We start from the raw sequence: 57671 nt of genomic DNA, 5'->3' as shown, positions 1-57671 counted from the left end.
AATTGAAGATGAACTTCAACAACAAATTGAGACTTTTAAAGAAAATGATAGGCTTTTAGAAGCACAACGGATTGAGCAAAGAACGAAGTATGATATAGAAATGTTAAAGGAGATAGGGTTTTGTCAGGGGATAGAAAACTACTCAAGGCATATTACTGGAAGAGAAGAAGGAGAAAGACCATATACATTAATGGATTTCTTTCCAGATGATTATTTGATAATTGTAGATGAGGCACATGTTACTATTCCGCAAGTAAGAGGAATGTACGCAGGAGATAGATCAAGAAAAACATCTCTTATAGAAAATGGATTTAGATTACCTTCTGCACTTGATAATAGACCGTTAAATTTTCAAGAATTTGAAGGAAACATAAATCAAATATTGTTTGTAAGTGCTACACCAGGTCCTTATGAAATTCAACATTCTGAGACTATAGCTGAACAGATAATAAGACCAACAGGCCTTTTAGACCCAATTGTAGAAGTAAGACCTATAAATAATCAGATAGATAATTTAGTAGGGGAAATAACTAAAACAATAGAAAAAAATGAAAGAGTGCTTATAACCACTTTAACTAAAAAAATGAGTGAAGATTTAACTAATTACCTTAAAGAAATAGGAATAAAAGTTAAATATCTACATTCAGATATAGTTACATTAGAAAGAACAGAGATAATAAGAGACTTAAGACTGGGAAAATTTGATGTACTTGTAGGAATAAATTTACTTAGAGAAGGTCTAGATATACCAGAGGTTTCACTTATAGCAATTTTAGATGCAGACAAAGAAGGTTTCTTACGTTCCGAAACAGCATTAATACAAACTATTGGACGTGCAGCTAGAAATGAAAATGGAAGAGTTATTATGTATGCTGATAGGATAACTGATTCAATGCAAAATGCTATTGATGAGACAAAAAGAAGAAGAGCTATACAGAATTTATATAATGAAGAACACAACATAACTCCTAAGACTATACAAAAAAGTGTAAGAGATAGTATAGAAGCAACTAAAGTTGCAGAGGAAGAAGTTGTCTATGGAATAACTGATACAGATGATAAAGAAGAGATAAAAGATAATATAGAAAAATTAAAATCAGAGATGATGGAAGCTGCTCAAAACTTACAATTTGAGAGAGCGGCAGAATTAAGAGATAAGGTAAAACAGTTGGAAGAAAAATTGGAAAAATAGAAAGGTAAAAACAAGGTTATGGAAGATAAAATTATAATAAGAGGAGCAAAAGAGCATAATTTAAAAAATGTAGATTTAGAGTTACCAAGAGATAAGTTTATAGTTTTTACAGGATTGTCTGGTTCTGGAAAGTCATCTTTGGCATTTGATACGATATATGCAGAAGGCCAAAGAAGATATGTAGAGAGTTTGTCTGCTTATGCTAGACAGTTTTTAGGGCAAATGGAAAAGCCAAATGTAGAATATATTGAAGGTCTATCACCAGCTATTTCAATAGATCAGAAGACTACTTCAAAGAATCCACGCTCTACAGTTGGAACAGTAACAGAAATATATGACTATTTGAGATTGTTATTTGCAAGAGTAGGCGATGTATATTGTCCTACATGTGGTGAAAAAATAAGTCAAATGACTATTCAAGAAATAGTTGATAAAATGCTAGATTTTCCAGATAGAACTAAGTTGCAAATACTTTCGCCAATTGTTAGAGGTCAAAAAGGTACACATAAAAAGGTCTTAGATAATATTAAAAAAGAAGGATTTGTAAGAGTTAGAGTTGATGGGGAAAACTATGAAGTAAGTGATGATATTGTTTTAACTAAAAACCAAAAACACAGTATAGAAGTAGTAGTGGATAGAATAGTAGTCAAAGATGGAATAGAATCTAGACTTGCAGATTCAATTGAAACTGCGGTTAAACTATCAGATGGTCTTGTAATAGCTCAAATAATAGATGGAGAAGAGATTCTTTTCTCAACTAAATTTGCATGTCCAGAACATGGAATTGGGATAGAAGAATTATCTCCAAGAATGTTTTCATTTAATGCTCCTTTTGGAGCTTGTGATGTTTGTAATGGTCTTGGGGAAAGTAAAGAAGTTGACCCAGAACTAGTTGTACCAAATAAAGATTTATCAATAAAACAAGGTGCAGTGGCTGCTTGGGGTTCAACAGGTGTCAACGACGATACTTATTATAGCAAAATGATAAAAAGTTTAGCAGAGCATTTTAATGTATCTCTGACAACTCCATTTAAAGATTTACCAGAAGATTTTGTTCAAGAGTTACTTTATGGTAAGGATAATATAATGGTAGAGTTTGTTTATGAATCAAAATTTGGAGGAACTAGAAATTATAAATCATATTTTGAAGGAGTAGTAGTAAACTTAGAGAGAAGATACAAAGAAACTAACTCAGAGTATATGAGAGACAAAATTGAAGAATATATGGCAGAAAGACCTTGTCCAAAATGTAAGGGATTGAGACTTAAAAAAGAGGTTTTATCTGTTTTAGTTGATGGAAAAAATATAATGGAAGTAACAAACTTATCTGTTAACGAATTGATAGATTTTATGGAAAATGTAACTCTTACAGAAAAGCAAAGATTTATAGCTCATGAAATTATAAAAGAGATAAAGGGAAGAGCTAAGTTTTTAAGAGATGTTGGTCTTGATTATTTGAATTTATCAAGAAAAGCTGGAACACTTTCAGGAGGAGAAGCGCAACGTATAAGATTAGCAACTCAAATCGGTTCAGCATTAGTTGGAGTGTTATATGTGCTTGATGAGCCAAGTATAGGTCTTCATCAAAGAGATAATGACAGACTTATAGGCACTCTTAGACATCTAACAGATTTAGGAAATACTTTAATTGTCGTAGAACATGATGAAGATACAATGAGAGAAGCTGATTATGTTATAGACATTGGACCTGGTGCAGGTATACATGGTGGTGAGATAGTTGCACAAGGAACTTTAGATGAAATAATAGAAAATGAAAACTCAATAACAGGTCAGTACTTAAGTGGAAAAAAACAAATATTAGTTCCTGAGACTACTAGAGAAGGAAATGGAAGTTTTATAGAAGTAATCAAAGCATCAGAAAATAACCTAAAAAATATTGATGTAAAATTGCCATTAGGTAAGTTTACATGTATAACAGGTGTTTCAGGTTCTGGGAAAAGTACACTAATAAATGACATACTTTATAAAGGTGTTGCAAGTAAAGTGAATAGACTAAAACAAAGAGCTGGTAAGCACAAAGAAATAAAAGGAATTGAAAATATAGATAAGGTTATAAATATTGACCAAAGTCCAATTGGAAGAACACCTCGTTCAAATCCAGCTACTTATACAGGGGTATTTGATTTTATAAGGGATATTTTTGCTGCTACTAATGAAGCTAAAGCAAGAGGATATAAAAAGGGAAGATTTAGTTTTAATGTAAAAGGTGGTAGATGTGAAGCTTGTAAAGGTGATGGAATAATAAAAATAGAGATGCACTTTCTACCAGATGTATATGTTCCTTGTGAGGTTTGTAAGGGTGAAAGATACAATAGGGAAACATTACAAGTAAAATACAAAGATAAAACTATATCTGATATACTAGATATGAATGTAGAAGAAGCTGTTGAGTTTTTTGAAAATATACCAAACATAAAAAGAAAGCTGGATACATTGATGGATGTAGGTCTTTCATACATTAAATTAGGACAGCCTTCAACTCAATTGTCTGGAGGAGAAGCACAACGTATAAAATTAGCATCAGAACTTAGTAAAAGACCAACAGGAAAGACTTTATATATATTAGATGAACCTACTACAGGACTTCATATGGCAGATGTAGATAAGTTAATTCACGTATTACAAAGATTAGCAGATACAGGAAATACAATTATAGTTATAGAACATAATCTAGATGTTATAAAGACTTGTGATTATGTAATAGACCTAGGCCCAGAGGGTGGAGATAAAGGTGGAACTATAGTTGCAACTGGAACACCAGAAGAAGTATCTAAAGTTGAAGGGTCTTATACAGGTCAATTCTTAAGTAAATATTTCTCTTAGGTTATATAAACTGTGTAAAATTTTAACTGTAAATATATAAAAATAAGTTGAAAATATTAGAAGTAAGTAAATTAAAAATAAATTGTAGATAATTACCAAACATAAAGTCCATATTGTTCTTCGTATTTGAGATTGCTTTTAAATCAATTATAGAAGATGATATGGACTTTAACTTGTGTACAATGCTGGAAATTGAATAACTTTTTAATTTTCACATTTTAGGGTATAATTTTAATATAAAACTTAATGTTTTGGAGGGCGATATGTTTGATATACAAGACCACTTAAAAAAATTACCTTCTGAGCCTGGTGTATATTTAATGAAGGATAAATACGACCATATAATATATGTGGGAAAAGCCATATCTCTAAAAAATAGAGTAAGGCAGTATTTTCAATCTTCAAAAAACCATACATCTAAAGTAAAATCTATGGTTAAGAATATATATAAATTTGAATACATTATAACAGATTCAGAGTTGGAAGCATTAATACTTGAATGTAATTTAATAAAAAGATATAGACCAAAGTATAATGTGTTACTTAGAGATGATAAGACTTACCCATATATTAAGGTGACTACAAATGAAGATTATCCAAGGATTTTAAAGGTTAGAAGGGTTCTTAAAGATAAAGCAAAGTATTTTGGACCATATACTAATATAACTGCGGTAAATGATACTTTAGACCTTATAAACAGTACCTATCCAATAAGAAGTTGTAAAATTGACATAGAAAAAGCGATAAAAAATAAAACAAGACCTTGTTTAAACTTACACATAAATAAGTGCTTAGGACCTTGTACAGGAAATGTATCCAAAGAAGAATATGGAAAGATGATAGAAGAAATTATAATGTGTCTATCGGGGAAAGAAGAAAAGTTGATGGAGCTCTTAAAAGAAAAGATGAATGAGAGTTCTATGAATTTTAGATTTGAAGAAGCAGCTATATATAGAGATAAAATAAAGAGTCTTGAAGAAATGATACAAAAACAAAAAATAGATGCTACTGTAACCGATTTAAATCAGGATGTAGTTGCGATGGCAAGAGCTCATAATGAAGCTTGTGTACAAGTATTTTTTATTAGAAATGGTAAGATTGTTGGGAGAGAACACTTTATACTAGAAGGGGTAATGGATAGCCCAAGAGCTTCTATATTGAGTTCATTTGTAAAACAATTTTACAATGAGCAAGAATATATACCTAAAGAACTAATTATAGAAGATGAGATAGAAGACAGTTGTATATTAGAAGAATGGCTATCGTCTAAAAAAGGGCAAAAAGTAACAATAAGAGTACCACAAAAAGGAGAGAAAAAAAGCCTAGTTGAAATGGTGAGAAAAAATGCAGTAGAGTACCTTGAAAAATTTTCTGATATGAACAAAAGGAAATATGAAAAAAGTATTGGAGCATTAGAAGAATTAAAACGATTGTTAAACTTAGAAAAATTGCCAATAAGAATAGAGTCTTTTGATATATCAAATATACAAGGAGTAGATTCAATTGGCTCTATGGTAGTCTATACAAATGCTAAAAAAGATAAAAAAGAGTATAGAAGATATAAAATAAAAACAGTCATTGGACCTAATGATTATGATTCCATGGCTGAAATTGTAGATAGAAGATTGAAACATGGAAATTTACCTGACCTTATATTGTTGGATGGAGGAAAGGGACAGGTTAGCGCTGTAAAAAAAGTATTAGAACTTAATGATGTAGACATACCACTTTGGGGAATGTACAAAGACGATAAGCATAGGACTAAAGGGTTAATATGTAAAGAAAAAGAAATCGAGTTGGATAAGACAACTAGTTTATATAGATTTATTGCTAGTATACAAGAAGAAGTTCATAATTATGCAATAACATATCATAGAAGTCTAAGAAATAAAGCTTTGACAAAATCTATCTTAGATGATATACAAGGGATAGGTGAAAAAAGAAAAAAAGCACTGATGAGTCATTTTAAAGATGTAGAAGCCATAAAAGAAGCTACTTTTGAAGAACTTTTAGAAGTAGAAGGAATGAATAAAAGCATTGCAGAGAATGTTTATAATTTTTTTAGGAAGGAAGAAAATTGATGGAAACTAGCAATAAAGTATCAATAAGAGAAATAATAAAAGATTTAAAACTTAAAGTAGTATACATGCCTGATGATGTAGATTATTATGTATACTCTCAAGATATAAATAGACCAGGTTTACAATTTGCAGGATATTTTGATTACTTTGCATATGAGAGAATACAAATAGTTGGAAAAACAGAATATAATTTCTTTGGATTGATGGATAATGAAATTCGAGAAGAGGTACTAAATAGATTTTTCTCATATGAAATACCAGCTTTAATAATTTCTAGAGATTTAGAAATAAAACCAGATGTGATTGAAAAGGCTAAAAAGTATAAGAGAATACTTTTAAGTACAAACAGAAACACAACTAGACTTATAAATAGATTATCAAACTACTTAGATAATAAGTTAGCACCACATACAACGATTCATGGAGTTTTAGTTGATATTTATGGTATAGGTGTTTTGATAAAGGGAGAGAGTAGTATAGGAAAGTCAGAAACAGCATTAGAACTAATTCAGAGAGGTAATAGATTAGTTGCAGATGATGCTGTAGAAATAAGAAAATTAGATGAAAGTATGTTGATGGGTCAGTCTCCTGAATTAATAAGACATTTCCTAGAGATAAGAGGAATAGGTATAATAGACGTCAGAAGTCTATATGGTGTAGGAGCTATCAAAAATTCTAAAATGATAGATTTAGTAGTACATTTAGAAGCTTGGGATGAAAATAAGTATTATGATAGGCTTGGATTAGATAAAGAATATGAAGAAATACTTGGTGTTAATGTAGAGAAGTTAGTTGTTCCTGTAAAGCCTGGAAGAAATACTGCTATGATACTAGAAGTAGCAGCAATGAACTTTAGACAAAGAGGAATGGGGTATGATGCAGCTCAAGAATTTACTAAGAAACTATCAAAACTTATTGATACTAAGTAATAGAGAGTGCATATAAAATAAAATTGTATAGAATAGTTATAAAATATATATTATATAATTGGAGTTTAAATTAGCTTTTAAGGTTATTAGTTTAAATTTAATACTATATTTAAATTTATTATATGATAAGGAAGTTGGAGTCTTTATGGGAATGAACTATTTTAGTAAGCTTTTAGAAAGTACTACTGAAAAAGAACTGCTCTTAAATAAAAAATCAAATAATATAAGTACAGCTAGATTAATATCTTTTTTAATATTGATAGCGGGATTTGCTATTGGATTTTACAATAAAAATATAGTAGGTATTTTTGTTGGAATTGTAGCATTGATTCTATTTATTTCACTTTTAGTTATTCATAATAAAATAAAAGAGGAAGAATCGTATTTTAAGAGTAAGTGTGAAGTGCTGGATAAGTATGTTAAGAGATTTGGTGATGAGTGGAAAGAATTCAAAATAGATGGAAAAGAATATATACAAGAAGAAAATTCACAAGCAAAAGATTTAGACTTATTTGGAAGAGCATCACTATATCAGTATATTTGTATAGCTAATACATCCTATGGAAAGAAGTCTTTAGCTAAGTCCTTATGGAATGAAAATCCAAACGATAATATAATCCTAGAAAGACAAACAGCAGTAAAAGAGCTATTATCAAAACAGGATTTTTCTATCCATATTCAGACCTTGAGTAATATAATTGGTAAGGAACAAAAAACCAACTCTGATGGAAGTATAGAGTCATTTATAGAGTATGGAGAAGATAAAAAAGTATATATACCTAAGTGGATGCATGTTTTTACTTGGGGTTTGCCTACTGCAACAATACTATCTTTTATATTTTTTATATTAGGGTTTTTGCCTATGCTACCTGTTTTTTTACTTTTTGTACTTCAGCTAGGATTTGGTGGGTTTGGGAATACAAAGCTTATGCAGACTTTATCCCCATTATTCTCATTTAGTAGAAGTATACAAGTATATGAAAAGATGTTTGAAGTTTTAGAGAAAGAGACATTTGAAAGCCCATATTTAAAAGAATTACAAGCAAAACTTTCTAAAGGTAATGGTGTTTCAAAAGGTATTAAACAGCTGAACTCAATAGGTAATGCAGTAAACTTAAGATATAATCAAATAGTTTATATACTTGCTTGTGGTGTTCTTATGTGGAATTATCACTGTGCAGAATCTCTAGAAAGATGGAAAAGTGTATATGGAAATCAAATTAGAGGATGGCTTGAATCTATTGGAGAGTTTGAAGCTTTGATAAGTTTAACTATTATTGGTCAAGTAAAAGAAAATACATGTTTTCCAATAATAAAAAGCGAAAGTATTCCAAAGTTAGAAGTTGAAGAAGTATACCATCCATTAATAGCAGAGAAAAGTGTTGTAGCAAATTCAATAAAATTAAATTCTCAAACCTGTATCATTACAGGTTCAAATATGTCAGGGAAGACGACATTTTTAAGAAGTATTGGTGTAAATTTAGTATTGGCGTATGCAGGTGCTCCAGTATGTGCTAAAAATTTTGATGCCACATGTATGTATATATTTACATCTATGAGAATACAAGATGATGTAAGCCAAGGTATATCAACTTTTTATGCTGAAATTCTCAGAATAAAATCAATGATTCAATATAGTATAAAAGAATTACCGATGTTAGTTTTAGTTGATGAGATTTTTAAAGGAACTAACTCTGCTGATAGAATTATTGGAGCAAGTGAGGCAGTAAAGAAACTATCAAAGCCATGGATTATAAGTATGGTTACAACACATGATTTTGAGTTATGTGACCTTTCAAGTGGTGGAGATGTAGAGATTGTAAACTACCATTTTTCAGAGTACTATGTTGATGATAAAATCTATTTTGACTATGCCATAAAAGATGGAAGATGTAAGACTACAAATGCAAAACAGCTTATGAAAATGGCAGGGATACTTTAAGAAAGATAAGCGTAGAAATGTAGCTTATTATGATTAAAATATAAAGGATTGTATAAAGTACTTAAAAGCACTTTATACAATCCTTTTATTTGAGAATATTTTAGTTTTCAATTTGTTAAAATTTATTTAGCTTCTTCACAAGCACATTCTTTTGGACATTCTTCATAAATACAACTCTTATCAAAGTAATGAGTATGAAGGTATTTATGAGCTACATCGCTATTTGGATCTCCAAAGAAGTCTTTATAAATAGCTTGTAAGTCAGGATTTTCATGAGACTTACGAATAGCCTTATTTCTATCTATCTCATACAATGCATTAGCACGTCTATCAATTATATCAGTATTACCATGATGGTAAGGTTGACCAGCTCCTCCAACACATCCACCAGGGCATGCCATAACTTCTATGATATGGTATTTACATTCTCCACTTCTAACTTTATCCATCATTTTTCTAGCATTTTTAAGTGTATTTACAATACATACATTGACTGTAGTTCCATCAACATCTATACTTGCTTCTCTGATTCCCTTAAGCCCTCTAACATTAGTAAAGTTTACATTATCTAAAGTTTTGTTAGTTATCTTTTCATATGAAGTACGTAGAGCAGCTTCTAAAACTCCACCACTTGCTCCAAATATAGACGCAGCACCAGTAGATTTTCCTAATGGATTATCAAAATCCTGGTCTTGAAGATTAGGTAAATCAATAGCAGCTTCTTTTATCATCTTAGCTAGCTCTCTAGTAGTTATAGAAAGGTCAACATCTAATATTCCAGATTCACTTAATTCTTCTCTTGAAGCTTCATACTTCTTAGCTACACAAGGCATTACAGATACAACATAAAGGTCATCTGGATTAATTCCTAGTATTTTAGGTGCATAGTAATTCTTAGCTATAGAACCAAACATACCTTGAGGAGATTTACAGCTAGATGCTAGATTTAATTGGTCTGGATAATTGTGTTCTAAGAAGTTTACCCATGCAGGGCAACAGCTTGTTAATATAGGTAGATTTTCACCTTTTTGAATTCTTTCTATAAATTCAGTAGCTTCTTCCATTATAGTGAAGTCTGCACCAAAGTTTGTATCGAATACATGCTCAAACCCAAGTGCTTTTAAAGCAGCAACCATTTTTCCTGTAGATATTGAACCTGGTTCTAATCCAAACTCTTCACCAATAGCAACTCTTACAGCAGGGGCAACTTGCACTACTATAGTTTTTTCTTTTTTATTTAAAACATCCCATAGTTTAGGTACATTATCTACTTCTGTTAACGCTCCAGTTGGACAGACAGAAATACATTGGCCACAGAATGTACACTCTGTTTCAACCATATCAGCATTAAAAAATGTACTAACTAAAGTATTAAATCCACGATTAACTCCAGATAATGCTCCAACTGTTTGGATATCATTACATACAGTTTCACATCTTCTGCATAATATACATTTAGAATGGTCTTTAACTAAAGATTTAGTAGAGGTATCTTTACCTGCAAAAGACTTAGAACCTTGATATCTTATCTTTCTTACTCCTAAATCAGCAGCTATAGTTTGTAATTCACAGTCTCCATTTTTTTCACATATAAAGCAATCTTGTGGATGGTCTGATAATAGTAACTCAACAATAGTTCTACGAGCATTTAATGCTTTAGCACTATTAGTTTGAACTCTCATACCTTCCTTTATAACTGTTCCACAAGCTGGAACTAAACCTCTCTCTGTCTCAACCATACAAACACGACAAGAAGCACAAGTATCAAGCTTATCTATCTCATTCATATGTAAATGACAAAGGTTATGTATTTTTATATTTATTAGTTTTGCAGCATCTAAGATAGAAGTTCCACTAGGTGCTGAAACATGTTTGCCATTGATAGTTAAATTAACTAAACTCATTGTTATTCCTCCTCCAAATAAGTTATTTCTTGATTATAGCATTAAATGTACAATTATCTATACAAGCACCACATTTTAGACACTTAGAAGTATCTATTGTATGTTGTTCTTTAACAGAACCTGTTATACAACCAGCAGGACACACTCTAGAACATTTTGTACAACCCTTACAAGCATCTGTTATGAAGTAAGAAAGTAAGTTTTGACATTTGCCAGCAGGACATTTCTTATCTACAACATGTGCTATATACTCATCTTTGAAATATTGAAGAGTACTTAAAACAGGGTTTGGAGCAGCTTTACCAAGACCACATAATGAAGCAGTTTGTATAGTTTCAGCAAGGTTTTCTAGGTCGTCTAAATCTTGTAGAGTACCATTACCTTCTGTAATTTTAGTTAATATTTCTAATAATCTCGTAGTACCTATACGACAAGGTGTACATTTACCACAAGATTCTTCAACAGTAAACTCAAGGAAGAATTTGGCTATATCTACCATACAGTCAGATTCATCAAGAACAAGCATACCACCAGAACCCATCATTGAGCCTATAGAGCTTAATGAACCAAAATCTATAGGTATATCTAAATGTTCAGTTGGTATACATCCACCAGACGGTCCACCTGTTTGAACTGCCTTGAAGTTTTTGCCTTCAGGAATTCCTCCACCAATTTCAAATACAATATCTCTTAAAGTAGTACCCATTGCAACTTCAACAAGACCTACATTTTCTACTTTTCCACCAAGAGCAAAAACTTTAGTACCACTAGAATCATCAGTACCTAAGTTAGCAAACCAATCTCCACCCTTAAGTATGATTGCTGGAATATTAGCAAAAGTTTCAACATTGTTTAAGCAAGTAGGAGATTTCCATAATCCACTTTTAGAAGAACTATAAGTCTTCATTCTAGGTTCACCACGTCTACCTTCAATTGAATGCATTAAAGCTGTACCTTCACCACAAACGAAAGCTCCTGCACCGTATTTTAATTCTAATTTGAAGTTAAATCCAGTACCTAAAATATTTTCACCAAGTAAGCCATGTGCTTCAGCTTGAGCTATAGCTACTTTTAGTCTTTCTATAGATTTTGGATATTCAGCTCTTATATATATGTACCCTGTATCAGAACCTATAGCATATCCACATATTGCCATAGCTTCTAGTACACTATGAGGGTCTCCTTCAAGTACAGATCTATCCATGAATGCACCAGGGTCTCCTTCATCAGCATTACAGACAACGAATTTTTTATCAGTTGGGCCAGCAGGATTCTTTGAAGCAGCTTCCCATTTAGAACCTGTAGGGAATCCAGCTCCTCCTCTACCACGAAGACCAGAAGTCTTTACTTCTGCAATAACTTCTTGAGGAGTAAGAGTCGTTAAACATTTACCTAGAGCTAAATAACCATCATTAGCAATATAATCCTCTAAACTATCTGGGTCTATAAGCCCACAATTCTTTAGAGCTATACGTAATTGTTTTTTGTAGAAAGACATTTCTTCTTGTGCTTCTACTTTTTTATTTAAAGATTCTTCTTCATATAATAATTCCTCAACAACTGTATTTCTAATTAAGTGATTTTGAACTATCTTTTCAGCATCAGATGGTTCAACTTTCACATAGAAAACGTTATCAGGATAAACTTTTACGATAGGACCTTGAGCACAGAAACCAAAACAACCTGTTAAACGAACATCAACCTTGTCTTGTATTCCTGATTTTTTTATTTCATTTTCTAACTCACTAACTATTTCCATACTGTTTGAAGATGTACATCCAGTATCACAACAAACAAGTAATTCTCTTCTTAATACATTTTCCTTAGAATAATTTTTTCTTAGGCTAAGACTAGGTTTTAGCTCATCAGCTAAAACTTTTAATTCATCAAATGAATTTACTTTACGCATTATTTATTCACCCCTCTTAACAATTCAATTCTAATTCTCTATAAGTATCCAATATTTCGCTTACTTGATCTGGTTTTACTTTACCATAAACTTTACCATTTACAGTAACAACTGGAGCTAAACCACATGCCCCCAAACATCTTAAACCTTCTAAAGAAAATTTAAAATCACTAGTAGTTTCTCCAACTTTTATACCAAGCTGTTTTTCAAAAGCACTTAATATCTTATCAGCACCTTTTACAAAACATACAGTACCTAGACAGACACTTATTTTATACTTACCTACAGGTTCTGTAGTGAAATAAGAATAGAATGTAACAACCCCATATACCTTTGCAGGAGCTACTCCAAGTCTTTTAGCAACATGAAGTTGTACTTCTTTTGGAAGATATCCAAATATACCTTGAGCTTCATGTAGAACTTGTATCAAAGCACCTTCCTTTGTTGCAAGAGAGTCAATAAATATATCTAATTCGTCAAATAACTGCTTGTTGTGTGAAATAAAATCGCACATAACAAATCCCCCTTTTCTTTTTAAAGTTATTATTTTTCATAAAATAATTAACCATGAGTTGACACCAATATTATGTTGGTGAACAAAACCAAAACAATAAAGAAAGAATAATATACAACAATTTCTTTATTCATAAAAACAATGCAAAAAAGTTACCTATTAAAAAAAAACTATACTAGTCTATTATAATATAAAATAATTCAGAATAGTTAAAAAAAATAAAAAAAATGGACTGAATCCAATAAAAAAAAAATAATATATATAAAAAACTTTAAAAAATAAACCAAAAGGTAAAATTTTTATAAAATAAAAGATTTATAAAACTGATGATAATAGTCTAGAAATTGATTCCTTGATTTTTATATAAGTAGACCTAGAATTATATACATCTAATGTTATTTCTTTTGAATCTAAAATATCATTTTCAAATATAACTCTTTGCTCTAGTGCTTTTTTTGAAGAGTACATAAATGCATTTACTTCAAAATTAAGCTCAAAGCTTCTTATATCCATATTAGCTGTTCCTATAGAACATATAGAGTCATCTATAACTATTGTCTTAGCATGTAAAAATGCATTTTCACCATAAGTGTAGATTTTAGCTCCAAATTTTAAAAGTTCTCCAGCATATGAATATGATGCCCAGTATACAAAAGGATGGTCAGGTTTAGAAGGAATCATAATTCTTACATCAACACCAGATAAACAAGCTATTTTTAAAGTATCTATAAATGTTGAGTCAAGTATTAAATAAGGACTCTGTATGTATATATACTTTCTAGCTTTCTGAATCATTTTAAGGTAACCATATTTAATTTCATCAAGTTCTAATATATCTGGACCACTTGATACTATCTGAATCCCAATATTTTCAGAAGGACAATCAGAAGGTGTTTCACTTTCTACGAAGTACTTTTCTAAATCTAAATCTTCTTTAGTTGTATATCTCCAATCAAGGATAAACCTCATATTTAGGTCAATTACACAATCACCAGTGAGTTTAGTATGTGTATCTCTCCATAGACCAAATTTTGGATTTCTACCTAGATATTCGTCTCCAACATTGTATCCACCTACAAATCCTACTTTTCCATCAATGACAACTATTTTTCGGTGGTTTCTGTAGTTTAAGTTAAAGTTTACAATTTTTAAGAATGATGGAAAGAAACTTCCAACTTTAACACCACTTTCTTTTAATCTAGAAAGTGTACTATTTTTTAGTGTTCTACCACCAACGGCGTCAAATAAAAGTCTTACTTCTACACCTTCTTTGGCTTTATCTACTAGAATGTCAATTATTTCAGTTCCGATTTTGTCATCTTTGAAAATGTAAAACTGTATGTTTATATATTTCTTTGCTTTCTTAAGTTCTTCAAGAAGAGTGTTAAAAAATTGACTAGACTCAGCGTAAATCCACACATCGTTATTATTGGTATAATGAGCATTATTTGAATTAGCTAATGCATAAATCATATCCTTATGTTGATGTATCTCTGAATTAATTTCAGATGTAGATTGTAATTTAACTTGAGTATCTAGTATATTGCTTTTGATTATCTTATCATCCTTTTCTTTTAATCTAAACATATTGTTTTTTGAAATATTTCTGCCAAAAGCTATATAAAGTATAAATCCAAGAGCTGGTATTAATACTAATATAAGAAGCCATGTTAGAGTTGTATTTATATTTCTCTTTTCTCTAAAAATGAGATTTAGTATAACCATGAAATTAATTATATATATTGTAGTAACTGCTATTTCATATATTGACATTTCGAAAAATGATATATCAAACATAAAATTTCCTCCTTTAAATATTTATTAAAATAAGTAATTATATATAATAACACAAACATATATCTATTATATATAATACCTCAACAATAAAAAAGTAAAATAAATATTCGAAAGGTAAATTTTTCAAATTCAATATAAATTATTTCGAAATTAACAAAGTTGGTATATAATAAATAATATAATTATATGAGACAAGTATATATAAACATATAGTATATTTTTTATATTAATAAAATTTATTATATATCATATTGTTATTATATAATTATTGCCATAAAAAGACAAGGAAAAGTATAATTTTTAAGGGGGAAGGATTTATGAGTAAAGGATTCTTGACACCTGGGGAAACTGCACAAGCAACTATAAGTGCAGGCATTAAAAAAGCGAATATTTCAACACAAAATGCAATTTTATTAGGTTTACTTGGAGGAGCATTTATAGGTTTTGGGGCATTGGGAAGTATAATAATTAGTCAGACTTTTGGTAAGATAGACCCAGGAATAGCTAGTTTTTTAAGTGCTATGGTCTTTCCAGTAGGTCTTATGCTTGTAGTGGTAGCAGGGGCAGAATTATTCACTGGAAATACCTTAATGTTTATTCCACTTATGGATAAAAAAATAACATTAGGGAAAATGCTAAGAAACTGGGGGTTAGTTTATTTTGCAAATCTAGTAGGTTCACTACTTTTAGTGGCACTTTTATATTATTCTTCTACATTAACAGGGGATGCAGCTACAAAAGCCATAGCTGTAGCAGAAGCTAAAGTTAATTCAACGATAGTTTCAATGTTTTTAAAAGCAATACTTTGTAACATTTTAGTAGTTTTAGCTGTATGGATGGCTACAGCATCTCAAGACATAGTATCTAAGTTAGCTTCATGTTGGACAGTAATAATGTTATTTGTGTTATGTGGATTCCAACATAGTGTTGCAAATATGTTTTTTATACCAATGGGAATGGCATTAGGAGCAGATATTACTATGGTTCAATTAATAACTAATTTGGTATTTGTAACGCTTGGAAATGTAGTTGGAGGTTCTATAATAGTTGGGGGAATTTATTATCTTTGCTATGTGAAAAATAGTTAGATAAATAATACGAATTAAATAGCCTTTTAAAGCATTGATATCAGCGATATTGATGCTTTTTTTAAATTATTTATGTTCTTTTATATGTTGTTATTTTTTTTTTTTTACTTTATTATATATTTATTGAATATAGTTTGGAATTAAAAAACTTAAAAATATGAAATCTGTATGATAAGCAAAATCATATATTATTGAATATAGTTAATACTATATATTAATATAATTTAGATAATAATGACAACTGAAGTTTAGTATAATTTGGGAGGAAATACAATGAATAATCAAGATATATATGAAAATTTATTAAATATATTAAGCAAAGATGATATAAAAATAGATGAACCTATGAAAAAACATATCTCATTTAGAGTTGGAGGGCCAGCCGATATATTGGTTAGACCTAGAACTGAAGAGCAGTTAAAAAATGTACTTCAATTAGTGAAAAAAGAGTCTATTCCATATTTAATAATTGGAAATGGTTCAAATATTCTAATTAAAGATGGTGGAATAAGAGGCATAGTAATAGAACTTGCAGACAACTTTAATTCTTATGAGATAAAGGGCACTAAAATAATTGCTCAGTCAGGAGCTTTATTATCTGTTTTAGGTAAAGCTCTTCAAAAACAAGAATTAAAAGGATTTGAGTTTGCCTCAGGTATACCTGGAACATTGGGTGGAGCATTAGCCATGAATGCAGGAGCATATGGTGGTGAAATGAAAGATATAGTAAAATCGGTAAGATTAATAGATATGGAAGGAAATATCTTTGAACTGTCAAATGAACAGATGGAATTTGGGTATAGAAAAAGTATAATAACGAAAAATGGGTATATAGCTTTATCAGCAGAAATAGATTTACAAAAAGGAAATTATGATGAAATAAAAAGTTTAATGGATGATTTAACAACAAGAAGAACAACTAAGCAACCATTAAATTTTGCTAGTGCAGGAAGTACATTTAAAAGACCAACAGGATATTTTGCAGGGAAGTTAATAGAAGAAACTGGACTAAGAGGACTTACTTTAAGAGGTGCTCAAGTATCTGAGAAGCATTGTGGATTTGTGATTAATTTAGGAGAAGCAAGTGCTAAAGATATTTTAGATTTAATATATGTTATAAAAAGTGCTGTATATGCCAAGTTTGGGGTTATGTTGGAAGAAGAAGTCAAAATACTTGGAGAGGATTAACAAATGAAAATATTGGCTGATTATCATACACATACATTATATAGTCATGGTAAGGGAACTATTGAAGATAATGTAAAGGTGGCCATTGCTAAAGGGATAAAGACAATCGGAATATCAGACCATAGTTATAAACATATTGCATATGGTGTAAAGAGGAAAGATATTCATAAAATGAGAGAAGAAATAAATTCTTTGAATGATAAATATAGTGATATAAATATACTTTTGGGTATGGAGTGTAACATATTAGATGATAAAGGTAATATAGACATGGATGAAAAATTTATAAAAGAACTTGACTATATCATGGCTGGATACCATTTTGGTTCTACTCCTACATCATTTGGAAGTTTATTAAATCATTGTAATAACTATATTTTTAAAACTGAAAAAGCAAAAGAGTATAATACAAAAGCCGTAATAAATGCTATGAATAATAATGATATTTTTGTAATTACACATCCTGGTGATAAAGGTGATGTATATATAGAAGAAATAGCAAAGGTAGCAAAAAAGACAGATACAAGGCTTGAAATAAATAGTAGTCATTCTTTTTTAAATGTAAAACAAATAAACGAAATAAAAGAAATAGGAAATAAATTTATAATAGGGTCAGATGCACATTGCCCAGAAAGAGTGGGTGATTTTAAACGAGCTATAAAAGCTGTATATGATTCAAATATGGATATATCATTAGTAGAAAATATTATAGTGTAATAATCGAAAGATAAAAGTGTAATAAACAGAAGATAAAAAGGAGGAGTTAGCAATGAAATTTGTTATAGTTACAGGTCTTTCAGGGTCTGGAAAAAGTGAAACAATGAGAGCTTTAGAGGATATGGGATTTTATTGTGTAGATAATCTACCTCCTGCTTTAATAACTAAATTTGCAGAATTATGTTATCAACCAAATTCAAGTATTGATAAAGTTGCTCTAGGTATAGATATAAGAGGAAGAAAGTTTTTTGAAGCTCTTCATGAAAGTTTAAACTACTTAGAAAAAGAAAATTATGAATATGAAATGGTGTATTTAGATTGTAATGATGATGTATTGTTAAAGAGATATAAAATGACAAGAAGAAATCACCCATTGGCGAAAGACATGCAAATTCCAGAAGGTATAAAAATGGAAAGAAAAATAATGGAGCCTTTAAAGGGATTTTCTACATGCATAATTGACACAACTAATATGAAACCAAAAGACCTTAAAGAAGAAATAAAGAAAATATATTCTTCTGGTGAAGATAATCCTAATTTAACTATATCTGTAGTATCTTTTGGATTTAAACATGGTATACTTGCTGATGCAGATTTAGTATTCGATGTAAGATTTCTTCCTAATCCATATTATGTTGAAGAATTGAGATCTAAAACTGGTGACGATAAAGAAGTTAGAGATTATGTTATGAATTCTAAAATTAGTGAGGAATTTTATGTAAAACTTTTGGATATGATTCATTTCTTAGTACCTCAATATATAGAAGAAGGAAAACAACATCTAGTAATTGGTGTTGGATGTACAGGTGGAAGACATAGGTCAGTTACTATAACAAATCTTATAGCGGAGGATTTATCTAATAAAGGATATAGAGTTGTAAAAAAACACAGAGACTCTATGTTACGATAATGGAGGCAAACATGGCTAAATTACTTATTATTGTAGGAATTTTAGGTTGGATTGCATTAATTGTATCGTTATTTATATATAAGAAAGCAAAGAATGAAAAAGTAAGGTTATTTCAGAGGTCTGTTATTGAAAATAGAGACCCTAATGTAGTAGTAATAGGTGGAGGAACTGGTCAATCAGTGTTTCTGAGGGGGCTTAAACACTCTACGCAGAATATAACTGCGATTGTTACTGTTGCTGATGATGGTGGAGGTTCAGGAGTATTAAGAGAAGACTTAGGAATGCTTCCACCAGGAGATATAAGAAATTGCCTGTTAGCACTTGCAAATATAGAACCAACTATGAATGAAGTTATGCAATATAGGTTTACAGAGGGACTTTTAAAAGGTCAAAGTTTTGGGAATCTATTTTTAGCTGCTATGAATGGATTATATGGAAACTTTGAAAAAGCTGTGTATAAATTAAGTGAGATTTTTGCTATAACAGGTAGGGTTTTGCCAGTAACACTAGAAGATGTAAACTTAGTTGCCAAATTAAAAAATGGTGAAATAGTAAATGGCGAATCTAGTATACCTGAAGAATCAAAAAATCAAAAAAGTTCTATTGATGAGATTTTTTTAAATCCTAAAGATGTTAAACCATTAGGAGATGTTATTGCATCTATTTATGATGCTGATATTATAATTATGGGTCCTGGAAGTTTATATACTAGTATAATACCAAACTTACTTGTAGATGGTGTTGTAGACGCCATTAAAGCCTCTCTAGCGCCAAAAGTGTATATATCAAATATAATGACTCAACCAGGGGAAACAGAAGGATATAATGTATTAGAACATATTAATGCGATAATAAAGCATACTGACAATAATTTGATAGATTATGTGATAGCAAATAACGAAATATTGCCAGAAGGAATGCTTGATTTATATAAACAAGATGGAGCAGAACAGGTTTTACTAGATAAAAAACAAAAAGATAAGTTAAAAGAGATGGGTATAAAAACCGTAGAAAAAAATTTGATTGAAATAAAAAATAATTATATAAGACATGATGCAAAATATATATCTAACATAGTTATTGAGTTAGCCCTAAATCATAATTACAACAAAAGTTAGTAAAAAAGGATTTTAAAAAAAAGTGTAGAAATCCTTATCATTATGTTAGTTTTAAGGAGTGAACATCGATGAGAGAAGAGGTTAGTGCTGGTGGTGTAGTCCTGTTTGGCAATACGATTCTTTTACTAAGGAAGTTCAATGGAGATTGGGTGCTACCCAAAGGAAAAGTAGAAGAAGGGGAAAATAACCAAGAGGCAGCATTACGTGAAGTAAGCGAAGAAACTGGAGTAAAAGCAGATATATTGAAATATTTAGGTGAAATACACTATACATTCAAAGAAAACTGGGATGAAAATAGAGCAGTTCATAAAACAGTTTTTTGGTACTTAATGCAAGCAAAAAATATGGATACTATTCCACAAAAAGAGGAAGGCTTTATTGATGCTAAATTTATCCATCTAGATAGAGTGGTAGACCTAGCTAGGTATGATGATGAAAAGGAAATAATAAAGGTTGCCTTACAGGAAATAAAAAAAAGGTTAAAGAAAAATTAGTTAATGGGTGATATATATGTCTTTTTCAACTGAAACCAAAAATGAACTAGCGAGAATTGTATCTGAGAATGAATGTTGTAATATAGCTGAACTGTCAGCTCTAGTTAAATCAGGGGGAAGTATACAAATTGTTGGATATAAAAAACTAAATTTAAAAATAACAACAGAATTAAACTCAATAGCCCGTAAAGTCTTTAAGTTATTAAAAAAGAATTTCAGCATAAATACTACAATTTCTGTAAATAAAAATCAAATGTTAAAGAGAAATAATAGTTATGTATTAATGGTAACAAGTGAAATGGGTTCAGAAATGTTATTAAAAAAATTAGGTGTATTGGAAGAAAAAGAGGGATTTTTTACTATAAATAGAGTTCCAGAAAGTTTGGTTAAACATGAGGGATGTAAAAGAGCTTTTATAAGAGGAGCTTTTCTTGGTGGAGGTTCTATAAGTGACCCAGAAAAAAACTATCATATGGAATTTGTAACTAACAATGAGGATTTTGCAGATTCATTAAAAGAACTTATAAATTCTTTAGGCTTTAATAGTAAAATTGTGGCTAGAAAAAATAATTATGTTGTTTATCTTAAAGAGAGTGAACAAATATCCGATTTATTAAGTATTATAGGAGGACACCACGCTCTTTTAAGTCTCCAAAATACTAAAATAGTAAAAGAAATGAGAAATAATGTAAACAGAATAGTAAATTGCGAGACAGCTAACCTTTCTAAAACAGTAAATGCAGCCGTAAGACAAGTAGAAAATATTAGACTAATACAAGAAACTATAGGGATTAGTAGCTTACCAGAAAATTTACAAGAAATAGCCAAGATTAGAATTGAGTATGAAGATATGACTCTCAAGGAGCTTGGAGAGATGTTAGACCCGCCAATAGGAAAATCTGGTGTCAATCATAGACTTAGAAAAATAGAAGAAATCGCGACAGACTTGAAAAAAAAATCATTATAATAAATTTGAGGGGACAATCTCAAAATAAGAATTAATTTCAACATATAGGGTTATAGGTGGAAGTTAATTCCTATTTTGAGATAAAAGTCTCTGTTTTTGTTTTAAGACATGTATTTGTGGTAAAATTAAATTTATAAAACAGGAGGTGATTTAATGGAAAAAGATTTTGCTCATCTTCATGTACATACCGAGTATAGTTTACTTGATGGATTTTCGAGGGTGAAAAAACTTATAAAAAGAGCTAAAGAATTAAATATGAGTTCAATTGCTATTACTGACCATGGCTGTATGTTTGGTGTTATAGATTTTTATAAAACAGCTATAAAAGAAGGAATAAAACCAATTATAGGGTGTGAAGTTTATACAGCTGCACGTGGATTAAGAGATAAAGACCCTAATTATGATAAATATCAAGGACATTTAGTTTTGTTAGCTAAGAATATGGAAGGCTATAAAAATTTGATAAAAATAGTCTCAACTTCATATGTAGAAGGCTTCTACTATAAGCCTAGAGTCGATATGGAAGAACTTAGAAAGCATTGTGAAGGGATTGTAGCACTTTCTGCATGTCTTGCAGGAGATGTTGCACGTGCTTTGATGAATAGAAATTATGAAAAAGCAAAAAAGTTTGCCATTGATTACAAAGATATATTTGGTGAAGAAAATTTCTTTTTAGAAATTCAAGACCATAATTTACCAGAACAGAGAGAAGTGAATTCTGGATTAGTGAAATTATCAAAAGAGACTGGTATTCCACTAGTTGCTACTAATGATGTTCACTATGTAAATAAAGAAGATTCAAAAATACATGATGTTCTTATGTGTATTCAAATGGGTAAAACAGTAAATGACCCAAATAGAATGAGATTTGGAAGTGATGAGTTTTATCTGAAATCAAGAGAAGAAATGGAAGAGTTATTCCCATATGCACTAGAGGCTATTGATAATACTGTAAAAATAGCTGATATGTGTAATGTAGAGTTTGATTTTAACACTATACATCTTCCTAAATATGATGTTCCAGATGGATATATGCCAGAAACTTATTTAAGAGAATTGTGTTTTAATGGATTAAAAGAAAGATATGATAATCCTGATAGTGAGATACTAGATAGATTAAACTATGAATTAGATGTAATTGAAAAAATGGGTTATGTGGAATACTTTTTAATAGTTTGGGACTTTATAAATTTCTCTAAAGAAAATAATATTATAGTAGGACCAGGTAGAGGTAGTGCGGCAGGTTCAATAGTAGCATATACACTTAAGATAACTGATATAGACCCAATAAAATATTCTCTCCTATTTGAACGTTTTCTAAATCCAGAACGTATATCTATGCCAGATATAGATATAGATTTTTGCTATGAAAGAAGAGAAGAAGTTATAGACTATGTAAAGCGAAAATATGGTGATGACCATGTTGCACAAATAATAACTTTTGGAACAATGGGTGCAAAAGCCGCAATAAGAGATGTTGGAAGAGTATTAGATATAGGCTACAATAAGGTTGATAAGATAGCTAAAGAAATACCATTTGCTTTAGGAATGACTATAGATAAGGCATTAGATACAAATCCAAACCTTAAGGATTTATATGACCAAGACCCTGAAACAAAAGAGATAATCAATATATCAAAGCAAATAGAGGGAATGTTAAGACATGCTTCCACTCATGCAGCAGGAGTTGTTATATCCAAAAATCCTGTAGATGAGTATGTACCTCTGTACAAGCATCAAGATGCAATCACAACTCAATTTACTATGACAACACTTGAAGAACTTGGTCTTTTAAAGATGGACTTTCTTGGATTAAGAACACTTACAGTTATAAGAGATGCACTTGATTTAATAGAAAAGAATAGAACAATAAAAAATTACACTGAAAATATAGATTTTTCAAAGATGGACTATGATGATCCAAAGGTATATGAAATGCTTTCATCTGGAAATACTTTAGGAGTGTTTCAGTTGGAAAGTGCTGGTATGAGGAGTTTTATGAAACAACTGAAACCAGATAATTTTGAAGATATTGTAGCGGGAATATCCCTATTTAGACCAGGTCCAATGGACTCTATACCTGCGTATATAAAAAATAAAAGTAATCCAAAAGATGTAACATACTTACATGAGAAATTAAAACCAATAATGGAAGTTACATATGGATGTTTGGTATATCAAGAACAAGTTATGCAAGTTGTTAGAGATTTAGGTGGATATAGTTATGGTCGTAGTGACTTGGTTAGAAGAGCCATGAGTAAGAAAAAAATGGATGTAATGGAAGAAGAAAGACAATATTTTATTCATGGGAAATTTGATGAAGATGGCAACATAGAAATTGCAGGGTGTGTTAGAAATGGTGTAGAAGAGGAAATAGCCAATAAAATATTTGATGACATGATAGATTTTGCTCGTTATGCATTTAATAAATCACATGCAGCTGCATATGGAGTTTTAGCATATGAGACAGCTTATTTAAAAACATATTATCCTGTTGAGTTTATGGCAGCTTTAATAACTAGTGTTATGGGAAATACTGATAAGGTAGTTGAATATATAAGAGAATGTAAAGCATTAGATATAGATGTGTTGCCACCAGACATAAATAAAAGTTTTTCAAAATTCTCGGTTGAAGGTGACAACATAAGATTTGGTCTGGCTGCTGTAAAAAATGTTGGTGTAAATATAATAAATAATATAATTGATGAGAGAGAGTCTAAGGGATTATTTATAGACTTAGTTGATTTAGTTAAGAGATTAGACCAAAAAGATACAAATAAAAGAGTAATAGAAAGCTTAATAAAATGTGGAGCTTTTGATAATATAAGTGAAAATAGAGCTAGTCTGATGGCTGGTTATGAAACTTTATTAGAAAGTGTTTCTATGGACAGAAAGAAAAATGTTCAAGGTCAAATTTCATTATTTGATGCTTTTGGAGATAGTGAAGAAGATAGTGACTTTCAACAAATATATAATTTACCTAAAAGACCAGAATATGAAGAAAGAGAGAAACTTAATCTTGAAAAAGAAGTTCTGGGAATGTATGTAAGTGGGCATCCTTTATCGCAATTTGAAAAAGAATTACAAGAAAAAACATCTATAGATAATGGAAAGTTAAATTCATTAAAAGAGGATGAAGAGTCATATATACAAATGAATGAAACTGATGCAATAATGGGTGGAATGATTGTAAATAAAACGATAAAAACCACAAAAAGAAATGAAATTATGGCATTTATTGAGTTAGAAGATTTATATGGTGCTATAGAAATAATAGTTTTTCCTCAGTTATTACAAAAATATAATGTTATTTTAAACGAAGATAATATAATTTATGTAAAAGGAACATTAAGTATAAAAGAAGGCGAAAATGCAAAACTTATAGCTAGAGAAATAAAAGATATAAAAGACAATACTGACTTTGAAGCTAAAAAATATAATTCAGTAAGAACTAAAAATGTACAAAATGTGAAGTTAGAAAGTGGAAAAAAACTGTATTTAAAAATAGATAGTATGTCTGACACAGATACAACTTACAATATTATAGAAATAGCAAAGCAATATCCAGGCAATGACAGTATATACTTATATCCTATGGATGAAAATATAAATGGTAAGCGCAAAGCATATAAAATGACAGGAGTATCCACCTTTATATGTGATGAATTTATAAACAATTTAGAAAGATTACTTCCTAAGGATAACATAAAGATAAAAGCTTAATTTTTTGGATAAAAATCTAAATATATTATAATAATATGAAAAATATTGTCCGTTTTGTGATATAATATCACAAAATGGACATTTAAGGACATTTAATTTTTTTAGTCTTGATGGGATTGAAAAATGATATAGGGACGAAAAAAGTCCATTAAGATGTGATAAGAATGATTATAATAAAAATTTGACATAAAATCCAAGGAGGTAAAAAATGAAAACTATAGGATTACTAACAAGTGGAGGAGATGCTCCAGGAATGAATGCTGCAATTAGAGCGGTTGTAAGGTCAGCAATATATTATGGATGCAAAGTATATGGAATCAATAGAGGATATAAGGGATTGTTGGAAGAAGATTTAACTGAAATGAACTTATCTTCTGTTGGGGATATTATACACAGAGGAGGAACTATATTAAAATCTTCTAGATGTGAAGAATTCAAAACAGAAGAAGGTAGATTAAAGGCAGTAAAAATTCTTAAAAAGTATAAAATTGACTGCTTAGTAGTAATTGGAGGAGACGGTTCATTTACAGGAGCTCAAAAACTTAGTGACTTAGGATTTCCAGCTATAGGTATACCAGGAACTATAGATAATGACTTAGCATATACAGATTATACTATAGGATTTGACACTGCAATGAATACTATTATAGATGCTATAGGTAAAATAAGAGATACATCATCATCTCATGAAAGAGTTAATATAGTAGAAGTTATGGGAAGACACTGTGGAGATTTAGCCTTATATGCAGGTCTTGCAGGAGGAGCTGAAACTATAATAGTACCAGAAGTAGAGGTTAAAGTAGATGAAGTTGCTTTAAGATTAAAGACTACTCAAAAAAGAGGTAAGAGACATAGTATAATCGTGTTGGCAGAAGGAGTTGGAAGTGCTAGCGATTTAGAGAAGGAACTTAAAAAAGAATCAGGAGCAGATTTAAGAGTAACTGTATTAGGTCATGTTCAAAGAGGAGGAAGCCCAACTGTATTTGATAGAATACTAGCAAGCAGACTTGGTGTAAGAGCTGTAGAATTACTACTAGATGGAAAGTCAGCTAGAGTTGTCGGAATAAAAGAAAACAAAATAATTGACTTAGAAATAAGTGAAGCTTTATCTCAAAAGAAGGTTTTTGATAAAGAAGCTTATGAAATGGCAAAAATATTATCTATATAAATCTTAGTATTTAAAATAAATCTGTGAAATAATATTTCAGGAGGAGCAAATATGTTAAATAATGTAAAGAAAACAAAAATTGTTTGTACACTAGGGCCAGCATCACAAAGTGAAGAAGTTTTAACTCAACTTATGCAAAATGGTCTAAATGTGTGCAGATTTAACTTTTCCCATGGTTCACATGAAGAACACAAGGAAAGAATAGATATGGCAAAAAAAGTTAGAGAAAAACTAAATAAACCAGTTGCTATATTATTAGACACTAAAGGTCCAGAAATTAGAACAGGTAATTTTGCAGACCCAGAGGTATCTTTAGAAGAAGGACAAAAATTTACTATAACTATGAAAGATGTTGTAGGAACTAAAGAAATATGTACAGTAAGTTATAAGGGTCTTGCGGAAGATGTTAAAGTAGGAGATTCTATACTAATAGATGATGGCTTAGTTGGTTTAAGAGTAAAAGAAATAAATGGCGAAGATATAGTATGTATCGTTGAAAATTCTGGAATAGTAAAAAATCATAAAGGTGTAAATGTGCCTGGTGTAAAAATAAATTTACCAGCAATAACTCCTAAAGATATAAGCGACATAGAATTTGGAATAAGCCAAGGTATAGACTATATAGCTGCCTCATTTGTAAGGAAAGCATCTGATGTACTAGCAATAAGAGAAATTTTAGAAAATAACAATGCAACTGATATACAAATTATATCTAAGATAGAAAATCAAGAAGGTGTAGAAAACTTAGATGAAATATTAAAAGTTTCTGATGGTATAATGGTAGCTAGAGGTGATTTAGGTGTTGAAATACCTACTGAAGAAATGCCAATAGTTCAGAAAATGATGATAAAAAAATGCAATGAATTAGCAAAACCAGTTGTAACTGCTACACAAATGCTTGATTCTATGATAAGAAATCCAAGACCAACAAGAGCAGAAGTTACAGACGTAGCTAATGCTATATATGATGGAACAGATGCAATAATGTTATCTGGAGAAACTGCTGCTGGGAAATATCCTGTAGAATCTGTAAAAATGATGGCTACAATAGCAAAAAGAACAGAAGAAACTTTGGATTATAATAGATTGTTAAAGGAAAATGGTACTAATAATGTTACAGTAACAGATGCAATAAGCCATGCTACTTGTACAACAGCTGTAGATTTAGATGCATCAGCTATAATAACATCTACTTCTTCAGGTTATACTGCTAGAATGGTGTCTAAATTTAGACCAAAATCTCCAATAATAGCTACTACAAATAATGAAAAAACTATGAATAAACTAGCTCTTACATGGGGAGTTTATCCAGTTAAATCTTCTGTTGCAGGAAATACAGATGAAGTTATAGAAAAAGCAATAGAAGCAGCTAGACAAGCAGATTATATAGATAATGGAGAACTAGTGGTTATAACTGCTGGAGTACCAGTAGGAGTAAGCGGAACTACTAACTTAATAAAGGTTCATGTAATAAGTGAAGAAATTGTTCAAGGTATAGGTGTAGGTAATCAAACAGTAGAAGGTAAAGTTCGTATAATAAAAAATGGAGATACTTGTGTAGACTTCAATAAAGGAGATATATTAGTTTCTACAGCTACTGATGCTGAAATGAACAATTATATAGAGAAAGCAGGAGCTGTAGTAACTGAAAATGGTGGAATGACATCACATACAGCTATCGTAGGAATAAATTTAGATATACCAGTTATTGTGTCTGCAAATGATATAACTAATCTAGTAAAAGATGGAGAAGTTGTAACAGTGGATGCATCAAGAGGTGTAATATATAGAGGTTCAACTAGAGTTTTATAAGAAAATAATAAATTTATTTTGTCAAGGGGCTTTATAAGCTCCTTTTTTTTTGGTAAAATAAAATATTGTAGCTTAGTAAAAAATATAGTTTAGTTAATAGCAAGATTTTAATATATATTTAAAGAAAAGAATTTGTAAGAATTTAAATTTAATATAGTGATTGGAGGGTGATTTATGCTTTCAAAAAACGAGATGTATATTGTAGATATAGTAGACATTGGACAGGCTGGAGTAGGCGTTGGAAAGTACAATGGTATTACAGTTTTTGTAGAGGGCGGATTAATACAAGATAAAGTTAAAGTTAAAATTAATAAGGTCAAGAAAAATTATGCTGTAGGAGACATTGTTGAAATAATAGAGAAGTCTCCATTTAGAGTAAAAAGAGTGTGTAGTGACAATCTTAAGGATTGTGGAGGGTGCCAAATACAAGATTTAGACTATAATAAACAACTTGAAATGAAAACAAATGAAGTTAAACAAGTGCTTACAAGAATAGGTAAGTTGGATGATGTGGTAGTTCATGATACTATAGGCATGGAGAAGCCATATAGATATAGAAATAAAGCTCAATTTCCAATACAAAAGAACAATGGAGTTCCTATTATTGGTTTTTACAAAAAGAAGACTCACGATGTAATATCGACAGAAAAATGTGTAATACAACATGAACTAAATGATAAAATTGTTAAGATAATAAAAACGTATATAAGAGCTTATAAGGTAAGCATATATGATGAAAAGTCTCAGACTGGAGTAATTAGACATTTGGTGACAAAAATTGGATTTACAACTAAAGAAGTAATGGTTGTATTAGTTGCTAATGGAAACAGACTTCCATATCTTAAAGAATTAGCTTCAGTATTAGAGGAAAATATACCTGGATTTAAGACTTTAGTTGTAAATATAAATGAAAAAAATACAAATGCCATTCTTGGAAAAGAGAATATAGTTGTGTATGGAGATGGTAAAATAAATGATTATATAGGAGATTTAGTATTTGAGATTTCTCCATTGTCATTTTTCCAAGTAAATCCTATACAAACTAAGGTATTATATGATAAAGCTCTTGAATATGCAGATTTAAAGGATACTGATACTGTTTTTGATATTTATTGTGGTATAGGTACAATATCTTTATTTTTAGCGCAAAAGGCTAAAAAAGTTTATGGAATAGAAATTATAGAAGATGCTATAAAAGATGCTAAGGTAAATGCTAGATTAAACAATATACATAATGCTGAATTCTATGTGGGTAAGGCAGAAGAGGTTGTTCCTAAGATGTATAGTGAGGGTAAGACTGCTAATGTTGTAGTTGTAGACCCACCTAGAAAGGGTTGTGACGAAAAGGTTTTAGAGACAATTGTTTCAATGAATCCTGAGAGAATTGTTTATGTTTCTTGTAATCCTTCTACTTTAGCAAGGGATTTAAATTATCTAAATATGCATGGATTTAAATGTATTGAGGCACAACCTGTAGATATGTTCCCTCATTCTACACATGTGGAAACTGTAGCGTTGCTTTCCAAACTTGATTCAAAGAAGCATATTAGTGTGGAATTTCCAATGGATGATATGGACTTAACAAATGCATAGAGTAAAGCAACATATGAGCAAATCCAAAACTCTGTTTTTAAAAAGTATGGATTTAAGGTGTCTACACTTTATATTGCGCAAGTTAAGAGGAAGCATGGTTTAGAAGTTAGGGAGAATTACAATATATCAAGAAATGAAAATCAGAAAGTTCTGAAGTGCTCGGTTGAAAAAGAAGAAGCTATTTTGGTTGCTTTGAAGTATTTTAAAATGTTGAAATAAAAAGGGACTTTATTAAATAGCATTCTATATAATATATTAATCTTTTTTTGGGGAAATAAAATGAATAGAAAGTCAATAAATGAAAATGTAAAAAGAAGATTATATGCTGAATCAATGGGAAAGTGTATGAATCCAGATTGCCAAGAAAATTTATTTATAAAAGATAATGATATTATGGAAAAGGCTCATATTGCTCCCTACTTTGAAACAGAAGATAATTCGTACGAAAATTTAATTATTTTATGCCCTAATTGCCATAAGAAGTTTGACAAGATTAATTCATTAAGTGAAGAAACCGTAAAAAAGTGGAAAGAAAATAGAAGAAAGCAACTAGAAGAAAGCAACTAGAGTCTTTTTTCTCTACTAAGTATGGTTCCTTTGAAGAACTTAAAAAGGTAGTTAGTCCTTTATTGAATGAAAACAAGTATATTTATGAGAATTATTTTTTAGGAGATAAAAAAGCATTATGGGATAAATTTGAACCTCAAGCATTATCAAGTAATGAAAAATTAAAGTTATTACTTGAAAATAATATGAACCTATTTCAAAACCATTCAGAGAAAGGGTATTCTAATTTAGAAGTGGTTCGTAAATTCATTACTCATATTAATGAATTTATATGTACTCGATTGGACGAAGAAAAAAATAGAGCAGTACTTTTTCCAGAAAAGATTAATTCAATATTTGGGATTGTACCTGTAAAAGAACATCTTATGCCGTCTACTGAGTCATTGGAAGGTTTTTTAAAAATTATGCAAAAACAGAATAGAATAGAGGAAATTTTATTAGGAATAGATGAACCATACATTTTATTGAAGGATGATGATAAAGTAGTTTTGACGGATACACCTAGGTTAAGACAATTATATTTTGATAACAAGTGTTTTATAAAAACAGGTGTTAGATTAGAAAGCTTAAATTTTGCTTTGAAATATCTGAAATCTAGAAACATTAATTTTATCTATAAAGATCCAATTATGCTAAGAGAAATTATTGTAAATGGTGTAAGTATATTTTTTGTTTATGAATATTGTTTGAGCAAGGTCTTTCTGACCAAAATGTCTCCTGAACCAAACTCTGTAATTGTAAATTTACATAATTGGAATGGGCAGTTCTGTATTTCACAAGAGGCCTATGATTTAGCGAATACATTTGGAGTTACTTTGCTTACAATTGAGGATTTTTACAGATATGTCAATAAAATCAAATAATAATATTATTATCAATATAATAATAGATAACATTATGTTGTTTGATGAATTTGATGAGGTTTATATTTTTGGATCTATTTTGAACCCGAGTAAATTTTCGAATGATATTGATCTTTTACTGTTATATTCAACTTTTTCATCTAATCTAGTGGAAAAGGAAATTCAAATAAGTGAATTTTTAGAGAAAATCAGTAGATACCATTTAGATATAACCGCGTTGAGTTTTGAAGAAGAAAAAGATATTAACTTTATAGATAGATTAAATTATAACTATATAATGGGAAAGTGAGCTTAGGTAATTATGATTAATTAGACTTACTGTTTTGATGAATAGGTTTGGACAATGATAAGCATGTGGAAAATGTGGTTTTGATACAAAGAAAAACTATGTAGAAAGTTTTAATTTTAGGCATTTCTTGAACCATTTTGTTTTTAAAAATGAAGATGATAAAATTGGTAATGAACAGTTGAAAAAATATATTAATGTTTCTGTGGTTATCGATATGGAGGGTTAAGATAGAATAAAATTAAAAGTTATGAGATACTGTGAAAACAGTATCTTTTTTTTATGTCTGGACGTTCAGAAATGAGCACCTATTTTGTGTAAACAATCAGGGGGAAAGTAGTTAGTATACAACAAAAAAATAAGAAACTTTTATCTTTATTAAAAAAAGAAATAAAATCATTCTATTTAATTGATATTTATATAATATGAAGAAATACAAATGAATTTTGGTATACTTGTGGGAAATGAAGAGGAATACTTAGAATTTTGTAGAATATTAAAATTAGAACTTATTATAGATATATAAAGTAAGTTTTGAAAAATATAATAATTTATTAAAATATTGTGAGATGAGAGAGGTTAATTTACTATGAAGGAAGCAACAGAAGCAAGGGAGTCAAATAAAGGAGATAATTTTCATTTCATTTGGTCTGCTAAAAAATCACTTCAATTGTTAGAACCTGGTACAGAGCTGGAAGCATTCTATGTAGAAGGAACAAGTATTGAAGATGATGAAAAGTCATTATTATCAATAGATGTTGCTGAGTATTTTGAAGGAAAAAATATGAAGATGCAAGTAGAGTGATTTTTTCTCAATTAAAATATAGTATTTCACATGGTGATTTACCTTGGATACTTTCGTCTTTATCAGTATCTACAAATTCAAGAAAAGCTAATTCAATTATTCAATGACTAGCACAGATATATAAAGATTTTAAAAAAAGTATCCTAAAGATATAGAAAAATTAAGGCTAAAATTAGTAATCAATAGAACTATAGAAGAGAACTTTAAAAAGCTTATAGATAATTGTGATGAAGAAATTGAAAAGAATGATTGTAAAAATTATCTCAGTTTAAAGCATGCACTACCTAAAGAAAATCATGAGTATTTAAAGTCATTTTACAAAAAGTCAAAGTTGAGTACCATAGAATTTGTAGATTTTTTAAAATGTATTGATTTGATTGAATGTGGAAGTGACATAAGAGATATACATGAATCAGAGGTAATTAGTTCTTTGGTTAGATTGGGAGTGTTAAATTTGAAAAATAATTATGATAAGCTAATGCAATTTATAAAAAATAAATGTCTCCAGAGGAAAATGATACAGTGTCAATTGACAAAAATACTATGGCAAATTTCTTTAATACAATTTCAAATGGTTTGTTTCCTTATAATTCACAAGTAATAAAACCACAAAAACATATTAAGAGAAATATTAGTGATGATATTGTCAGAGAAATAATTATTAGTAGAAATCAATATATTTGTTTACATGCAACTGGCGGAATAGGTAAGGCTACAGTAGTGTATGATTTAGAAGTGAATTGCCAATTGGCTCATTAGTATTATTATATGATTGTCTTGGTGGTGGATTATATTCATACATACAAAAATGCTATAGTACAGTTAAGAAATGAATTAGCATTAAAATTATTACACGCCATTTCTTGTTAAAACTAATTTAGATGAAAGTGACTATTTAAGAAATTTTTTTATTATACTTAAACAAGCATCTAATTATGTAAAAGTAATTAATAAAGCAGCAGCTATATTATTAGTATTAGATGCGGTTGACAATAGTTATTCAGTATCATAAGTATTAGGAGATACTTGTTTTGCAGACAAACTCTTGAAAATTACTTTACAATAAAATATTTCAATTTTAGTTATATCAAGAACAGAACGATTAGAAAATTTTGAATTACCTTATGGAACAACTATGATTAAGTTAGAAGGATTTAATAAGGAAGAGCAACGTAATTACATTGATATGTTTTATGAAAATGTATCAGGTTCTAAATGTGAAGAAGTAAAAAAACTTACCAGTAAAAATACAAAGGTTCAATACTATGTTTTTTCTAAGATATCTTATACTATTGAGGAAGTGTTGCAATATCTCAACCCAAATGGAAAAGACTTGAATGGGATATTCAAAAAATCAATAAAAAAGATAGATACTAGAATAACTTCAGAGATAATATATTTTGAAGAGTTGTGTAGATCATTAGTTGAATTGCAAAGACCAATTCCAGTTGATATTATTACAAGTTCTACTGATTATAATATTGAAAAATTGGAAAGTGCATGCTTTGAATATTTGATTAGTATTTATTTAGGAAATGGGATTATAACCTTTAGAGATAAAGACTTTGAAAATTATTTAAAAACAACAATTAAAAATAGTGAGTTAGCAATAACAAAAATTGCTGGAACTCTTTATAATAAGTGATTTGATTATGATTATTCTATTAAATATTTTCATATTTTTCTAGAGAAGACTCAAAAACTAAATGAAATTTTGGATTCAATTTATACTATAAACAATATTAATATTTCATTAATCGAAGATGAAAAAACGAAATTATATCAAAATGAATTAAAAGTGCTTTCTCAATTGATGATATTTATAATAATAATTATAAGTTAGATGCACATAAACTTTTGTATTTATTAACTAAATGTAGAGCTACTGATGCTGGAGTGAAAAAAATTATATTAGATAATATTGAACTAGCTAAAAATTAGGATTTGAAAGTATCATATCCAGATATATTTCGAGAAAATCAAAGTTTAGTTCATTAAATGAATTAACATTACAAATATATTCAAATTCATTAATTAAATATACTGAGCGAACAGATTAATTTTTGCTACATCTTCTGTAACAATAAAATAATATTCAAAAGAAGAAAAGAATAATAGAAACTTTTAACATATAGTTGATAGACTACATGTATCACGATTAGGCATATACATGGCAATGGATATGATTAGTGAATTGGATGCATGATTAGAGTCCATATCCTATTTAAGAATTTTGATATCACTTATAGTTTACTTTTGCAAGGAGATATAGAGAAAGTTAAATCTATAATTAGCCTCTATGATGATATAGATATGTTTGCAGGATGTGCAATTGCATTTGAAGAATTAAATTATTCTATAAACAATGAAATTTGGATTTTAGGCGAAAATCTTACTAATTATATAGAAAAAAAGAAAAAATACATGTAATGGACTTAAAATATAGGATTAGTATAGCAGAATTATTATTAAAAAGAGGGAAAATTAAGGAATCAGAAAATATAGATTATAATACCGAAATAAGAATGGATTTTTCATATATATCATTTTATGAAATGAATGGTGAATTGCCAAAGGAATATACATTTAGATTGTATGCATTAAAGAAGTTCTTAAAATGTGAAAAATATGCCTTTAAGACAAGTTATAGAGTTGGGGGTTCCAATAGCAAAATAATTACTATAGTAGGAGGAAAAAGAGTGATTCAGAAGATACCAGAATATAAATTACTTGTTGAAACAGACGCACCATTTATTAGAGCTATAAATCATTGTCATGAAATATATGAAAATTTGAATCAAACAATAATAGGTATTTCAAACTTAAAAAATCACAATTTATCTAGAGTTATTTAGGAGAATTCAAGATATGTTCTTGGAGAATTATGGTGATACTTAATATTAATTAAAATGTAAAGAAATCTAGTTGAGAAAATGCATTATAAGCAGATTTGTAGTAAGCAGTAATATATATGTAGTAAGGGGGACTAAATGGATAATATACTAATTATTTTTATATGTACTATAGTTATATATTTACTTTTTATTTTGATAGATAAAAAAATGACGAGAATAAGGTTTAGATTTAGAGAAAGAGAATTTGAAATCAAATATCCTACAATGAGTAGTCTAATAACTTTTCTCATTAAATATATAGCGATGATTTTACTGTTCATATTTACTGTTCTTCAAGAAAAAACGCAGTTTATGCGAATTCCTTTAAATTGCGATCCAATAGTTTTAACTGTAGCTATTTATACTATGTATGGAATATTTATTTCATTTATACAATTCTTAATTAGTTATTCATCAGCGAATAATCGGGATCTTTATTGGGGAAAAAGTAAAACAAAATTAATTATTATGGACAGCATTGAATATAGGATGTTCAATTCGGAATTATTTAGGATGTTACTCTTATATTTATCTGTTTATTCAATTTTAAATTTCAAGAAAATATTTTTACTGAGTAAATATAATGGTTATGCTGAGTCACTTTTTTATGTTTCTATAACAATCATTATAATGGAATTTATTGTTTTATTTATAAAGGGATTAATGATTAGTAATGTGCTATTTTATGTTCAAGAGGATAGAGATAGGATAAATAGGCAAATTAAAATAACTATTTTAAAAGAGTATCAGTTTGTATTTAACGAAACAATAAAATCAAAGAATCTTGATTTTATAGAAATATTATTTGTGGATTTATCAAATATAGAAAAATCACAAAGGGAAGAAATGGTATATTCAGTATTATGCCATGTATATTCATGGTATCAATGGGTTGGGGAAAGCAAAGATAAAAAGATTTTGCTTCCATTAAAGAAAATTTTCAAAAGGGTAGAGAAGGAAAACTCATATTATAAATTAGTAAGTTTACGATTAATAAATTCGAATTTTTGGAATCAGTATGAGAAAAGTGAGCTTAAGCTACAATTTGAAGAGTTACTAAAAATATATATAAAACAAGAAGATTTTATGTTCAATTTCATAAAAAAAGAATCTGGTGATGATAAAGAGAAATTTTCATCCATGTTTGAGAGAGTTTATAAAACTGACAATACATTATTAGGTGAAATTAATTTTTTAGATCTTCCTACAGCAATTTGGAAAGCCATTTTTTCTCAAGAAGATATTATTTCATTATGCAACTCAGTTCGTAACCTTCAAATGATGAAGATGCTAGATCATTTGTTCAAAAGTAGTGATTATTATTGTACAGAATTATTGCGAGAAAAAATAATTGAACAATATTGTAAGTTTATAATAAAAGTTTTCAATAAGAAAAAAGAAATAATCTTGCAAATGGATAGTAGAAAAATCGCGGATACATTAGATATTAAAATTTGCAAACAAGAAAAGAGGAATTTTAATCAAATACAGGGAGAGGATACATGTAGGACTTATATAAATTTTAGAGAAGAATTAAAAAGATTACTCAAGTATAAACTGTTACATTACTTTATTGAGTTGGAGAATAATGAACTTAACCGAAGTTTTATAAATAAATTAGGTGAGTTCATGGAAGAAAAATATATTATGTTTTTTATTACTTATCGTATTCTATATACAGGATCAGATTATTCAAAATGGAGGGAAGAAATAGTCTTTTTTAAAAACCTAATTTCATCTAGACATTATGAAGATAACATTCTTGGAAAACAGAATGTGGATTTTGTTGCTGAAGCCATAGCAAATGTCAATATAGGTCATAAAATTTCTTATGATTTAATTAATTGGATTTTTCACAATATAAATTCTCCAATAAATGAGAATATAGTAAAGGCATGTTCTGAAAGAAGATATTTGAGTTTAGCGACTTTTATATCATTTAAATATATTTTTAAAGATGGATGTTTTTATTATAGAATATTAGAAGATATAAACTTTCTAAATGATGAAATAAGGATTCAATTTATTAATGAAATCTCAAAAATAAGAGGTGTAATGAAAGAAGAGTACTTTATTAAGGTATTATACGATATCTTTGATTGTCAAAAATATAAAATAGGAATTGATAAATTGATATTAAATAGTAATTTTGAAATGCTCATGATTGTAAATGATTTCATAAATATAAAAAACATGATGGAATATATTAGTAAACATGAATGGAGAGGAAATGATGGAGTATTAAAATTTTTGCTTATCAAATTTAGTGAATTTAATTACCAAGAGCTATTATCATCACTTGATTTTGAAGTACAACATAACATTGCTCAGCAGTTTGAAAGAATCTTATCTCAATCACTTAAAACAGTAGATAAGTATGTCGACGATTTATGTATTCGAGCGTCTTATCTTGGTAATGAAGTTCCTCAACATAGAAAGGATAAAGCTATCAATATACTAAGTAAACTGATTTTAGGATAAATTTAATTTTTATTGAATTTATCTTTAAATTATATTTGAAATTCTGAAATCTGAATATCTGAGAAGTGTTTGTTACTTCAAAAATGTCATAGAGTGAAAAGGATAGCGTTTCAAATCGATAAATAGAAATGTAAAAATAATTCTAGATATAAACTGAGGGAATCTATGGAACTTATAATATTAATAGTTCCATTTTAACATCTTTTATATCTATGCTTATGAAAGGTAGATTTGTGCAATTCAAAGACAAAAAGAAAGTGGAAAGAAGAGAGATATTAATTGACTCCTTTAGAACAAGAAATATAAGTAAAATTGATTTTTATATGTTTGCTTTTCTTAGTTTATTTATATTTGCGAGGGATAGAGATAATTCATGTATTCCCTTATGTTTATTTGGGATACATGAAATTTTAAATAGAAAGTATTTGAAGGGTTTTTTATACATAGTAGAAGGAAATATTATACTTATTCTTAGTCCATATGTGATTGGTCAAATATTGTTTTGAGAGATACATTAATAGCTTTAATCGATTTATTCTGTAAACGTAATAATTTCTATAAATAGTCGCTTAAAGATTATGATAAGTACAGTTATAATTAATGTAGTTTTAAAAATCTATTTAATGATACACGAAGTATGAGGTTAGAATGTCTTGTGTTTGTTGTTTTTTTGATAATAAAAATCAGAGAAAATTAAAAAAACTGTTTTGTAGTCTCATCATTTGAACAAAAACTCCAGCTTTATAAGTCACAGTATATAGATGAATTTAAGAAGATGGATTACATTTGAAAATGCTCATGTGATTTCTCAATAAAAAATATAAATAACCAGATATTTTATTTTCCAAAATATAATTGGGTATATAAAAAGGATGTATGATTTTTCTAATTCTATCAATATAACTATAAATCAAGTATTACCTTGATTAATAAGAAATGAATCAAAAATTAAATATGATAATTAAAATTTTATATTTTAAAAAGGATGACTAATAAAATTTTAGGAGACAGCATACTGTTTCTGATACTGACTTTTTCAGTAGAAAATAAAGACAATATTTGCAAAGAATGTTTACTATCACAACCATAGTACTGATTATTTTGAAAGGTAGGAATATTTAGGAGTTGTGTATCAATTAACTAAATCTACAGATATATTTCAGGAGCATGTGAGATATTCACAGCAGGATTTTAATTATTGTTTTTTGTCCTAGAAAAAAAAGAAAACAAGTATAACGAAAATTTATTATATTGTTTCCATACAGTATGCATTGGGGAGTGTAATAGAGGTAAAGAACTTTTGGATGTTATTCAAAGACTAGATGATTTTGGATGAAAATTAAAAGAACAAAATATAATCTATAATATGAATGATTATATTTTTCTAAAACATAGAATTGAATCTAACCTTGAGTATATGAAACAGATAGTGTAGGTTCAAAGTGTTATTATCAGTTTCCACATGGTTATATTGGGTTTTATTAATCTATCATTTGGTTAAAACTGTGATAAAAATTGTTTACACTCCAATTAATAATGGTATTATAAAATGGAGTGAACTGAGATGAAATCAATTAAAGATAGTAAAGAAAAGAGTATTGCATGTAAAATAGAGATTTTAGAAAATATATAATAGAAAAGGAAAGATATTTTTGATGCTTGATATTAGCACTCCTGATTTAGCCTATAAATGCTTACAAGAAATTTTAGGTATTTAAGGTGAAGGTATTGACTTGAGTAAATTGAAACAGTCAAACCTATTTGTGAGATTCGGGAGGGCAAAGAAACTTAACGATTTTAATGTCAATAGATACTTTTTTGTTTCAAACTATATTATATAGCATTGGAAGAGAGGAGAATCAACAGAAATAAGAGTATTGTAAATGTTTATGGAAAATTTATCATAGCTAATGTCTATGATGAGAAATGCAGAAATTATATAGTATCATTCAGAGTCTAACTAGATTTGGCTGGCATCGAATGTACAGATGTTCTAAGTAATAAACGACAGAAGGTGGTTTATTGGTTTAATATAGTATAAATGCTATGTTACACTATTTAAAAGCAGGTAATTACAATAAGGTTTTTATAACCCAATTACTATTAAAAGAAGCTATAATGTGTTGTATATAGAAATTGTAAAATTTAGAAAACTTAAAATTAATTATCTAAAGGTTACGATAATGGGTAGTTAGAAAATAATGCAACGAATTACAGATAAAATATTTTTATTATTTTTAGTTTTTAAATGAATTTTTATTGGGATTGTAGAGCGGAAGGCGAGTTGCGAATTGCTATAAATTTGATGGTGGAAGGCAGATTTAAATTCACAAAATGCAGGCAGAAGAGCCTAAAAAATTACATTCATAGGTGGTTCTTTATGAAATACACTGGAGTTCCAAATTCAACAAGTATATTTTGGTATCCTTAAAATATGTAGAAACTGTAGCTAAGATAATCAAGCATAGTAACATTTGTAGGAAGTATATATCAATAATATATTGTATTGCCACCGAATTGCCAAAACAATGTAATTTTGGTGGCAATTTTAGTAAAAATTATAAAACATTATACAAATGAAAAGGGTGGTAATCAAATCTTATCACCCCTTCATGCATCTGAAATTATTTAATCTTAAAACCAACTAAAATTTCCTTTGTTGTTTCTCTTTGTATAATATAGAGCATAATCAGATTGTTTATATAAAGATTGAAACGTATCTAAGTTGCTTTCTAGTCTTGATATGCCTATAGAGCAAGAATTGATATCAGAACATAACTTTGCAACTTTTTTTGCTTTATTTTCAACATCTTCCTTAGACTGATTGATATATTCAAATACAGCAAATTCATCTCCTCCAAGTCTTCCAATAATAGCATTATTGGTAAACACTTTAGTCAAAACATTAGCAAATTGTATTAATATTTCATCTCCTCTAATATGACCAAATATATCATTTATTTGCTTAAAATTATCTAAATCAAAAATATAAAAATACCCACATGAAGTAGTTTCTAGCATTTCTTTTATATGTACTTCAAAAAAATGACGATTATATAATCCAGTCATAAGGTCTTTTTCTGATTTCAACTTAAATTCATTAGCCATAGCTAGAGCTTCTTTTGCTTTTTCAGTTATTGTTTTAGGATAGTATTCATCTTTTACCTGATCAAAGTTTGGAATAGAATGGTGTATATGGAGCAGTGTGATTTTACCATCTATAACTTTATATACCATAGTAAATCGAGTATCCATTTCTACATATATGTCTCTTTCTAAGTACTCTTCTTCTATTACCCATAGAGTTCCATATACTATAAAAGTTTCATTTGTAACTTTAGTACATGAGTACCACTCATCTATAATTTTAAAATTTATTTCTTCTGATTCTATTTGGTCTTTTTCAAGATTTATAATGAAGTTCTCTAATGATGTATAGAATTCATGTTTTCCTGTTCCAAACAATGTAAAATTATCATCTAATAAAGACATGATAAATTGTAAGCCATCCTCGTCTGGATTTAAAATATAAATGTGCCAGATTTTCTTTGATAAATCACATAATTGTTCTTGTATTGTATTATTTTCCATAGAGTAACCCCTTAAGATTTGTAGTTTATAATTCTTTTAGTTAGTACTATTTATTTGGATGCTTGTGACAATATTATAATATAGAATTAAAAAAATTGCATCTGATTTGTACAATAGTGTACTTTATAAGAAGAAGCATAGGGTAATCATCTCTAATGTAAATAATGTATTTTTAAATTTTGATTAAAGCAATTAATGAAATTTAATTTCAATTGTAAAGAAATAAAATAAATTTAAATATATGAGCATCTTAAATTATACTTGAATATAAAAAAATTTTATGGTAAAATATCAGCAATAATATTAGTAAAGGAGTGTCTTGCTTGATGTCGGAGTTATATATAATGGTAACCAACAAGTAAATAGTTGGAGACGCATAGGTATTCTGTTTAATCAGAATTTTTAAGTGTATTTTTGATACATTTAATTGTTGTGTCTTGTTCTGCCTTTATAGATAACTAACATATGACAACAAATAATAATATTATTATATATTACTTTGTTAAATTGTGGTGTAGTGGGCTTTAATCTGCTACACCTTTATTAATTTTCCATAGTGTTATTTTAAATATAATTATGTTGAAATAGAAAAGATTAAATTTTCTAGTCCACAGGAGTTTTCTGTTTTTGTGTAGGTAAATAATACCACATAAAAAGGCAGATATGAATACCTGTGGACTTTTTTTGTAGAAAATACAAGATATGGAGGCAATAAAAATGAGTATTATTGAACTTAATGAACTGACTAAATCTTATAGGAGATTTGAGAAAGAACCAGGATTTATGGGAAGTATAAAATCTTTATTTAATAGAAAATATACAGAAAAAACAGCTATATCATCCCTTAATTTAAAAATAGAGGAAGGAGAATTTGTTGGATTAATAGGTAAAAATGGAGCTGGAAAAACAACTCTTGTCAAGATGATGACTGGAATTATTGCTCCATCTTCTGGAAAAATCTCTGTCATGGGTTATTATCCAAATAAGTTAGAAAATAACTTTAAAAAACAATATGCTGTTGTTATGGGGCAAAAAAGTCAGCTATTTTTTGAATTGACGCCAGCAGATACATTTCTTTTATTTAAAGAGTTATATGATATATCTGATGAAGAGTATAAAAAGAATTTGGATTATTTTATAGAGTTGTTTGAAGTATCTGATTATATAAATGTTCAAGTTAGAACACTTTCTTTAGGAGAAAGAATGAAAATGGAGCTTATTGTAGCACTTCTTCATAATCCTAAAATTTTATTTTTAGATGAACCAACAATAGGTCTAGATGCAGTGGCACAAAAACAAATTAGGTATTTTCTGAAAGAAGTAAATAAGAAAAAAGGTACTACAATAATGCTTACCTCTCATTATATGGAGGATATAAAGAGCCTTTGTAGTCGAAGTATTGTCATAGAAAATAGTCATAAAATATATGATGGCTCTACAGATGAATTATTTAATCATTTTCAAAAATATAAGAAAATAACAGTTAGCTTCACTGATGAAACTAAAATTTTATTTCCAAAAGACTATAAGATTATTGAGCAAACAAAACATAAAACATCAGTAATTGTACCAAAAGAAAAAGGTAATGAAACTGTTAAATGGATTTTTGATAAGTATGATGTTGAGGATGTAACAATTGAAGAAGAAGATATAGGGAATGTTGTAGAACGAATATACAAAGAAGGATGTGAAGAGTATTATGAACAACTATAATGAAGCATATTCAAGACAATCATTGTTTTATAGATTTAAACAAAATATAAGAAAGTACTATGAAATAGCTAAAATTAATTTCAAAGTACAACTTATTTGGAGGTTTGATGTAGTAGTTAACATGATGTTTACTATTATAAAAATTTTATTTGCTTATATTTTGTGGAAGGCAATTTTTGGTGAAAATGACATAGTTTCTGGCTTTACATTTAATTCAATGTTGTCTTATTATATAATAAGTTCATTTTTATCAGGTATTGATATGTCAAGAAGTACAAGTGAGGAGATATGCAATCGTGTAAAGTTGGGTACATTTTCAAAATACATGATTATTCCGATTGGTGCACAAAATTATTTTTTTGCTAAAAATTTTGGAATGACCTTTTTTTACTTAGTATTTAATATGATTTCTGCTTTTGTATGGATTTTTATATTTAAAATAGATTTTGCTTTTACATCAAATCCAATACAAATTTTAATTTCAATTTTGATGATTTTCTTAGGGCTTATTTTTATGATGCAGCTTCATTTCTTTATTGGAATTTTATCATTTAAATTTCTAGAGATTGGTTTTTTTAGAATGATAATCGATAATATAACTGAATTTGTTACAGGAACAATGATACCGCTTGTTCTTTTGCCAGAAGTTGTAGTAAATGTTATGAAATTGTTTCCATTTTATTACACAACCTATTTACCATCTATGTTATTAATAGGTAGAAATAGTAATGATGCAGTACAAGGACTGATTATTATAGCATTATGGGTTTTATTCTTCTTTATAGTAAATAAAATTGTCTATAAGAAGATAAGAACACTATTTGATGGGGTGGGGATATAATGAAAAAAAAATTTAAAATAATATTTATGTTACTAAAAATGAAATTATCAAAAATGATGGTGTTTAGATTTGATTTTTTTGGAGCATTTTTTGTAGATAGTTCATTATTTATATTACAATTGTTAATGTTTAATGGCATTTACTCTCATGTAGATTCAATAGGAGGTTGGCAGCGTGGAGAGATGATAATATTTATAGGAACTTTTTCATTAATAAATGCTATAAATATGACCATTTTCTGTTTTGGAATTTATGATATTCCACGCAAAATTCAAGAAGGAGAATTAGATTATTATATTACAAAGCCAATAGACCCATTGTTTAGATTGACATTTGAGAATGTTAATATCGGTTCATCACCTTTAATTTTGGCAAGTATACTTATAGTTGTATATGGAGTATCTGGATTAAATTCAGAAATAACTTTTGCTATGGTACTGGCATATACATGTATGGTGTTATTGATGACATTGCTTTTTTATGATGTGTGTATTATATTTCGGACAATTCCATTTTTTGTTATATCATCCTCTGCTATAATGAGATTGGAAGATAATTTACTACCAATGAATATGAAAATTCCAGGTATAATTTATGAAGGTATTTTTAAGCTACTATTTTATTTGATTTTACCATATGGAATTATGTCAACAATCCCAACTCAAATTTTGTCTGGGACATTAACAATAAAAGGATTAATCTACTCAATTAGTATTGTATTTGTATTTACAGTATTTATGTGGAGGTTTTGGAAATTAGGACTGAAACATTATAAAAGTGCAAGTAGTTAATAAATTTTCAGTTTAGAGGTGACAAGGAATGAAAAATATAGCAAATATTATTACTATACTTAGAATCATTTTATCAATAGCTTTGCTCAAAATAGATATGTTTTCTTCTTTATTTTTTACAGTCTACATTATGTGTGGAGTAAGTGATTTTCTTGATGGATATATAGCTAGAAAAATGAATATAGAAAGTAAGCTTGGCTCAAGGCTTGATAGTATGGCTGATATATGTTTAGTAATATCAATGTTTATTATTATGCTTCCAGTGATAAATATTTCAAAATATATAGTATTATGGATATTAACAATTGTCCTTGTTCGAATTACATCAATAATTATAGTGATTCGTAAATACAACACATTTGCTATATTACATACATATGGAAATAAATTATCTGGTTTTATGTTATTCTGTTTACCTTTAGTTTATAATATTATGAATACAAATTTACTTGCAAGTATAGTTTGTGTTGTAGCAAGTATCTCAGCCACTGAAGAAGTAATAATACATATATTATCTAAAGAGTTAAAAATAGATATTAGTAGTATTATAGAAGTACTTATTTCATAAACCTGTTTCATATGATACTAGACAATAGAAACTAAAATTTATGTAAGTATTGATTAAAAGATGAAAAATAATTAGATTAAAGATTAAGGTATTATACTTATCATATATGATATTATAATAGCAAGATATATTAAAACTCTATTTAAATAATTATATATGATTTTTATGGGATTATATACGATTGTAGATACTATATTTGTATCTAGATTTGTAGATACAAATGCTTTATCTGCAATTAATCTTGTCTGTCCTATTATTAATATTATTGTTGGACTTGGAACCAGGCTTGCTACTGGAGGAAGTGCTATTGTAGCTTGCAAGATGGGGAATGGATATGGATGGAGCAAAGAAAATTTTTACTTTGACTATATTATCTGGAGCTATAATTGGAATACTAATTACCAGTATAGGTTTACATCATCTATGTTTACAGCATTATCTAATGGAAAGATATCTGCAATACTATCTTTTTTACGTACATTTGGTTTTATAACTATAGGTTTATTGACATTACCAAATATCTTGAATATAGATGGAATATGGTTAGCAGTGCCAATTGCTGAGCTTTTAACCTTATTTTTAACAGTTAGTTTTATATATAGATATAAGAATAAGTATAACTATATATAAATACAATAATAAATATAATTAACATATATCTTTTTCGATTGTACATCATTTAGCCCATAAGTAACGATTTTTCATTTATTTATGGGCTTTTATTGTATTCTTTCCTTTGGATTCATTCCTTAATTGACAAGTTTGTTCCTAACAACAGTACGATTTTAACGTTCTTTTAGCATTTTGTTATCCATATACTGAATAATCAAATCAGCACCAAATTCATTACCACCTGCATTTCTAATTTCCTTTTGCATAAGCAATATACTTTGAGTTATAGTCGAATCATTAAGAACAGCTAAGGTAGAATTTTTAAGAATGTCACTTGTAATGTGTTTGTGAGAAATCTTTTTCCCTAAGTTTAAGCGTTCAATTTGCTGTGCGTTAGTTGGTTGGTCACTTATAAACGGAATAACCACCATAGGAACGCCAAAATAAAGAGACTCCATAACACTATTTAAGCCACCATGAGTTATAAAAACACTTGCTTTTTCTAATATTTCAAGCTGTGGTACAAAAGGGAAAATATAAAAATTATTTGGTATCTTACCTAAATCTGATATATTTATTGAATTACCAACAGATATAATGACAGTTACATTTTCATCTTTAAAAGCATTGATACATTTTTTGTAAAATGACATTGCTTTATTTACAATTGTACCTAGAGAAATATAGACCAAATTATTTTTTGATTTTGGCAATATAAATTCATTTTTTTTATTACGTTGATAAATAGAGGTACCCAGAAACTTAAATTTATTTTCTGAAAAATCTTCTGCATATGGTTGAAATTTTTTTACAGTATATACAAGATTAAGTTCTGGAGGATTTTCAGTAATCTCTTTTAACCAAGAATCAGTCTTTAATTTAATTCCCTTTGATACTTTTTTAGTCCATCTACGACATACCCATTCAAAACGAAATACACTTAACACGCCACCCGAATTAATAAATTCTTTCATCAAAACTTTATTAGTAGCTGGTGCAGTAATAATCCTAATAACAGGTTTATTGAATCTCTCTGCTATATGTTTTCCTAGAAAGAAAAAATGCTCATAAATAATTAAATCGAATTCATGCGCTACCTTTATAGAGGCTTGATAGACATTTTTTATTTGAATAGAAAGTTTTTCGTTATCTTCATAATAAAGGAAGTCAGCTCCCATTTCTAAGACTTTATCTTTCCATTCTTCAGTTAGTAAGTATGTTACAGAATTACCTCTATTCACTAATTTTTCCACTAACCCAAGGGTAGGGTATACGTGTCCAGAAAAAGGTAAATTTATAAATAAAATTTTCATAATCAAACCTCCTTAAAATGTTTTTATTATATATTCACTTTGTAAATATAAGAGGTAGAACTTTTAACGTTCTACCTAAAAATTCAGAAATAACTGTATGCTGTTTATTTTTATTGGACCTTATTATTAACTAATTTGTAAAATAGTGAAATGCTCTAATGATTTGTAAAATAGCTCTTGCTTAGAGCTAAAATAATGATAAAACATTCCAACTTCTCCATTAACCTTATTTAATATCATGCTAACAGAGATGATTTCATACCCATACTTTAAAAATAATTGAATAGCAGAATCTAGTATTTCTTCTCTTTTCCCTCCTTCTAAAGCAGATTTTCTTGCCATAAAATTAGCATCTTATTCAAATAAACAGAATATTGTTCTGTTTGTATTTTATAATACGATTTAGATAAAGTCAATTATAAACAGAATATTGTTCTTATAATATAAAATATTAAAGCTTACACATGTGGAAGTATGATACAAATCTTTAATTATTTATCTTAAAATATTCTAGGTGTTATCATTAAGACTATTAATGTTTTCTTATTAAAGCTATAAAATCTATATAAAATTAATTTTCTAGAGTTCTTAAAAGATTATTACTGCGATTTTAAAGGTGTTACTTTGACTTTTTTAGTGATTGATTTTATCTATTAGAAATGTTACTATTAGTAATATAAAAGGAGAGTAAATAAAATGGACAAAATTATTTTAGGATTACTTATGCTTAAGAAGCTGACAATTTATGAACTGAGAAGTGTCATAGAAATGAATTTCACTTCGATGTGTAGCAACAGTATGGGAAGTATTCAAGCGGCAATAAAAAAGTTGCTTGAAAAGAAGATGATAGTGTATGAAGAGTTTGTTGAAAATAGTGTCAATAAGAAATTTTATTCATTAACGGATGCAGGAAAAGCATGTTTTTTAGAATGGGTAGAGACGTCTATGGTTGCAGGTAAAGTGAAGGATATGGAATTAAGTAAATTATTTTTTATGGGATTTGTTCCAACACAAAAAAGATTGTCACTAATTCAATCTTATATTGTTGACCTCAAAAAGGAAAGAGAGCAGTTGGAGAATATCAAAATACAAGACATCAATGTTGCAAAATTACAGTATATTACCTATCTAGAAGAAAATCAAGAACAGTTTAATCACTTTTTACAAGATACTGAACATTCCAACATACAAAGAGATATTCAAGATATAATTGATTTTGAGTTATTGACCTTAAAGTTTGGAATTGACAGGACAAATTTTGAAATAGCATGGTTTGAAAATTTAAAGAAGAAATTAATTAATGAGTGGCCAAACAATAGTCAGAATCAAGGAAAAGGGGGTAGCTAACATGAAAGGAACTGTAATAATAACTGGAGCTAATTCAGGGATAGGAAAGGCAGCAGTATTTAAGTTTGCATCAGAGGGTTATAGGATTATAATGGCATGTCGTAATATTCAGATTAGTGAACCCGTGTGTCAGGAAATTATAGCTAAAACTAAAAATATTAATGTGGATTTGCTTCAACTAGATATTTCATCGAGACAATCAATTTATAGTTTTTGTGAGACCTATAAAAAAAAATACAATGTATTGGATATCTTAATCCATAATGCTGGACATTTTAAACATGGAGAAAAAAATTTTCAACGAAGTATTGATGGTATAGAATTAACATTTGCTACCAATCTATTTGGGCCAGTTCTTATGACCAATTTATTATTGGATATGCTTGCTAAATCAAAAAATCCTAAAATTCTAAATGTATGTAGTACAAATATAAAGCATTTTTTTGATGAAAGAAGAAAAATTAATTTTGGAGTTTTAAGTGGTGAAACTGTAGAAGATAAAGAATATAATTCTTATAAAATTTATGGAGATTCTAAAATAGCTTTACTTATGGTTACAAGTATGATGAAACAAGAATACAAGCCTTATAATATAAGTGTAAATGCAATTATGGTTCCAGCAACAAAAATGAGTAAAGAAACAATTAAGAAATTTAATTCGTATTGGAAAGTACTTGCATTTTTACAAAACATTATTATACCAAAATCAGAAATTATTGGAGAGGCTTACTTTTCGATTTGCACCTCTAATGTTTATACAGGTATGACTGGAAAACTAATAAATCACCAAGGAAAGATTGTTGAAATGGCTAATGACTCAATATCATTTATAAAAAGCATTACAAGCACAGATGTTTATCCACCTTATGTCAATAACAAAGAGACAATAGAGAAAGTATGGACTATATGTAAACAATATGTTGAAAATGCTAAATGTAATTTGCTAGCATAACACATATAATTCATAAGGTTATTATAGCAACAACATAATCTTATTAATATTTCTAAAAGGATGGAATATTCTTGATAATTCTGTTCAAACGTTATTTAATTGTTTGAATTAATATGAGAAAGATTACAATTAGCTATAATTTAATTTATAATTGATATGTACTTGATTTTGTTTAATTATTTGAATATACTTTAAGCAGAACACATAGAGTTAGAGGGTTAGTAGATAAAAGACAATAACTCTTTATTAGGAGTGATTTTACTATGGAAACATACTTTGATAAGAAAATATTACTTGTTGATGATGAAAAAGATATAATAAATTTAATTGAGGAAGTATTGATAAAGGATGGCTTTAAAAATATTGTTAAAGCTTATAATGGCTTAGATACGATTTCTTTGTGTAAGATAGAATGTCCAGATGTTGTTATTCTCGACATAATGTTACCTGATGTAGATGGCATAGAAGTGTGCAAAAAAATTAGAGAGTTTTCATATTGTTCAATTCTCTTTCTTTCATCAAAAGATGATGATATTGACAAAATACTTGGTCTTAGTAGTGGAGGAGATGATTATATAACAAAGCCATTTAGTCCAAGAGAAGTTGTTTTTAGAGTCAAATCTCAGTTGCGTAGACAACAATATCAAAGTGTTGTATCATCAGAAAATTCAATAATTAGGTTAGGTAATATTACAGTTGATACAGAAGGATGCCGTGTGTATAAAGATGCAAATGAAATTGAGTTAACAGGTAGAGAATATCAGCTTTTAAGTTATATGGCTCAAAATTTAAATAAAATTATAGGAAAAGAAAGTCTTTATGAACAGGTATGGGGTGTATATAGTAGTATATGCGACAATACAATTATGGTACATATAAGACATCTAAGAGAAAAGATTGAAGATAATCCTTCAAATCCTAAAATACTTATAACAGTCAAAGGGCTTGGATATAAGCTTGTGAATAGAGTTGATTAGGATGAATTTTAGTGATTGTTTTTTAGGCACTCATTTATGAGTGCCTATTAATATGCTTATACTTTAGTAAAATATTTACGATTTCAAATTAAATACCTTGTCAATCCAACCTTTATAAAACTTTTCTTCGTGAGAAACTAAAATAATACTTCCCTTAAATTGTTTCAAAGCATTTTGTAAAGCATCTTTTGTTTCTGCATCAAAGTGGTTAGTTGGTTCATCTAAAATCAAGAAATTACAAGGTGACAACATCACACAACATAATTTAACCTTAGACTGTTCACCACCACTTAGTGTGGAAACACTTCTTGAAACATGTTCTTCTTTTACACCACACTTGGCTAAAGAGCGTCTGATTTCCTTTGTGCTTAATTTTGGATATATATCTGCCATTATTTGAAGTGGTGTTTTAATAGGATTTTCCCATTTTAAATCCTGCTCATAATAACCAATTTTTATCTGGTCTGAAAAGAGGAAGCTTCCAGAAATACAAGGGATATCTTTAACCAATGTTTTTAACAAAGTGGATTTACCAATTCCATTAAATCCAGTTATAACTACTTTTTGACCTGCATTAACAGAAAAATTTAATTTTGGTAGTAATGGATAATAGTATCCAACTTCAAGATTAGTTACTGTGAGTGCGTTTTGCACAGATATTTCAATTTCTGCAAATTGGATACATGGTTTTCCTGTAAAGTTAGGAGGAGCTATTTTTTCTATTCTATCCAATTGTTTTTGTCTTCCTCTTGCAATTTTTGAATTTACACCAGCCTTATTTTTACGTATAAATGTTTCTTCTTTTTCTATTTTCTTTTGTTGCGCTTGATATTTTCTAATATAATCCTCTCTTAAGTGTGATTTTTGTTTAAGAAATTCTGAGTATTTTCCATGATACTTTTTAATCATTCCAAATTCTATATCGAGAATACCTGTGGAAATTTTTTCTAGAAAGTCGAAATCATGGGAGACTACAATAAATGCACCTCTAAATGTATTTAGATAATTGGCAAGCCATTCAACATGCTCTTTGTCTAAAAAATTTGTTGGTTCATCTAATAATAAAACTTCATAATTAGAAAGTAGTAATTTTGCCATAATTACTTTTGCTCTTTGACCTCCACTAAGTTCCCCAATAATACGATTCATTCCTATTGAATCTAGTCCAAGACCATTTGCTACCTTATTTATTTCATTGTCTATAGAGTAGAAATCACTTGCTATTAATTGCTCTTGATAAGTTGATGCCTTAATAAGTTGTTGCTCATTTCCAGATATAGAACTTTCTTGATATAGCAAATTCATTTCTTTCTCTATTTTATAGAGGTCTTCAAATGCAGTGTGTAAATACAATGATATTGTTGTATCTCTATTAATATCTGCATATTGGTCCAAATGACCTATTTTGATATTAGGTTGCCACTTAATCTCTCCTGTATCTGGGATAACTTCTCCTAATAAAATTTTAATTAAGGTGCTTTTACCTACACCATTTTGGCCAACCACACCTATATGTTCGCCTTTAAATAAATCAAAGTCAGCTTTTTCGTACAGTGATTTATCCATAAAACATTGTGATAAATTATTTACTTTTAATAAACTCATAATTCAAACTCCTTTTTTACTATAAAAATTTTATGAAAATAAAAAAGCAGAGGAATAGCATTATAAAATGCCGACCTCTGCTTTTGGAAAAACAAAAGGCCATAGATAAGCATTGCTATCTATGGCCATAAAATCTATATATCTATCGGCAAATAGGTAAATTTAAATAAGCATAGCTAAAAAACTACACTAAACCTATATTTGCCGATGAAGATAGAAGCTTTAAGCTTCCAGATTAACCTCTACACAACGCTTCATCATATACATTTGTGTAGAGTTAAGTTTTCTAACAAGTTTAACTAATTTTATATAAATCATAATTATTCACATCCTAATCTCAATATTAATTCTAATTCATTTATATTTAAATTGCACTATTGTACTTTTGATTTTTTTCATTTAATTTAATACATATATCACTAATTATAGCTTAAATCATGTTATCATAATACTTAATTATAGTCAATATAAAAGATATTTTTACACGAGAACTTTTATAATACAATAAGTTTAAGTTATATTATAAAAATAAAGGATATAAATTAATTACAATAAAATAGAAGCTACTTACAAGATTTTAAAAAAGTAAATAGCTTCTTTTATTTGAATATATTTTAAAATATTTATATATTATATATTATATAAATATTTAAATTATAGCAATTCTCCATATTTTTTTATAAAGATTTTTTTTATCATAGTTACCAATACCATATAAGATAAGATAGTAAAAATTAACCCTATAAAATAGATATTTGGCAGTGGAATCATACCAATAGCATTTCCAAATGATGTATAAGGTATAATAGTTCCAATTGTAATTCCTATTGTTGTTAAGAGCGTTAGTCTCCATGAAGCTCTACTTTTAACAAATGGAATGTGTGGAGTTCTTATCATATGAATAACCAATGTTTGAGACCATAAAGATTCTACAAACCATCCTGCATGAAATAGAGATATAAAACCAAGTTGACTTGTAGTATCTAAGCTATGAAAACTTCCGCCAAATACTCTTGGACATATGAAAAAATACATTAATATATATGTTGTAATATCAAATATTGAACTAGTTGGACCAATCCAAGTCATAAATTTACTTATAGATGATGAGTCCCATTTTCTTGGGATTTTTAGATAATCATCATCTACATTATCCCATGGAATAGTTATACATGAGATATCATAGATTAAGTTTAGCACTAAAATTTGAATTGGTAACATTGGTAAAAATGGTAGAAATGCACTTGCTATTAATACAGAAAACATATTGCCAAAATTAGAACTTGCTGTCACCTTTATATACTTTATAATATTTGCATATGTTTTTCTTCCTTCAATAACACCTTCTTCTAATACCATAAGGTCTTTTTCAAGCAGTATAATATTTGCACATTCCTTAGCAATATCAACAGCTGTATCAACAGATATTCCAACATCAGATTCTTTCATAGCAGCAGCATCATTTATACCATCACCCATAAAACCAACCGTATGACCATTTCTACGAAGAGATGCGACTATACGAGATTTTTGCTCTGGAGAAAGTTTTGCAAATATACTTGTACATTTCACCATTTCATCAAGTTTAGTATCACTCATGTCTTCTATATCTGAACCAAGTAGGATATTTTTAACTTTAATGCCTACTTGTTTACAAATACATTTTGTTACTGCATCATTATCACCAGTTAGGACTTTTACATCAACTCCATTTTCAAGTAATGCTTTTATAGCATTAGCTGTACTTTTTTTTGGAGGGTCTAAAAATGCAAGATAACCTATTAAAACCATGTTACTTTCGTCAGAAACTGAAAAAGAATCTATAGGTGAAGGGTTGTTTTTTTGGGCAATGCCTAAAACTCTCATCCCCTCATCATTATACTTAGAAACAGTTGTAAGAATTTCCTTACGTATTTCATTAGTGATTAACTGAATATCACCTTTATATTCAACATGAGTACAAATTGATAGCATTTCTTCAATAGCACCTTTTGTAATAAGCTGAGTTTTTCCTAGTTTATTTTTAACAACTACACTCATTCTTCTTCTATTGAAATCGAATGGGATTTCATCAATTTTTGTGTAGTTTTTCCAAAGTTCTTGCATACCATTTTCATTTGCATGGTTGATAATAGCTATATCCATAAGGTTCTTAAGACCTGTTTGATGGTAACTATTTAAAAATGCATGACGAAGAACTCGTCTATCTTCCTTGCCATGAATATCAAGAGAATATTCTAAGATTACTTTATCTTGAGTCAAAGTTCCTGTTTTGTCAGTGCAAAGTATATCCATAGCGCCAAAGTTTTGGATAGAACTTAAGTTTTTAACAATAACCTTTTTCTGTGACATAGCAACTGCTCCTTTTGCAAGGTTTGCAGATACTAACATTGGTAACATTTCTGGTGTAAGCCCAACTGCTACTGAAAGTGCAAATAAAAATGCTTCTGTCCAATCACCTTTTGTAAAGCCATTTACAAAGAGAACAATTGGAACCATGACAAACATAAATCTTATAAGTAACCATGAAACTGAATTAACACCCTTTTCAAAACTTGTTATAGTTTTTTTATTTGTTATTTGTTGAGCAATAGAACCAAATATAGTACAATCACCTACTGCAATGACAATAGCTATAGCTGAGCCACTGATTACATTACTACCCATAAATGCAAGGTTGTCTAAATCAAGAACATTATTTGAAGTACTTTTTTTAGTATTATAAAACTTTTCTATTGGTTCACTTTCTCCTGTAATAGAAGACTGACTAACAAATAAATCTTTAGACTGTAATATACGTACATCAGCTGGAACCATATCACCAGCAGCAAGATGGATAATATCTCCAACTACAACTTCTCTTAGTGGTATTTCCACTAATTCTTTAGAATTACGCATAACTGATATAGTAGTATTTACCATTTCACTTAGAGCTTGAGCTGCTTTTCCAGAGCGAGATTCTTGAATAAATTGCAATAGACCACTTATAGTTACCATTGTTAAGACTATAATAACTGTAGTTGCATTTTTATCATCAGGTTTTGCTAAAATAACATCTGTAATAAAGGAAATTATAGCTAAAGTAAGAAGTACAATAGTAAAGGGATTTATAAAAGATTTTATAAGTTTTTTTATAAAAGAATCACCTTTTTTTTGAGTGATTTCATTTTTGCCGTACTTATCTTGCATTTTATTAACCATTTTTTCACAATAGCCATTATAAGAATTTTCATATTCGTTTAATAAAATACAGGCGTTCATTGTAGCTGAATCAATTAAACGTTCCTTTGAAGTTGAACTAGATGAAGTTCTTGTAATAAATTTTTTATTTAATTTTTTTATCATGTCTAAATCCTCCTTAATAATTATCTGTTTTGTACAGAAAAAAGGAAGTAAAGACATAAGCCTGTGACGAAAACACATCGCTTATTTTATATTTATTAAAAACAGGTAGAAGAAATAAGACGTACAAAATAGTACATGTATTCTTCAAATAAGTGACTACTTCGCCCGACAGGGCTTATGCTACTACTACTTCCTACGTCCATTTTCTCCACCTCCTAAATTCAAAATATATAAACCTATAATAGACAAATAGGTATTAAAAAATCCCTTGTCAAAGCAAGAACAATGACAAGGGATTTAAATCCATATAAAAATAACCAAGGTATAAAAACCTAAGTATATTTATAAAACAGTACAAACTGTTTCATTCATCGTTCAAGCTTTAACTTCATAGGGCGATGAAATTGCGTTAGATTATGCCTTGGAATCGACATAAACTGTTGACCTTCTCATAGTGTCTCCACTATTTTGCGGCAGCAACCCGTATCCCTATGGTAGCCTCACCTACCGAAATATTTAATTTCTCTAAAATTGTAAGCTATAAAAAAATATTTGTCAATAGCTTGAAAAAAACTAAGTACAGTTAATATTTTCTATTACTTGCTATAAATTACATATTTTTCCCTAGCAGAATATATTCATAAAATATTGCGACTTATAAAATCAAAGGTGTAGTATTGTTGAACTTTTAATGGTATGCTAAGATATTTATATAATTATAATAAATAAAAATATATAATTACTATATAAAGTTATACTTTTAGAGTAATCACTAAAAATATATGTTTATTTATTCTTAGATAAACATATATTTTTTTAAGTATTAAGTATAATGATAAGTTTATGTATGATATAAATCTAAGTAATGTATTATTAGAATGATTATAAATAATTTGAGGGAAGGTTTTATATGAGGGGGGATAAAGTTTGTGTCAATTAAGAGACTGATTTTCATCGTATTTTTAATTAATTGTATGATATTTATGTGTTTTCCAATACAATCAATTGCAAAGACAGAAAAACGTGTTATAAAAGTAGGTTTTTTTGATTTTGAAGGATATCATGATTATGATAAAAATGGAAATAGAAATGGGTATGGATATGAATATCTTCATGAGATTGCAAAGTATACTGGCTGGACATATGAGTATGTATCTGGTACATGGGAAGAGTGTCAAACTATGTTAGAAAATGGACAGATTGATTTACTTACTTCTGCACAATATACAAAAGAACGTGCTGAGAAATTTGATTTTTCAGAGGTACCTATGGGAAGTAGTTATGCACGACTTACAGTAAAAAGTGGAAATTCAAAGTATACACCAAATGATTATAAAAATTTTAATGGAATAAAGGTTGGACTACTTTATGGAAATAGTAGAAATGAACATTTAAAGAAATTTGCAAATGAAAAAGGATTTAATTACACATTTAAATATTTTAAAAATCAGGAAGAATTGGAAAATGCATTAAAAAGTGGAAAAGTAGATGCTATATTAACTAGTAGTTTGAGAAAAGTCAAAAATGAAAGCGTAATTGCGCAATTTGCTCCATCCCCATTTTATTGTATTGTAAAAAAAGGTAACACTGAACTGTTACAAGATGTAAATGAAGCTTTAGAAGATATTGAGATGGACAATCCAGCATATAAGTTTAATTTATATAGTAAGTACTATCAGTCTAGTAATAAAGATACATTTATTCTTTCCAGGGAAGAAAGCAATTACTTAAAAAAAAATAATCATATACGTGTAGTAAGTATGCCAAACTCATATCCATTATCATATTTAGATACAGGTAGACTTAAAGGTATTGTACCAGATATATTTGATTTAATTGTAAAAGAGCTTGGATTAAGTATAGATTATGTAAAAGCTAATTCATATAAAGAATCGATTGATATGGTAAAAGAGGGAAAGGCAGATGTTATATGTTTTTTTAATTCAGATTATGGGTGGTCAGAGCAGAATGGAATTAAGATTACATCTCCTTATATGACATTGAACTATAGCATTATAACTAAAAATTATAAAAATACCAAAATTGATAATATAGCTGTTGCTGAGAGCGATACATTCAATGATGAGTATATCAAAGAACATTATAAAGGTAGCAATATTCAAAGATATAAATCTGAAGAAAAAGCTATAAATGCAGTAAAAAGTGGAGATGCAGATGCAGCATTTGTAAATACATATTCTGCTGAAGACTATATACAAAAAGATTATAA

The 57671-nt window shown here is 28.6% G+C and carries 43 protein-coding genes and 1 riboswitch (2 of these 44 cut by a window edge); of the genes, 34 read left to right on the top strand and 9 right to left on the bottom strand.

Features of this window, described 5'->3' with window-relative positions:
- The 5 genes from uvrB to IC214_RS13860 form a co-directional block, all read left to right on the top strand.
- A protein-coding gene (gene uvrB / locus IC214_RS13880; RefSeq protein WP_227836316.1) for an excinuclease ABC subunit UvrB crosses the window boundary here: on the top strand, positions 1–1192 show its 3' portion. Its footprint begins 779 nt before the window's first position; 1192 of the gene's 1971 nt are visible here — the last part of the coding sequence; the start codon falls outside the window, past its left edge; the stop codon is at positions 1190–1192.
- Between the two features lie 18 nt (positions 1193–1210).
- The gene (gene uvrA, locus IC214_RS13875) at positions 1211–4036 is read left to right on the top strand and encodes an excinuclease ABC subunit UvrA (protein ID WP_227863306.1); all 2826 of its coding nucleotides are present in this window, start codon (positions 1211–1213) and stop codon (positions 4034–4036) included.
- A gap of 263 nt (positions 4037–4299) precedes the next feature.
- Positions 4300–6117 (top strand): excinuclease ABC subunit UvrC, encoded by a 1818-nt coding sequence (gene uvrC, locus IC214_RS13870; protein ID WP_227435569.1) that lies wholly within the window; start codon positions 4300–4302, stop codon positions 6115–6117.
- The gene (gene hprK, locus IC214_RS13865) at positions 6117–7046 is read left to right on the top strand and encodes an HPr(Ser) kinase/phosphatase (RefSeq protein ID WP_227435572.1); all 930 of its coding nucleotides are present in this window, start codon (positions 6117–6119) and stop codon (positions 7044–7046) included. The genes uvrC and hprK overlap by 1 nt, the downstream gene beginning before the upstream one ends.
- Before the next feature lie 151 nt (positions 7047–7197).
- A complete protein-coding gene (locus tag IC214_RS13860; protein ID WP_227435574.1) occupies positions 7198–8988 on the top strand; it encodes a MutS-related protein in 1791 nt (596 codons plus the stop codon).
- 122 nt (positions 8989–9110) lie between these two features.
- Here the strand turns inward: IC214_RS13860 and IC214_RS13855 are convergent, their stop codons facing one another.
- From IC214_RS13855 to cls, 4 genes are all read right to left on the bottom strand, one after another.
- Entirely contained in the window at positions 9111–10892 is a 1782-nt protein-coding gene (locus tag IC214_RS13855) for an NADH-dependent [FeFe] hydrogenase, group A6 (RefSeq protein ID WP_227435576.1), read from the bottom strand.
- A gap of 22 nt (positions 10893–10914) precedes the next feature.
- Complete coding sequence (locus IC214_RS13850; RefSeq protein WP_227435578.1) at positions 10915–12801, bottom strand: NADH-quinone oxidoreductase subunit NuoF; 1887 nt, start codon at positions 12799–12801, stop codon at positions 10915–10917.
- Between the two features lie 16 nt (positions 12802–12817).
- A complete protein-coding gene (locus tag IC214_RS13845) occupies positions 12818–13315 on the bottom strand; it encodes a complex I 24 kDa subunit family protein (protein ID WP_227435580.1) in 498 nt (165 codons plus the stop codon).
- Between the two features lie 315 nt (positions 13316–13630).
- Complete coding sequence (gene cls / locus IC214_RS13840) at positions 13631–15112, bottom strand: cardiolipin synthase (RefSeq protein ID WP_227435582.1); 1482 nt, start codon at positions 15110–15112, stop codon at positions 13631–13633.
- Between the two features lie 317 nt (positions 15113–15429).
- Here cls and IC214_RS13835 point away from each other — a divergent pair, with 317 nt between their 5' ends.
- The 20 genes from IC214_RS13835 (at position 15430) to IC214_RS13740 (ending at position 37786) form a co-directional block, all read left to right on the top strand.
- On the top strand, positions 15430–16200 hold the full coding sequence (locus tag IC214_RS13835; RefSeq protein WP_227481806.1) for a formate/nitrite transporter family protein: 771 nt from the start codon (positions 15430–15432) through the stop codon (positions 16198–16200).
- A gap of 273 nt (positions 16201–16473) precedes the next feature.
- The gene (murB, locus tag IC214_RS13830) at positions 16474–17388 is read left to right on the top strand and encodes a UDP-N-acetylmuramate dehydrogenase (protein WP_227435587.1); all 915 of its coding nucleotides are present in this window, start codon (positions 16474–16476) and stop codon (positions 17386–17388) included.
- A gap of 3 nt (positions 17389–17391) precedes the next feature.
- Complete coding sequence (locus IC214_RS13825) at positions 17392–18105, top strand: PHP domain-containing protein (protein ID WP_227435589.1); 714 nt, start codon at positions 17392–17394, stop codon at positions 18103–18105.
- A 52-nt stretch (positions 18106–18157) separates the two neighbouring features.
- Positions 18158–19015 (top strand): RNase adapter RapZ, encoded by an 858-nt coding sequence (gene rapZ, locus IC214_RS13820; protein ID WP_227435598.1) that lies wholly within the window; start codon positions 18158–18160, stop codon positions 19013–19015.
- Positions 19016–19026: 11 nt separating this feature from the next.
- Complete coding sequence (locus IC214_RS13815) at positions 19027–20133, top strand: gluconeogenesis factor YvcK family protein (RefSeq protein ID WP_227435600.1); 1107 nt, start codon at positions 19027–19029, stop codon at positions 20131–20133.
- A 68-nt stretch (positions 20134–20201) separates the two neighbouring features.
- The gene (locus IC214_RS13810) at positions 20202–20627 is read left to right on the top strand and encodes an NUDIX hydrolase (RefSeq protein ID WP_003416968.1); all 426 of its coding nucleotides are present in this window, start codon (positions 20202–20204) and stop codon (positions 20625–20627) included.
- A 16-nt stretch (positions 20628–20643) separates the two neighbouring features.
- A complete protein-coding gene (whiA, locus tag IC214_RS13805; RefSeq protein ID WP_227435601.1) occupies positions 20644–21594 on the top strand; it encodes a DNA-binding protein WhiA in 951 nt (316 codons plus the stop codon).
- Positions 21595–21747: 153 nt separating this feature from the next.
- Complete coding sequence (locus IC214_RS13800; protein ID WP_227866746.1) at positions 21748–25317, top strand: DNA polymerase III subunit alpha; 3570 nt, start codon at positions 21748–21750, stop codon at positions 25315–25317.
- 208 nt (positions 25318–25525) lie between these two features.
- The gene (gene pfkA, locus IC214_RS13795) at positions 25526–26485 is read left to right on the top strand and encodes a 6-phosphofructokinase (protein ID WP_227435605.1); all 960 of its coding nucleotides are present in this window, start codon (positions 25526–25528) and stop codon (positions 26483–26485) included.
- Positions 26486–26536: 51 nt separating this feature from the next.
- On the top strand, positions 26537–28297 hold the full coding sequence (gene pyk / locus IC214_RS13790; protein ID WP_227866745.1) for a pyruvate kinase: 1761 nt from the start codon (positions 26537–26539) through the stop codon (positions 28295–28297).
- Positions 28298–28471: 174 nt separating this feature from the next.
- Positions 28472–29890 (top strand): 23S rRNA (uracil(1939)-C(5))-methyltransferase RlmD, encoded by a 1419-nt coding sequence (gene rlmD / locus IC214_RS13785; RefSeq protein ID WP_227863308.1) that lies wholly within the window; start codon positions 28472–28474, stop codon positions 29888–29890.
- Between the two features lie 279 nt (positions 29891–30169).
- Positions 30170–30457 (top strand): HNH endonuclease signature motif containing protein, encoded by a 288-nt coding sequence (locus IC214_RS13780; RefSeq protein ID WP_227866744.1) that lies wholly within the window; start codon positions 30170–30172, stop codon positions 30455–30457.
- Positions 30458–30519: 62 nt separating this feature from the next.
- Positions 30520–31320, top strand: coding sequence for a hypothetical protein (locus IC214_RS13775; protein WP_227866743.1), 801 nt, complete (start codon positions 30520–30522; stop codon positions 31318–31320).
- Positions 31321–31399: 79 nt separating this feature from the next.
- Entirely contained in the window at positions 31400–31609 is a 210-nt protein-coding gene (locus tag IC214_RS13770; protein ID WP_227863310.1) for a hypothetical protein, read from the top strand.
- 586 nt (positions 31610–32195) lie between these two features.
- The gene (locus IC214_RS13765) at positions 32196–32411 is read left to right on the top strand and encodes a hypothetical protein (protein ID WP_227824527.1); all 216 of its coding nucleotides are present in this window, start codon (positions 32196–32198) and stop codon (positions 32409–32411) included.
- A gap of 498 nt (positions 32412–32909) precedes the next feature.
- The gene (locus IC214_RS13760) at positions 32910–33170 is read left to right on the top strand and encodes a hypothetical protein (RefSeq protein WP_227866742.1); all 261 of its coding nucleotides are present in this window, start codon (positions 32910–32912) and stop codon (positions 33168–33170) included.
- Positions 33171–33546: 376 nt separating this feature from the next.
- Complete coding sequence (locus IC214_RS13755; RefSeq protein ID WP_227824525.1) at positions 33547–34056, top strand: hypothetical protein; 510 nt, start codon at positions 33547–33549, stop codon at positions 34054–34056.
- 611 nt (positions 34057–34667) lie between these two features.
- Entirely contained in the window at positions 34668–34841 is a 174-nt protein-coding gene (locus IC214_RS13750) for a hypothetical protein (RefSeq protein ID WP_227863311.1), read from the top strand.
- The gene (locus tag IC214_RS13745) at positions 34841–35266 is read left to right on the top strand and encodes a hypothetical protein (protein ID WP_227824523.1); all 426 of its coding nucleotides are present in this window, start codon (positions 34841–34843) and stop codon (positions 35264–35266) included. The genes IC214_RS13750 and IC214_RS13745 overlap by 1 nt, the downstream gene beginning before the upstream one ends.
- Positions 35267–35935: 669 nt before the next feature.
- On the top strand, positions 35936–37786 hold the full coding sequence (locus IC214_RS13740) for a hypothetical protein (RefSeq protein ID WP_227866741.1): 1851 nt from the start codon (positions 35936–35938) through the stop codon (positions 37784–37786).
- A gap of 2634 nt (positions 37787–40420) precedes the next feature.
- Here the strand turns inward: IC214_RS13740 and IC214_RS13735 are convergent.
- On the bottom strand, positions 40421–41377 hold the full coding sequence (locus IC214_RS13735) for a diguanylate cyclase domain-containing protein (protein WP_227824521.1): 957 nt from the start codon (positions 41375–41377) through the stop codon (positions 40421–40423).
- 717 nt (positions 41378–42094) lie between these two features.
- On the opposite strand from IC214_RS13735, the gene IC214_RS13730 reads away from it, so the two are divergent.
- The 5 genes from IC214_RS13730 (at position 42095) to IC214_RS13710 (ending at position 45920) form a co-directional block, all read left to right on the top strand.
- On the top strand, positions 42095–43090 hold the full coding sequence (locus IC214_RS13730) for an ATP-binding cassette domain-containing protein (protein WP_227435631.1): 996 nt from the start codon (positions 42095–42097) through the stop codon (positions 43088–43090).
- On the top strand, positions 43077–43931 hold the full coding sequence (locus IC214_RS13725) for an ABC transporter permease (RefSeq protein ID WP_227831757.1): 855 nt from the start codon (positions 43077–43079) through the stop codon (positions 43929–43931). The genes IC214_RS13730 and IC214_RS13725 overlap by 14 nt, the downstream gene beginning before the upstream one ends.
- Positions 43931–44722: an ABC transporter permease gene (locus tag IC214_RS13720; RefSeq protein WP_227481816.1), complete on the top strand. Its 792-nt coding sequence runs from the start codon at positions 43931–43933 to the stop codon at positions 44720–44722. Before IC214_RS13725 ends, IC214_RS13720 begins: the two co-directional genes overlap by 1 nt.
- A 28-nt stretch (positions 44723–44750) precedes the next feature.
- Positions 44751–45290, top strand: coding sequence for a CDP-alcohol phosphatidyltransferase family protein (locus tag IC214_RS13715; protein WP_227831755.1), 540 nt, complete (start codon positions 44751–44753; stop codon positions 45288–45290).
- Between the two features lie 156 nt (positions 45291–45446).
- On the top strand, positions 45447–45920 hold the full coding sequence (locus IC214_RS13710; protein WP_227851324.1) for an MATE family efflux transporter: 474 nt from the start codon (positions 45447–45449) through the stop codon (positions 45918–45920).
- Positions 45921–46075: 155 nt separating this feature from the next.
- Here the strand turns inward: IC214_RS13710 and IC214_RS13705 are convergent, their stop codons facing one another.
- On the bottom strand, positions 46076–47215 hold the full coding sequence (locus IC214_RS13705) for a macrolide family glycosyltransferase (RefSeq protein ID WP_227866740.1): 1140 nt from the start codon (positions 47213–47215) through the stop codon (positions 46076–46078).
- A gap of 126 nt (positions 47216–47341) precedes the next feature.
- Positions 47342–47557, bottom strand: a complete 216-nt coding sequence (locus IC214_RS13700) for a TetR/AcrR family transcriptional regulator (RefSeq protein WP_227435644.1) — start codon at positions 47555–47557, stop codon at positions 47342–47344.
- Positions 47558–47911: 354 nt separating this feature from the next.
- Between IC214_RS13700 and IC214_RS13695 the strand changes: the two genes are divergently transcribed.
- From IC214_RS13695 to IC214_RS13685, 3 genes are all read left to right on the top strand, one after another.
- Entirely contained in the window at positions 47912–48562 is a 651-nt protein-coding gene (locus IC214_RS13695) for a PadR family transcriptional regulator (protein WP_227435647.1), read from the top strand.
- 1 nt (position 48563) lies between these two features.
- On the top strand, positions 48564–49514 hold the full coding sequence (locus IC214_RS13690; RefSeq protein WP_227860652.1) for an SDR family NAD(P)-dependent oxidoreductase: 951 nt from the start codon (positions 48564–48566) through the stop codon (positions 49512–49514).
- 263 nt (positions 49515–49777) lie between these two features.
- On the top strand, positions 49778–50491 hold the full coding sequence (locus tag IC214_RS13685) for a response regulator transcription factor (protein ID WP_227863314.1): 714 nt from the start codon (positions 49778–49780) through the stop codon (positions 50489–50491).
- 75 nt (positions 50492–50566) lie between these two features.
- Here the strand turns inward: IC214_RS13685 and IC214_RS13680 are convergent, their stop codons facing one another.
- Both IC214_RS13680 and mgtA read right to left on the bottom strand, forming a co-directional pair.
- Positions 50567–52096: an ABC-F family ATP-binding cassette domain-containing protein gene (locus tag IC214_RS13680; RefSeq protein ID WP_227863315.1), complete on the bottom strand. Its 1530-nt coding sequence runs from the start codon at positions 52094–52096 to the stop codon at positions 50567–50569.
- Between the two features lie 654 nt (positions 52097–52750).
- Entirely contained in the window at positions 52751–55441 is a 2691-nt protein-coding gene (mgtA, locus tag IC214_RS13675; RefSeq protein ID WP_227863316.1) for a magnesium-translocating P-type ATPase, read from the bottom strand.
- A 360-nt stretch (positions 55442–55801) separates the two neighbouring features.
- Positions 55802–55960, bottom strand: a riboswitch (M-box (ykoK) riboswitch).
- 410 nt (positions 55961–56370) lie between these two features.
- Between mgtA and IC214_RS13670 the strand changes: the two genes are divergently transcribed.
- A protein-coding gene (locus IC214_RS13670) for an EAL domain-containing protein (RefSeq protein WP_227863317.1) crosses the window boundary here: on the top strand, positions 56371–57671 show its start. 1579 nt of this gene lie beyond the right edge of the window; only the first 1301 of its 2880 coding nucleotides appear in the window; the start codon lies at positions 56371–56373; its stop codon lies beyond the right edge, outside the window.

Origin of the sequence: Clostridioides sp. ES-S-0190-01, from assembly GCF_020658275.1 — a bacterium.
Classification (GTDB): domain Bacteria; phylum Bacillota; class Clostridia; order Peptostreptococcales; family Peptostreptococcaceae; genus Clostridioides.
This window is presented reverse-complemented; position numbering and strand designations above follow the sequence as displayed.

Coding starts and splice junctions, on each gene's coding strand:
- uvrA (WP_227863306.1), top strand. CDS start 1,211: ATGGAAGATAAAATTATAATAAGAGGAGCAAAAGAGCATAATTTAAAA.
- uvrC (WP_227435569.1), top strand. CDS start 4,300: ATGTTTGATATACAAGACCACTTAAAAAAATTACCTTCTGAGCCTGGT.
- hprK (WP_227435572.1), top strand. CDS start 6,117: ATGGAAACTAGCAATAAAGTATCAATAAGAGAAATAATAAAAGATTTA.
- IC214_RS13860 (WP_227435574.1), top strand. CDS start 7,198: ATGAACTATTTTAGTAAGCTTTTAGAAAGTACTACTGAAAAAGAACTG.
- IC214_RS13855 (WP_227435576.1), bottom strand. CDS start 10,892: ATGAGTTTAGTTAATTTAACTATCAATGGCAAACATGTTTCAGCACCT.
- IC214_RS13850 (WP_227435578.1), bottom strand. CDS start 12,801: ATGCGTAAAGTAAATTCATTTGATGAATTAAAAGTTTTAGCTGATGAG.
- IC214_RS13845 (WP_227435580.1), bottom strand. CDS start 13,315: ATGTGCGATTTTATTTCACACAACAAGCAGTTATTTGACGAATTAGAT.
- cls (WP_227435582.1), bottom strand. CDS start 15,112: ATGTTTGATATATCATTTTTCGAAATGTCAATATATGAAATAGCAGTT.
- IC214_RS13835 (WP_227481806.1), top strand. CDS start 15,430: ATGAGTAAAGGATTCTTGACACCTGGGGAAACTGCACAAGCAACTATA.
- murB (WP_227435587.1), top strand. CDS start 16,474: ATGAATAATCAAGATATATATGAAAATTTATTAAATATATTAAGCAAA.
- IC214_RS13825 (WP_227435589.1), top strand. CDS start 17,392: ATGAAAATATTGGCTGATTATCATACACATACATTATATAGTCATGGT.
- rapZ (WP_227435598.1), top strand. CDS start 18,158: ATGAAATTTGTTATAGTTACAGGTCTTTCAGGGTCTGGAAAAAGTGAA.
- IC214_RS13815 (WP_227435600.1), top strand. CDS start 19,027: ATGGCTAAATTACTTATTATTGTAGGAATTTTAGGTTGGATTGCATTA.
- IC214_RS13810 (WP_003416968.1), top strand. CDS start 20,202: ATGAGAGAAGAGGTTAGTGCTGGTGGTGTAGTCCTGTTTGGCAATACG.
- whiA (WP_227435601.1), top strand. CDS start 20,644: ATGTCTTTTTCAACTGAAACCAAAAATGAACTAGCGAGAATTGTATCT.
- IC214_RS13800 (WP_227866746.1), top strand. CDS start 21,748: ATGGAAAAAGATTTTGCTCATCTTCATGTACATACCGAGTATAGTTTA.
- pfkA (WP_227435605.1), top strand. CDS start 25,526: ATGAAAACTATAGGATTACTAACAAGTGGAGGAGATGCTCCAGGAATG.
- pyk (WP_227866745.1), top strand. CDS start 26,537: ATGTTAAATAATGTAAAGAAAACAAAAATTGTTTGTACACTAGGGCCA.
- rlmD (WP_227863308.1), top strand. CDS start 28,472: ATGCTTTCAAAAAACGAGATGTATATTGTAGATATAGTAGACATTGGA.
- IC214_RS13780 (WP_227866744.1), top strand. CDS start 30,170: ATGAATAGAAAGTCAATAAATGAAAATGTAAAAAGAAGATTATATGCT.
- IC214_RS13765 (WP_227824527.1), top strand. CDS start 32,196: ATGAAGGAAGCAACAGAAGCAAGGGAGTCAAATAAAGGAGATAATTTT.
- IC214_RS13760 (WP_227866742.1), top strand. CDS start 32,910: ATGTCTCCAGAGGAAAATGATACAGTGTCAATTGACAAAAATACTATG.
- IC214_RS13755 (WP_227824525.1), top strand. CDS start 33,547: ATGATTAAGTTAGAAGGATTTAATAAGGAAGAGCAACGTAATTACATT.
- IC214_RS13745 (WP_227824523.1), top strand. CDS start 34,841: ATGGACTTAAAATATAGGATTAGTATAGCAGAATTATTATTAAAAAGA.
- IC214_RS13740 (WP_227866741.1), top strand. CDS start 35,936: ATGGAATTTATTGTTTTATTTATAAAGGGATTAATGATTAGTAATGTG.
- IC214_RS13735 (WP_227824521.1), bottom strand. CDS start 41,377: ATGGAAAATAATACAATACAAGAACAATTATGTGATTTATCAAAGAAA.
- IC214_RS13730 (WP_227435631.1), top strand. CDS start 42,095: ATGAGTATTATTGAACTTAATGAACTGACTAAATCTTATAGGAGATTT.
- IC214_RS13725 (WP_227831757.1), top strand. CDS start 43,077: ATGAACAACTATAATGAAGCATATTCAAGACAATCATTGTTTTATAGA.
- IC214_RS13720 (WP_227481816.1), top strand. CDS start 43,931: ATGAAAAAAAAATTTAAAATAATATTTATGTTACTAAAAATGAAATTA.
- IC214_RS13715 (WP_227831755.1), top strand. CDS start 44,751: ATGAAAAATATAGCAAATATTATTACTATACTTAGAATCATTTTATCA.
- IC214_RS13710 (WP_227851324.1), top strand. CDS start 45,447: ATGATTTTTATGGGATTATATACGATTGTAGATACTATATTTGTATCT.
- IC214_RS13705 (WP_227866740.1), bottom strand. CDS start 47,215: ATGAAAATTTTATTTATAAATTTACCTTTTTCTGGACACGTATACCCT.
- IC214_RS13700 (WP_227435644.1), bottom strand. CDS start 47,557: ATGGCAAGAAAATCTGCTTTAGAAGGAGGGAAAAGAGAAGAAATACTA.
- IC214_RS13695 (WP_227435647.1), top strand. CDS start 47,912: ATGGACAAAATTATTTTAGGATTACTTATGCTTAAGAAGCTGACAATT.
- IC214_RS13690 (WP_227860652.1), top strand. CDS start 48,564: ATGAAAGGAACTGTAATAATAACTGGAGCTAATTCAGGGATAGGAAAG.
- IC214_RS13685 (WP_227863314.1), top strand. CDS start 49,778: ATGGAAACATACTTTGATAAGAAAATATTACTTGTTGATGATGAAAAA.
- IC214_RS13680 (WP_227863315.1), bottom strand. CDS start 52,096: ATGAGTTTATTAAAAGTAAATAATTTATCACAATGTTTTATGGATAAA.
- mgtA (WP_227863316.1), bottom strand. CDS start 55,441: ATGATAAAAAAATTAAATAAAAAATTTATTACAAGAACTTCATCTAGT.